Raw genomic sequence first — 41,405 nt, 5'->3', positions numbered from 1 at the left:
CTATCCAGTTGATGTCGCAATGGTTTGCTCAAACCTTGCATTATGATTGGACGCTAACCGCGCCACCGATTGTATCTCGAGAAGCTGGTCTTTCTGCTGATAACGTTGAAGCTGAACAAGCATTTGCAGTCAAATGGCAACATTTGACGTGGCATAATGCGTTGTAAGAATGTTTTGATGGATATTGGCAATGAGAGTGATCAAGTGTCTTAAGGGCATTTGGTGGATGCCTTGGCATGCACAGGCGATGAAGGACGTGATACGCTGCGATAAGCGTCGGGGAGGTGCGAATACCCTTTGATCCGACGATTTCCGAATGGGGCAACCCACCTTAGATAGCTAGAAAATTTGAATTGTTGGCGCTTATGCAAGAACAGTTCAACTTTCTAGTTATCGTAATAAGGTATCTACACCTGAATACATAGGGTGTTAGAAGCGAACCTGGGGAACTGAAACATCTAAGTACCCAGAGGAAAGGACATCAAACGAGACTCCGCTAGTAGTGGCGAGCGAACGCGGACCAGGCCAGTGGCAATAGGGAATAAAGTGGAAGAACCTGGAAAGGTTTGCCGAAGTGGGTGATAGCCCCGTACACGTAGAACACCTGTTGTCCTTGAGTAGGGCGGGACACGTGAAATCCTGTCTGAACATGGGTCGACCACGATCCAAGCCTAAGTACTCGTGCATGACCGATAGCGAACCAGTACCGTGAGGGAAAGGTGAAAAGCACCCCGACGAGGGGAGTGAAACAGTACCTGAAACCGGATGCCTACAAACAGTTGGAGCCCAAGGTTCGTCCTGGGTGACAGCGTACCTTTGTATAATGGGTCAGCGACTTAGTGTATCGAGCAAGCTTAAGCCGGTAGGTGTAGGCGCAGCGAAAGCGAGTCTGAACAGGGCGTTCAGTTCGATGCATTAGACCCGAAACCAAGTGATCTAGCCATGAGCAGGTTGAAGGTACGGTAACACGTACTGGAGGACCGAACCCATATCTGTTGCAATAGATCGGGATGACTTGTGGCTAGGGGTGAAAGGCCAATCAAACTTGGAGATAGCTGGTTCTCCGCGAAATCTATTTAGGTAGAGCGTCCAGCGAATACCCCGGGGTAGAGCACTGAATGGGCTATGGGGACTCACCGTCTTACTGATCCTAATCAAACTCCGAATACCGGGGAGTACTACTGGGCAGACACACGGCGGGTGCTAACGTCCGTCGTGGAGAGGGCAACAACCCTGACCACCATCTAAGGTCCCTAAGTTATGGCTAAGTGGGAAAGGATGTGAGGATCCCAAAACAACCAGGATGTTGGCTTAGAAGCAGCCATCATTTAAAGAAAGCGTAACAGCTCACTGGTCTAAATAAGGGTCTTTGCGCCGAAAATGTACCGGGGCTAAAGCCATACACCGAAGCTGTGGATGCACATTTGTGCGTGGTAGCGGAGCGTTCCGTAAGCCTGTGAAGGGACAGTCGTGAGACATCCTGGAGGTATCGGAAGTGAGAATGCTGACATGAGTAACGATAAAGGGAGTGAGAGACTCCCTCGCCGAAAGTCCAAGGGTTCCTGCTTAAAGTTAATCTGAGCAGGGTTAGCCGGCCCCTAAGGCGAGGCCGAAAGGCGTAGTCGATGGGAACCACGTTAATATTCGTGGGCCTGCAGGTAGTGACGGATCGCGTGTGTTGTAAGGTCTTATTGGATTGATCTTGCAGCGAAGCGGTTCCAGGAAATAGCTCCTGCATATAGACCGTACCCTAAACCGACACTGGTGGACTGGTAGAGAATACCAAGGCGCTTGAGAGAACTGCGTTGAAGGAACTCGGCAAAATGCACGCGTAACTTCGGAAGAAGCGTGACCTCCATTTAGGCAACTAGGTGGGGGTGGCACAGACCAGGGGTAGCGACTGTTTACCAAAAACACAGGGCTCTGCGAAGTCGCAAGACGACGTATAGGGTCTGACGCCTGCCCGGTGCTGGAAGGTTAAGAGGAGATGTGCAAGCATTGAATTGAAGCCCCAGTAAACGGCGGCCGTAACTATAACGGTCCTAAGGTAGCGAAATTCCTTGTCGGGTAAGTTCCGACCTGCACGAATGGCGTAACGACTTCCCGCTGTCTCCAACGCAGACTCAGTGAAATTGAATTCCCGTGAAGATGCGGGGTTCCTGCGGTTAGACGGAAAGACCCCGTGCACCTTTACTATAGCTTTACACTGGCATTCGTGTCGGCATGTGTAGGATAGGTGGTAGACTTTGAAGCAGTGGCGCCAGCCATTGTGGAGTCATCCTTGAAATACCACCCTTGCCTATATGGATGTCTAACTGCGGCCCGTTATCCGGGTCCAGGACCGTGTATGGTGGGTAGTTTGACTGGGGCGGTCGCCTCCTAAAGAGTAACGGAGGCGCGCGATGGTAGGCTCAGAACGGTCGGAAATCGTTCGTCGAGTGCAATGGCATAAGCCTGCCTGACTGCAAGACTGACAAGTCGAGCAGAGACGAAAGTCGGTCATAGTGATCCGGTGGTCCCGCGTGGAAGGGCCATCGCTCAACGGATAAAAGGTACGCCGGGGATAACAGGCTGATGACCCCAAGAGTCCATATCGACGGGGTTGTTTGGCACCTCGATGTCGACTCATCGCATCCTGGGGCTGGAGCAGGTCCCAAGGGTATGGCTGTTCGCCATTTAAAGCGGTACGTGAGTTGGGTTCAGAACGTCGTGAGACAGTTCGGTCCCTATCTGCCGTGGGTGTAGGAATATTGATAGGATCTGTCCCTAGTACGAGAGGACCGGGATGGACGTATCTCTGGTGGACCTGTTGTCGTGCCAACGGCATAGCAGGGTAGCTATATACGGACGGGATAACCGCTGAAGGCATCTAAGCGGGAAACCCACCTAAAACGAGTATTCCCTATCAGAGCCGTGGAAGACTACCACGTTGATAGGCCGGGTGTGGAAGTGCGGCAACGCATGTAGCTTACCGGTACTAATAGCTCGATCGACTTGATCACTCCCATTTACAATATCCATCGAACAAACTTCGATGAATTTATAGCGCTCACGCCAGTTTGGCTCCGCCAAACGGCTGCGCGGGCGCGGCCTCCGGCCGGCACACAGTCGTGTGCTTATTGTTTATCAGCGTTTATCGCTGAATTATCTGCACGAAAGACAACCAGCTTCTCATATTTGTGTTCTTCGCCGACCTGGTGGTTATGGCGGAGCGGCTGCACCCGATCCCATTCCGAACTCGGCCGTGAAACGCTCCAGCGCCAATGGTACTTTGTCTTAAGACACGGGAGAGTAGGTCGCTGCCAGGTCTGCCAAGAACACAAATCAAATCATCTTCTCAAATACATACAAAACACCCATAGCGCGGGGTGGAGCAGCCCGGTAGCTCGTCAGGCTCATAACCTGAAGGCCGCAGGTTCAAATCCTGCCCCCGCAACCAAATTCCCACAAAAATACACGAAATCTCTCAAGCATAACCGATGTTCGTATCTTTGCGAACTGGCTCCGGCTTCTCCCAGAAGACCGTTCGACCTAATATCGATGCACGGAAGCGAGTTCTATACGCACGCACCGCAGCGCGCTCATAACCCCAAGGGTGGGCAGCTAGATGCTGGTGTAATTTCAATCCACCGGAGTAACATGGTGTACCCCCGGTGGATGTGTTGGCGCGGGTTAGGCTGATGAGTGTGACTTCAAGATATTCCGGATGCCGAGCGGTTCAAATCAAGGTTGCCTGACGTCCAGCGGAAAGCGGTATCGGGAAATTCCAGATCGAAATGCGCGCGTTTTAGAAGCGCATTTGTGATGACAGCGCTTCTCCAGGCCATCAGGCTCAATTGTGGTTCCGCGATGCCATGGCAAAGCCTGCCTGCGTTGAGTACAAAAATCCGGCGGTCAGCAGGCCCGTTCCAGTCGAGAGCAAAATCTGCGCCGACACGCAAAGACCTGCCCTCTACAGCCGATAGTCGATCCTGGATTGCAGAGAGGCATTCAGGTAGTGAAAATTTGTAGCCCGTGGCAAAGATCAGATGATCGGCGCTGAGCATCTCGATTGTGCCATCGAAACCGTTGCGCATCACGATCGACAGGCTTGCGCCATCCTGCTTGAGGTCAAGAACTTCCCGGTATGGAAGCAAGGTCGCCCGTAGTGCATCGCCGTCCAGATGACGCTGTTCGTAGAGACGCCGATATATGGCCCTGATTGTCGACGCAGAAATACCGTCACTTGCGAGCTTTTGATGCTCGACGATCGCGTGCCGTCGCGGCTCGGCAAGCTGATGAAACTCGGCCACGTATTGCGGGGTGAAATGCTCGTCGGTGAACGGTGAGTCATCAAGCGGCTGAAAGTTCGGTCGCCTGCTGATCCAGCTGATCTCGTTGTCGGAATCTCTGCGTTCCAGCAGATGCTGGAATATCTCCGCGCCGCTTTGCCCTCCGCCGATAACTACAATCCTCTTGCCTTTCAGCGTGTCCAGTTTCTGTACGGCTTCGCTTGAATGGAATGCACGATCGCCAATCACCGATCTGGCCCATTCAGGTACATAGGGTTTCAACCCCACACCGAGGGACAGATTGCGGGCCGTTCGGACCTCATTATCGAAGGCCAGCTGGAAATGATTGCCGCTAAAAGTGATCTCGCGGATATTCTGACCAAAGTTCAGGCTCGGAATATTCCCTGCAGCCCAAGACAGATACCGCGCAAACTCCTTGCGGGGGATGGCGTCGTAGTCAGCGTTGAGAAACTCATAGAACCGTTTATGGGCGACCAGATAGGCTGCAAATGTCCACGGGCTCGTCGGATTAGTGGCTGTAACCAGATCCTTCATGAAGGAGGTCTGGAGTTCGGCACCGGGCAGCATCATGCCCGGGTGCCAGTCGAATTTGGGTTTGCGATCAAAAAATTGGACATTTACGCCGTTGATTGAATCCAGCTGCGCCGCCAGACTGAGATTGAATGGACCAACGCCAATTCCGCACAGATCAAGAATGGAATGTGTCATACTGAAACTCCTTCATTGATATAAGTTTGCGCCCTCTGGGAGGAGAAAGACGCCATTTCCGCGAGGTAAAGAGGATTGTTCAACTCGGTACCAAGAGCGGGAACAGGCCGCTCATTGGTGTCGCCATAGCCGATCGCAAGACGAACGCGATTAATCGCTATGCGCGGTATTTTCGGAAGAAACAGATCAAAAATTTTATATCGCTCGGCCAGTTCCGGATGGCTTTGCTGATAAAACCTCAACCGGGCTAAGAGGCGTGTGTAGAACGATAATTCGGGATAGCTATCGTGAGCGACCAGTGCTTCGGAAAGAAACCGTAGTACGCTCGCAAAATGTCCTGTCTGGAGATGTTGCTGCAGATGGGGCGCCGGTCGACGTTTCAACGTCGCCTTTACATCTGCGGGGAGTGTTGCCAGCTCCGGAAACTCTTGGTCAATCAGATCGGTGTCACCTTGAAAATCCTTGATCGCCACACCGGCAGGAATGTCGCCGTCCAGAAGAAGCGTGATATTCTGGCCATGCGCAATGAAGCCAACTCCATAGCAGCATAAGAAATGGTAGAGCGGGACCGCGATTGCCTCGAAGAGACGTTCGAGCCATTGATCATGGGACAGGCCGGATCGTTCGATCAGGGCGCTTATAACAGGACGCCCCGCATTATCAGACTGCGCCAGTGCTCCCATCATCATGGGGCGCCAACCGTGCGGCAAGTGCTTTTCCGGACTCTCCCGCCAGATGGTCCCCAGCATCTCGCAGAACTGATAGGGCGCGCCTTTCAGTGTTGCGAAGTGCGGATGAGGGTAAAACGCACCGGCGACTTCCTGCAGAATCCGGACATTTTTCAGCGCCGGATCACTCTTGGCTGTTTCCGCGAGCCAGTGAGACAGCGCCGGTCCGATCCGCATATATTTTCCGGGAACGCCACGCCAGGCAGACGTATTCAGGACGGTGAGCGGCAATTTGACATGAAGTGCGCGCACGCGAACCTGATTGGCAAGTGTCCGCAGGGACTGTTGCGCAATGTAGGCATCGCCGAAACAACCGAGCGGCACAAGTCGTCCGGCAGCAATCTCACTGGCATATTGGCTGACAATCATCGATTGCCATTGCCAGGGGTGGACGGGCAGCAGCATATGCGTGTCAAGGCTAATGCCCGCGTCACTCATCGCAGCAAGCAGATTGTGTCGTTCTCCTGTGCCGAGGCATTCGGCTAGCAACGCAGGCTCTGTAAGATCATGTGCAAGTGCAAGCTGACAATGGTTGCGCGCGGCGGCGAGCCAGAAAAGCTGGATCGGTGCATCGAATTCCGGTGCGTAGGTTTCGCTATCCTGCAATCCCCAACCCAGCCGTCCCTTGTTTGCCGGCGCCTTGGGATGACCGTCGAGGAGTGTTTGCAGTTCCGTGTCGGACAGGCCAGCCAGCTCGCTTGCATCGAAAGCGGCACGGCGTGCCACGATACGGGCGTCCGCCATCAGCGTGTTGTAAAGCTCCTTTGCATACGTGCAGAAAGTGGCTGGTGAAATGTCCAGAACATCACGCGCCTCGGCGAGGAAGCCGACTGCGTCATTTGCCACAGCTTCTTCTGTCGATGTCGCCCGCACGAGGCTTTTCGGATCGATATGCAGCTGTCCCCAGATGCGACGGCGTGCTTCAAAACGATAGGAAACAGCATCGCCAAGCGTCAGCGTCCACATCGTTTCAGCCTTGTTCAAGGCGACAGGCGCAAAGCCTTCCTCATACGACAGTTCCGAGATGGCTTTGGCAATAGCTGTTCGGTTCACTATTCCCCATATCTCGTCGTCAACCGCTTTGCGGCCCGGAAGCGGGCCAAGAAGAGCCCCGGAGACTGGTTGACGGTTCATAACGGCACCTCCTTGAAGAAGCGGTCCCGTTCACAACACACCAGAGCGGCGCGCTTGTGAGGAAAATCGAATTCCTTCACCTTGTCATAGGCCACGTCTGCGCAATAGCTGAGCATCTTCTGGTGGGATGCCCGTGGCTCGCCAACGATGCGTTGCGTTCGAGGCTCGTCAAGGAAAAGATAGTGGGTGACCGAGCGGAAAAGCGCGAGCGTTTTGGGGCGGCCGAGGTGCCGGGGATTGCCAATCAGGCCATGCCAGCCGCGATCAAAGTCTTCGCTTTCATAATGTGGACCGAGACGGTCTTCACGTGCCCAATAGAATTCGAAATAGCCGGTCGGCTCGTTATCAAAATTCGCGATGACGCCAAAGATATGCGGGTCCTGCTCCTGATCTGCGAGGTAGGTCTCAAGTGCCTCTGGACTTTGCGCCAGCTCCCAGAAAAAGGAGACGCGTCCCTGATTCATCCAGTCGTAGAACAAGTCCAGATCCGTACGACGATCGATGGGGCGGAAGGAAACAGTCTTGTTCAGATCAGGTATCCAGCGTTCGTAAAATATGCCGGATGGACGGGGAGGACGAAGCAATGGCAGCCGGTCAGCGGGACCGAGTGCCGATCGGATGCTGGGATAAGGCATATGGGCAGCATGTTTGCGCCACAGCAACGGCAACTGGCGTAACACACAGCGATCCACTACGGTCAAATCTTCGACTTCCCGCAGAGCCAAGGCGCTGACTGGAGCAAGTTCGCTGGCTGGTGGTAGTGTCAAAGCCGCAATGTCGGGAAAACGCAGAAAGACGGCATCCAACACGGCAGCAAGCAGCATGGCCGCATCGCTATGCAAAGGATCGAGCCTCACATCTTGCAGTGCGATTGTCTGCCGGTCGAAGATGAGGCTTGCTTCGGCGCGAAACGCTCCGGCTTCTCCGAACAGGAATATACGTCCACTCTTGTCCAGCCTTGCCGCAAGCCGCTCGGAATTCGTCGCGCAATAATGCCAGGATAATTCACCACCTATTTCCGTGTGTGGCGAAAGGCGCTGATAGTCACTGCTCTTCGTTTGAACATTCATGGCTTCACCGTGTCGAAAGAGGGTTGGGAAACTGGATGTAAGAGGCGAGGGGATCGGTCACGTCGGTGTTTTCATTGACGTTTCCAGCCGAGATCATGAAATTTCCCTTGGCGACCAGAGTGGGGCTGTGAAGGAGATAATCCAGTGCGGTCTTGTCCCGCACGGGCTGCTTGTGTAGCCGTTCCAGAAAGCGTTGCAGGGCCGCAAAAAGTTCATTTTCATCAATGAAACGCGCCGAGCCCAGCGCGGCAATAAGTGCGAAAACGCCGTTGATGAACAGATAGTATCCAATCAGTTGAGCAGCTTCGTCACTGCCGAAGACATGGTCGGTAGCAGCACCTGCCTCAGGCAGATGTTCGCGCAGAAACGGCAAGAACGAGCGGACGTAACCTGTCCCCTGGCAATCACGGAAATAGAGCGCATTCGGCCAACCGTCCTGGAGGCCAAGGACGAGATTCTGCTGATGAGCGCCAAAAAGCAGGCCGTAATCGCCTTGGGCAATCATGAAGGGCGCAATGGCAACATCCAGAAAGCGTTCGAACCAGCGCTTCGCTACATCAGTCTCTGGGGCTCCCTCCGACGCGGCGATCCGGCGTATGAGGTCTGCGACATGGCTGCCATTTCCATCCGGGTGACGTTCGCAAAGCGCTGCAAGGACGGCCGCGTGCGGTTGCTGCTCTCCGCGAAACGGATTCTCCCGGAAAACTGTAATTGTTTCATTGTCGATGGAGCCGTCCGGCAAACGCAGGGATATCCAGCCGGGTTCACCCATGATGTGAAAATCTGGAAAGCGTTTTTTTAGAGCCTCGCCAATCGTTCCCGTTATGAGCCGATGGACGTTGATGCCCCGCAGGCATTCGCTTGGTTCTACGACGCGACGCGAATTGGTGAGCCGGAGACTGAGCGAGAACTTGAGCATCCAGTCGCTCTCGCGGGAATATATGGCGCGCAACGAGCTGGTCGCACGCCAGTCAGGGCCGCCGCTGCCAAGATCGGTTATCTTGCCCTGACGCTCCAATCGCTGAATATCCGGGCGTAGTGACAGGCGAGCCGCCTGCCATGGGTGCAACGGAATGAGCGGTCGCCCAACCGTTTTTTCAATCAGTCGGGAATCCGACGCGATGGATGCGATAGCCTCGACAACGTCGAAGCCATCAGCCCCTCCCTTCGCCAGCAGTTCCGGTTCGACAGCCCACCACCGCAAAGCAAAGGCATTGCCATATTCCGGACCGAAGCGGCAGTTATCTTCATCAGTGAATTCATCCCGGCTACGTGGAAACGGGTGTACTGCATGACCGAACCGCAACGCTTTCTCGGCCTCGATGAAATCAGGATCGGATTCAGCAAAAGGTCGTTCATCGGCGGTTTCCCGGAGAAGGCGCGTGATTGATCGCATACTGTCCAGTACTCTTTGCTGAAAGAGTAGTTTCGCGTCGGGCGAAACGCTGCCGCCGATTTCGTCCTCCTTGAGAAGCAGAAGCGCCAGTTCCGGCAAACTTATGGGTTTCAACTGGTCCCCATTGGATTTCCACATGGGTGTACCGAAGCAATGATATCCGGCAAGCGACCAGAAAATTACAGGCACTCTGACCTCGTTATCTGAAGCTGCAAGCTTCAGAAGCAAGTATTTTTCTGTTGTAATTCCTGCATGCGATGGGGAGTTATCTACTATTTCCCAATTATGCCATTCTCTTTTCAGAGAATTTATGAATATACTTTCCGATACAGCGAAGTAATTTGTATTAGTTACTATATTCATTTCGCTTCTCCGAAATAGTGATGATTTTATATTTACATACTGTGCAGACATTGCTACCGGTATCGAAAATTAAACATGCGGTGATTTCCATGGGTTTCGATGATACGGCGCTTAAAATGTCTTCTCGTCTTTCGATTGCCGTTTCGACTATCGGTTTTAATCAGACAGCATTCATTGCTCTTGTCCCTCTCATCGCGACTGCGACGGGTCTGCAAACAGGTGAGATCGGTCTTACAGCGGGGCTTGGTGCCGTGGCCTTCGTTGCCAGCGCTCCCTTGTGTGGAATGCTCGGCGCTCGAATTGGAGCGCGTCGCGCGCTGTATTGGCTGGGGCTCGTACTTCTGCTGGCACAACTCATCTTTCTGGCGCTGATGGTGGTGGGCCCGCTGCCCTATGTGCCGGCTCTCGGTTTGCTCGTAGTATCGCGCCTCGTCTATGGGGCGGCATCCGCTGGAATTATGCCGATTGCTCAAGCCTGGATTTCCGGACTGTTGCCGCAAAAGGAGCGCACCGTTGCCTTGGCACGGCTCAGCGCCGGGCTCAGCATTGGCCGCATTCTGGGTTCGGCTGCGGCGGTGACCGCCAGTGTCATGCCGCTTCTGCCACTTATGCTGCTCGTTGCAAGTCCGCTCAGTCTCCTGCTGGCGCCTGCTGCAAACGACACTGTCGGCAAAGCTGGTCCGCGTTCCGATAGTCGGGCATATCTTTCTCCACTCGACGGACGCCTGCTGCCATTCCTCGGACTTGGATTTCTGGTCACGATGTCCTTCGGACATGTTCAGATGATCCTCGGACCGCTGCTGCAACTGCATCTTGCCGTCGGTCCGGCCGAGGCGACCGCTGCTGCGGGGATCACGCTGATCGTCGTGGCGCTTGCGATGATCGCAACGCAGATACTGGTCATTCCCCGGTTGCGGCTCGACAATAGAACCTGCGTTATCCTCGGTACAGTTCTGCTGGCTGCTGGTGTCCTGCTTGTGGCGGTACCCCTCGCATATGTGAATCTCTGCGGACTGGTGATGGCAGGAGTAGGAATGGCGATTGCCACGCCCAACTATCTTGGATGGCTCACCGGACGGATGGAACAGGGAGAACAGGGGGCTGCGGCTGGTTGGCTTGCAAGTGCTCACGTACTTGGCCAGGGAGCGGGCGCGATCTCCGGCGGCTATCTTTTCACAGTCTCTGCGCAGGCACCGCTTTTTGTCAGTGCGATCCTTGCTGGCATGGCAGCGCTTCTCGCCTTCTCGATGAAGGTCCGAAATACATGAAGAACAAGAGGGATGCTGGATCATGACGGCCGCCTGCCAATGGCATCAACGTCTGCCCTCGGTAGTGTCTTGAGCATCCTAATCGTGGCGAGAACGGCCAGCCCCGAAAGCGCTGCTGCCAGAGCGAAGAGAGGACCGTAGCCCAGACGATCTGCAAGGATGCCTGAAACCATAGAACCAGCCAGATAGACAACAATCTGTGCGCAGGCGAGGATCGTAAAATCAGTTCCAGGCTGATCGGGCGATGTGACGCTCATGAAAAGGCTGTAGAGCGCAACGATCTCCATGTACCGGATGATCGTCTGAAATGCCGATGCCCCGTAAAGCGGCCAGATTCCACCCAGTACGCCGAACGCATGCAGGGTGAACAGCAGGAAGCAGATTGTTCTCAAGCTCCCCAGAAGCCCAAGCACTGCGGCGACACCATTGCGACGAAGAAGAACGGCGGCGATGGCAGAACCGGCAATGCCTGCGGTTGCGGCGGCGGCACCTGACAGATAGCCGATCACGTCGAGCGGAACGCCCGCATCCACCAGATAGGGTCCCTCCATGGCTTTCATCAGCCCTTCGCTTGCCCGATAGATCAGTGCAATCCACAGAATCTGCCGTGCTTCGGCGCGGCGTAGGAAATGCATGATCGAGGGACGTGAAAGAGCCCGCCCGTCGAGCAAAGGTGCGGCGTCGTTTTCCCGCATCGATAAGGCGGCGATCAAAGGAATGAGCGAAAGAAATGCGATCGTGCCAAGCATGATCGCCCAGCCTGCATGGTGATAAAGAACCAGTCCCAGCGTTCCGCCGATCAGCACGCCGAATGCAACCGCACCACCCTGGATGGCGTTGCCGAGAGGTCTGTCTGCCTCGTCGAGATATTTTGCAGCATAGCCATCGGTTGCGATGTCCTGTGTGGCGAGCAAAAGTGATGCAATGAAGCCGACAATGAAAATTCCGGTGACATTATCCGGACCCAGCGGGATGAGGCACACTATGGCCGCGATGATCCCGCTTTGCGTAAGCACGACCCAGCCAGCCCGGTGAGAACGTGCCCATGGCCTGAAGCGGTCGACCAAAGGCGCCCATGCAAACTTCAGGACCATGGGCAGAAGCAGAATGGAAAACATGCCGATAGCGGTGCGTGATACATCCTGTTCCCGCAAGATGGGAGGCAGGGCGGCAGCAAACAGATAGGTCGGAATGCCCTGAGCCAGATAGAGCCCTGCAAGGACACAGTACAACCGTGTCCGTGATGAGGGGCGGGCGATGGAAGAGGGGGCAATCGTCATCATCGATTGCCCTTGTGAGAGTGTGGGCCTGCCAGGCAGGCCGTGGTGCTGAAAAGCATCTTCATCGCCCGGCTCTGCCTTAGAACGTCACTTTATAGGAAAGGAAAACGCTGCGCCCCAGCCCTGCTACAGGTGCGTTACGCGTGGCTGTTGCCGTGGGGTTGATATAATAGGTGTCGAAGACGTTGCGGACGGCGAGGCTTGCTTCGCTGCCGTTCTCGAAGGTTTTCGAGAACGCCATATTCACCAATGTAGCGTCGTCTATCTGCTGACCCTTGATACGGTCGCGACCCGAGAAATATTCAACTTCCCCCCGGACCTTGTACCCGCCTTCGAACGACACTGTGGTATAGGCAAGCCCCTTCCATGTGGTTGGAATACGGTTATTGGGAAGATATTCGTCCGAACCGATGCTGCCATCCCGGTTGGCGTCATATTTGCCTTCCTGATAGGCAACCAGACCGCCGATGGTGAACATCGAATTGATGTCGTAGTCGGCTCGTGCCTCCACGCCCCAGATACGTTCCTTCTGCTGGCTTACGCGGTTTGCCGCGATATCATAGTTCACACCATCCTTGGAGGTGGAAATATAGCTGCTCACCGTGCTGCGAAGATCGCCCCAATCGCCGCGCAGACCCACTTCATAAGTGTTGACCAGCTGAGGCTTTGGCGCGATGTCGGCATAGCTGATCGTGTAGTCAGGCGTGCCGCGGCAGCCATAGATGGCAGCTATCGAGCCGTAGGCATCACAGATTTCTGCAAGTGAATTGACACCCGCGCGGCGTGTAAATGCGCCAATATCCGTTAGGCTGTAGCCTTGCGAGAAATTACCGAAGGCCTGCACCTCTTCCGTGACGTCGTACACGGCTCCAGCGTTAAAGGTCCATGCGTTGTAGTCAAACGAACCACCAAGAACGCTGATCGCCGGATAGATATTCGCCAGTGACCGCGCAGGCCAGGCAACTGCTGTAGGCCGCGTGAAATCATTCACATCGAGGTAGAACTGATCGAAACGCGCGCCGCCCTGCAAACGGAACCGTTCCGTGACGGGAACTTCGGCCTGCGCAAAAGCCGCGATGGAATTCTGCGTCATCGGGGCGATAGCATCTTCGTCGTTCAGCAGTGTCTGCGCCACCTTGTCGTAAGCGTAATCCACACCCCAGGTCAGCTTGCTGCCATTGGTGATGAAATCCATCGGTGTCGTGATGGTCATGTTCACGCCTGTCCGGTCGAAGTCATATTTCGACTGGTTGAACCATGCGGTCGGCTGTCGGGGATTTCCCGAATAATAGACCTGAGTGTTCACAGCCGAAAGTTCGGTGAACGGGGACTGTTTGAAGATCTTGTTATAGAAAGCCTTCACTTCAAGATTGCCGAGTGCAAAATCCTGATCGGTATATTTTGCAGTCAGATACTTGGAATCCTCGCGAAGCGGTTCGCCGGTGTAGGCTGAACCGAATCTCGGTGAAACCGGGTTCGTCGTGTAGTCGGTGAACCATTCCGGCTTCTGCTTGGCGTAGGTCCAGTCAAAGCTGACTTCAAACCGGCGCGGACCGCTTTCATAGCCTACGACACCGAAGAAATTGCCGTTGACCGTCCTGTCGCCGCCACCTTGTCCAAGCATGGCGTCGGATGGCATTTCATTGCCATGTCCGTCATAGGTGCGGCGGGTCCAATCGCCGGTTCCGGAGAAGTAATAGTCGAGTTTGTCTTTTCGACCCTCAATGGAGATGCTCGTTTCCGGCGCGGTCGATTTGCCAAGGTTTTCCGTGTAGCCGGAAAGGCCGGTGCGTACCGTGACGGTCGGCTTATCGCTGGTGCCCCGCTTGGTGATGAAATTGATCGTTCCGCCTGTCCCGCCGGCACCGTAGAGGCTTGAAGCTCCGTTCACGACCTCAATGCGTTCAACAGAATTGAGATCGATCATCGACAGGATGCGTGACAGGTCGCGCAGTGGCGTGTTGCGGGGCACACCGTCCACCATGATCAGAACGCTGCGACCACGAAATGTTTCCGACGCGCCGGATATGGTCTGGTTGCTTGGTGCGAAACCGGGAACCAGGCGCGAAATCAAGTCGCTGGCATTCGGCGAGATTCGCATCGCTTCTTCGACTTGTTCCCGATCAATCACCTGAACGGATTGAGCAACAGCGGCAATTGAGCTCTCATTGCGTCCGGCGGTGATGATAATCTGGTCCAGCCGCGTAACCCCTGCGTCGTTGCCTGCAGTTTCCTGTGCAAACGCTGCCGTCGTAAATCCGCAGCCTGAGAGCAGCAGAACTATGAATTGCCTGTTCATGTTTTTCCCCAAGTGAGAATAGTCAATGGAATCCGATGGATGGCCAATCCGTGGCGTCGGTTTTCCATCAATCTGTTACAGTCGCCCCTGGACGCAAAGGACATGGTGCCCGGTCATGAGGGTGATCCATGAAGGTCTCCTTTTGTCGTCCCGCCTTCATTCGACGGAGACAGGACTGGCCGTCTCCGCGAAAGTCGTTTAAACTAGATTATTATTGTCAACTTTATAGGGTGGCCTGTGCGTTCGGCTTGGTTCCTGGCGAAAATTGATAGGACCAGGACGAACTGACCGTTGGTCATTTACCCGTGTTGCAAGGATGCATCATGATTCCGTCTAAGCAGATCGAAACGATAGTTCCGCAGCACTTTCATATTGCCGATATCGGGAATGAAACCGACTGCAAACTCTGTTCTTCGGCGCTCACTGAGATTGTGGGAGATGTCTCGCTGGTCGTGGGCGCAACTGCACAGGGTGCTGTCCGGGGTATTTACTGCTCGGTAGATCCGCTCCGGATCATGACCTGCTATTTTCCGAGTTGCGAGATATTGATCCGGGGTAAAGGCGGATGCTCGGCCGATCAATTGCTTATGGTGCGAAGCATGGAAGGAGCGCTTCGCATCCGACAATCCGGTGAGACATTGAACCTGTTGCCGGGCGACGTAGTTTTTCTGTCGCCGGACAAGGCGTATGAATGGTGGCTCCCTGAAGGCGGCCGTGTCGATTGTGGACGTTTGCCTGTGAGCTATTTTCCGATCTCAAAACAGGCCGTGAAAAACTTTCTGATGCGCCCAATACCGAAGGCCTATCCACCATTAAAGCTCCTTATTACGCATGGTGCCTATTTGCTTATGCGAGGCGCGCACGCGCCCGGCGAAGCCGAGATGATCGCGGCGCACTTCCGACAGGTGTTGCCAATGGTTCTGGAGTTTCTCCGGGATGATCACCGTAAACATCGCTCAGGTCTAAACCTTTCGCAGATCAAAGCTTTCATCGAGACTGGCCTGTCGGATGCAACCTTCGATCTTGGTACGGTTACCGCAAGGTTTGGCGTTACTGCCCGTCAGGTCCAAAAGCTTTTTCAGGCTGAGAATATGACGTTCTCTCGTTACGTGCTTGAGCGTCGACTGGATATGGCCCGACTGCGTGTTTCACGACATAACAACCGCTCGATCAGTTCAATTGCTTACGAGGTTGGCTTTGGTGATCTTTCCTATTTCAATCGGGTGTTTCGCCAGCACTTCGGCATGACACCATCGGCGATGCGAGACCAATCGCATGCCGTGGTGAGCCAGATTCAAGCTCTTGGTTCGTCCAGACTAAAGGTCACAGGGGCCACCCGTTTATAGCTGCTGTTTGACGGTCTGAACGCCTGCGCCGTTACACCTGTTCGAGCCTCGCCTATCAATAGAACGCTGGCCGACCGGATGGGTCTTTATCGATACATATCCATATCTTCCGGAGCCTGTGCGCCAAAATTACGGGCGTAATAATGGCCGCTATAGACCGCAGCTGCATGATAGATGGTGCGTAACAGTCGCCAATCGCTGTGACGGATATCACGCCCGCATCTTGCCAGTCATTTTTGCGGGCTTCCAAAGCAGCTTGCAGCGTGTTGTTGGGATGGCGGCTGGTCACTGGTACCAGTGTGCTGCATGGAACCTCGGTTTCCCTGCCAGAATAGACACATGCGACCGACAGACTGTCCGATGTTTGTCTTGCGAGCTTATGCAGCGGGATTATCCTGACACCCAGTTCTATCAATCTTGTTTGAATTTTTGATTGTTCAAGCGTGTGTTCCGTCCAGGGAGCCACGATCGGCGCTGGCGTGACCAATGTCGTATCAATACCGCGGCTCACGGCCAGCTCGGCCAGAACCGATCCGAGGTAGTAACGATCATCATCAAATATCACCAGAGGTCCGTGGCACGCATCGAGCGATGTTTTGTCTTTCAGGATAGCGTCGACGCTCAGCGTGCGTCCTTCCAGTGTTTCCAGAGGTTGCCGATGCGAGCGACCGACTGCATCCGCGCGCCAGTGCGCTCCGGTGGCCAGCACCACATGCGGGATTCCGTAAGTCAGAATCTCGTCGGCATCGAGTTGGCTGTCGAGATACATCTCCACATTGGTCGCGCGCTGCAATTGCATCATGCGCCAATCGCGAACACGCGCCCAGCTTGCCAGTCCGGGGAGGGCAGCTTCCTCCGTGACGCGCCCACCCCAATGGGTATGCGTTTCGGCTATGATGACTTCTGCACCGCGCTCGGCCATGGCGCGAGCGGCTTCCAGACCGGCTGGTCCTCCGCCGACCACCAAAACTTTCTCGGTGGCCTGCAACCTGCTGATTTTCTCCGGATGCCAGTCCTTGCGCGCTTCTTCGCCAATCGTCGGGTTTTGCGTGCATCGCAATGGTGCAACGGTGTTGTCGCTGGCCGTGCATATATTGCAGCCAATGCATTCGCGAATGTCGTCGATGCGACCGCTCCGGATTTTCTCGGGCAGAAATGGATCGGCGATTGACGGACGGGCTGCGCCGATGAGGTCCAGAACACCGGAGCGGATGGCCTGTACCATGGTATCCGGTGAGGTATAGCGACCAACACCCACGACCGGTTTGCTGGTGAGTGATTTTACAAATGAGATGTAAGGCTCCTGAAAGCCCTCCTGCGAAAAGCGCGACGTCTGGCTGTCGTTGGACCAGCCGGACAGGTTTACATCCCAAAGATCGGGTTCATCGGCGAGAGCGGCAATGACGTCCCGACCTTCACCATTGTACTGGATGCCCTGGTCGCCCAGAAACTCCTCAACCGCAAAGCGGACTGCGATCGCGCATTTGTCGCCGACAGCATCGCGCGTATCGGCCAGAACCTCGCGGAACAATCGCAAGCGGTTTTCGAACGACCCGCCATATTCATCCGTGCGGGTATTGTAGCGCTGCAGCAGAAAATGCTGCAGCAAGGTCATGTCGTGACCTGCATAGACATAAATAATATCGAAACCGGCCCGTTTGGCGCGAAGTGCGGCATCGCGATGCCATTTGCGAAACCGGGCGATATCGGCCTTGTCCATGGCTCTTGCCTGAACTGGGTCCTCCACATCGACAATCATGTCCATGGGACCGAGCGGCGCCAGTCTGGTCAAACGGTTGGAGACGTGGATACCATTATGCACAAGCTGGATTGCAGCGAGACTACCATGCTGGTGGACGGCCTCAGTCAGCTTCTGGAGACGCTCGGCGTCTTTCTCGTCCCATATGCGGCCCTGATTGGATGGCGTGATATCTGACGTCGGATGGATTTCGGTTTCCTGTGTGGAAACGACACCCCAGCCACCCTCCGCTTTCATTTCACGCAGCCGCAGATCGTGCTCGGGATAACGATGACCCATGCCGCTACAATGCGGAACCTGATAAAAGCGGTTCTTCGTCGTAACAGGGCCAATCTTGATCGGCTCGAACAGAATTTCGTGACGCTTGTCCATGGTCGCTCTGCTTGTCATTGGTCAGGATGTCATCCCTTGCGGGCGACTGCATGAAAAGTGGATTTCCATCGCGTTTAACGCGCGATGGAACGCTTGAAGCGAGCTTCGAGTTTGGCCTGACCATATTCCAGAACGATGGACAGGGCCCAATAAATCATCGATGCGGTGATGAGCATTTCGATGTGCCGGAACTCGGTCTGACCTTGGGTACGGGCAAGATACATGAGTTCCCAAACGCCGATGACGGAGACCAGGGACGAGTCCTTGAGCATCGCGATGAACTGGTTGCCGGTTGGCGGAATAATGATGCGCATCGCTTGAGGAAGGGTGACCAGCCACATGGTTTGCGAGGGCCCAAGGCCCAACGCATATGCGCCCTCCTGCTGCCCGCGGGGAATGCTCTCGATGCCTGCGCGGAAGATTTCCGTCATATAGGCGCCGTAGCATAAGGACAGCGCCAGAATGCCGGCGGGAATAGGTCCGATGACATAGCCCACCTGCGGCAGTCCAAGGTAGATAATGTAGATCTGCATCAACAATGGCAGGCCACGAAAAAGCGAAGTGTAGAACGTTGCCAGACCGTAGATGAGGCCATTCTTAGAAAGCTTGGCCACCGCACCGATCAGAGCCAGAATGGTTGCGAAGAATATCGAGGCTGCGGAAATATAAAGCGTCGTGACGACACCCTGGCTGATCAGAAATCCGATCTTTCTTGCGATAAAATCAAATGAGAGATCGAATGAATAGAAGAAGATCATCAGCAGCAGGAACAGTTCCAGCCATATTGCCGTGATCTGCGCCCAACGCGGAAAAAGTCTCAGGAAACTCCAATTCGCGAAGATGACGATGCTAAGCAGTATCGAGGAGATTAGCGTCGCCTTGGTGAAGCCGGCTTTTGCGACTTTCGGGTCGATGCCAAGCCAGTTTGTTATGCCGGAGAACCGGATATTCATGAAACAGAAGAGTGCTGTCAGGATAACAAAGAACGCTATCTGGACAGTACGTTTAGCGGCCTCGGGCCGCGTCAGAAAAAACCTCCCGAGCATGTTCTCTCCCCTGTCAGCTTGCCTTTCGCTCCGCAAGCCAATCCTGCATCTGCAGTTTCCAATAGGTTAGCTGGGCGGCTGCGAGACCTGCGGCGCCTCCGGCCCAGACCAGCCCGAATTTTTCGAAGAGTTTGTAGCGGTCACTCTGTCCGCAAATGGCTTCGGCCACGATCTTTCCGCCGATCGCGGTTGTGTTCAGCCCGTGCCCCCCGAAGGCTGTGCAGTACCATGTAGCGCGGTCCAATTGACCGATCTGGGGCATCAAGTGTCTGGCGTAGGACATCAGGCCCGACCATGCCAACTCTGTCTTCAGTGAAGCAAGCTGAGGATAGGTTCCAACCATTTCGTTGCGCAATTCACGGACTACGCCGGGCGTATCGGCTGCTCTCGTCGTGATGCGTCCGCCCCATAAAAGCCTGCGACCACCATCGATTACACGGTAGTAGTCACCGGCACGACGGTTATCACCAATCGCGGCCGTGGTGCGGATCGCCGACGCGATCAGTTCGGGCGCTTCTTCGCTCACCATCACATAGGTGGCAATGGGCAGATAGGCCCGTCTGATCTGGCTGACGAGCCCATCGGTGTAGCCACCTGTGGTGATCAGTATTTTGCCCGCTTTGACCTGCCCACGGGCTGTTTTTATAAGCTTGCCATCATTGTGGTCGAGCAATTGGAGTACGCGGCTGTTCTCGAATATCCGTCCGCCGAGCCGCTCTATCTCGCAACCGAGCGCCCGCAAGTAGTTCAGCGGATGGATATGAAATGCATTAGGGTCGTAGACGGATTGAAAATAGCGTTTGGAATTCAGAATATTGCGCGTTTCAGCTGTCGGGTGAAAATCTATTCTGTAGCCATAATCGCGTTGAAGCGCTTCGGCATAATGTTTCAGGCTTTCACCGTCGTCATACCGGCGCACGCTCATAATGCCGGGAATGAGTTGGGCTTCTTCAATCTTCAGCGTGTCAATGTTCTGTCGAACAAATTCGACGCCTTCAATCGATAATTCATGAAGTGTTTTGGCAATCGTCTTGCCCGTGCGGGCAGCAATGTCATCGCCACCGGACGCGAAGCCGGGGCTGACAAATCCACCATTGCGTCCGGATGCGCCAAAGCCGATGCTTTCAGCTTCCAGGACAACGACTTTCTTGCCAGCTCGCGATATCTGCAACGCGGCCGACAAGCCTGCAAGTCCGCCGCCAATCACTGCGACATCTGCTGTTGTTTCGCGTTCAAGCGTTGGACGCGCGAAATCGTCCGCCTTTGTTTGGCTGTAATAAGTGGCCGGATAAGTCATCGCAACACCAGGAAAAGCATATCGGATGAGCCATCGTCACGATGGCTCATTTCAATATTGATGTAAGGGTAATATCAGTCGGCGCTGTAGTCTTTGCCGTACCACTTTGCAGTGAGTGTCGCCAAAGTACCGTCAGACTTCATCTGCTTGATGATTTCGCCAATCTTGGCTGTCCAGTCTAGATCGTTTTTTTCGGCAATAACCACCAATGGCTCACGGAAAGCGTATTCACCTTCGATAATCTTTACGGGGTAGCCATTCTTGATGGCGTTCTGTGCCGTTTGCTCTGGGGCGATGATGGCATCGATGCGGACGCCATCACCCAGTCTCAGATCGTCGAATGGCAGCATGGAATCTGCGAAAGTGCGAATTTCGCCTGGTTCGAGCTTGTACTCAATCGGGGGAAGGCCGGGGGCATCGATTTCCAACTGCCGACGAGCGTAATCTTCTGAAGTCGTTGCGGTCTCGACACCGATGATTTTGCCTTTCAGGTCGGCGACAGATTTTGCCGCGCTGTCCTTATGAACGACATAGACATAGGGGCTGTAGTAGTAGATGCCAGCAAAATCGATGACGTTAGCGCGGGCTTTGGTTGGCGTGACCGATCCGACGCCAACGTCATAACGACCCTGCCAACGACCACCTGTCAATGTTGCCCAGTCTGGTGTTTCGAAGGAAACGGTGACGCCAAGACGCTTGCCGATCTCGTTGGCCACGTCCACGTCGAAGCCTACCAACTTGTTGGAATCATCTAGAAAGCTCTGGGGCGGCCAGCCAGCATTGGTCGCGACAACCATGGCCTTTTTTTCCATGACGCGATCCAGCGTCTCTCCCGCATAGGCAGAGAATCCGGTAGCCAGAATAGCGCCTGCGATACCCATTATTGTTATGATTTTTTTCATTTTATCGAACCCCTCCTCTGGTTTGATGCATGAGCATTGCATAAACCCGGAAGCAACGGCTAGGCAGCCCAAAGGAGTAGGTTATGAAATTAGTGCATGATGATATGCAATTCTTGCAGAATGTGCGCTGAAGCCTGCTTGAGCTCGGGGTCGCTCGTGCGCGACGCCCGGATATGCTGAACGAACCCGTCTGATCGTCCGCTCCGTAACTTATTGATTGCGCACGGCCATTGCCGTGACTTCGACCCGCATTTCAGGCGTGGCGAGCCCGGCGACGCCGACCGCGCAACGAACCGGAAAAGGCTTTTTGAAAAAGCGCAGATAAACTTCGTTGAAGGCGGGGCGTTCATTGATGTCAGTCAGATAGATCGTCAGGTGAATAACATTCGCCAGACTGCTGCCAGCCTTTTCGAGCGATGCTTTGAGGCTGTTCAGCGTGCATTCGCTTTGGACTGTTATGTCGCCGGTTTCCATGGAGCCGTCTGCCCGGATGGGGATATGAGTGGTTACCAGAAGATTGCCGATGCCTGCGACATCGGAAGAGATTTCGCTTTCGTCCGTATCCTCCAGAAAATAGGGCGTTGTGCTGTTTGTCATGGTCATTCTCCAAGAGGTTAGGCGTTTCTACAAAGTGTGAAGCGGTTTTCCGATAAGTTGTGCGCTAAAACAAGCAGGTAGAACATTTCCGTCGATTGAGCGAACCCGATCCAAGTGAGGTAGCAACAATGTGTACTGGTCGGGACGTGCATCCTATTGCGGTGGTGATCGGGCAGGTCTAAGAAACAGGTCGGAGGCGAGGAGGCTTCCATCAACGACGACCGTTTCTGGTCTGAAGGCAATCCATGACAGAAAAACATTCTCATCGCGGGCTTGTAGTTGCCGCGATTATGGCAAGCATGGCCATGATCGCCGTCGAGGCAACGATTGTGTCGACGGCAATGCCGCAGATCGCGGCGCAGCTGGGCCAGCTCAATCTCTACTCCTGGGTTTTCTCGTCATTTCTTTTGACACAGACAGCAACGACAGTCGTGTTTGGCAAACTGGCCGACATTTACGGGCGCAAGCCGGTGCTTGTTTTTGGTATTGCACTGTTCCTGACGGCTTCGGTGCTGGCCGGTTTCGCGTGGTCGATGCCTTCGATGATTGTCTTCCGGCTGTTGCAGGGCATCGGGGCGGGGGCAATCCAGCCTGCGGCCATGACCGTGGTGGCCGATCTTTTCCCCGGAGCGCAGCGCAGCAAGGTTCAGGGATATCTTGCCAGCGTCTGGGCATTGTCAGCCGTTGTCGGTCCGTTGCTTGGCAGTCTCATCATTCACAATTTGAGCTGGGCCTGGGTATTCTGGATTAATGTGCCGGTCGGTATTCTGGCGGCATCGGGCTTTCTTCTCTTTCTTCATGAGGAAAAGCGGACAAAGCCGGTATCGATCGATGTGCTTGGCGCAGCACTTTTCGCCGTCTCCATCTCCTCCCTGATGATCGCGCTCACCCTAATGGAGAGCGCGGTTTCGCTCGAAGGAATTCTGGCGTTCATTCTCTTTGCTCTTTCGCTGATTGCCTTCATCTGGCAGGAACGTCGCGCGAAGGAGCCTATGGTCGCACCGGACCTGTGGCTGAAACGTCCTATTGCTTTCTCCAATCTGGCGGTTTTTCTGGCCAGTATGTCGATCATGGGGCTGACGACATTCCTGCCGATGTATGTACAGACAGTTCTCGACCGTTCTCCTGTGGTCGCGGGCTTTGCCCTGACCATGTTGTTGCTGGGCTGGCCGTGCGGTGCCACGATCGCATCACGGCAGTTCACGCGGTTCGGATTACGCCCGATCATGATCGCCGGAAGCATCTGCATTCCGATTGGCACCTCCCTGCTTGTCATGCTGACTCCATCAAGTTCAGCCACACTGGCTGGAACCGGTTCTCTGATCATGGGTTTCGGCATGGGGCTGCTCAACATTGGGGCACTCATCCTGACACAGGATAGTGTGAGTTGGTCGGAGCGCGGCAGCGCCACGGCATCGAACGTCTTCTCGCGCAATTTGGGCAGTACGCTTGGAGCGGCCATTCTTGGTGCGGTGCTGACCTATGGTCTTGCCAATGCCAATCATGGCGAAGCGATTACGTCAGACCAACTTCGGGATCTGTTGAACGGCGCGGAGATGTTGATTGATCAACAGGAGCTTCGGCTGGCGCTTCAACATGCCCTGCACGCAACTTTTGTAGCGATGATGCTTATCGCCGTTCTGATCGTGCCAGCCTGCCTTTGTGTGCCGGGGGTGAAAAAGACTTACGAAGAAAACGTGGTGACCTGACACGCTGCACTTTTAGCAAATTAAGGGTTCAGCTGGCGATTGGTTCCAAGTCGGCTGAACTCGTGATCCTGCGGTAATCCGCACTGGCAAACCGTGGAACTTAGCTGACGCAAAATACGCCTTAAAAGCAAAAATCCCGGAAAGCCGGGATTTTGTTGCTTATCTGATCGGAAAACTGGAGCGGGCGAAGGGATTCGAACCCTCGACCCCAACCTTGGCAAGGTTGTGCTCTACCCCTGAGCTACACCCGCTCGCGCCAGTCGTTTCCGTCAGGCAGGCGCTATATGAACTAACGCCCCGGAGATTGCAACAGGGAAATTACAGGAAAATGTCGTTTCAACGAAATTAGCTGCCGGTTAATTGATAAGTATCTGTAAATATTATGCATTCCAGAATGCGTGTCGTGTTCTCTGCTGCGTTTTCTCGTCAAAGCAAGAAAAATGAGTCTCCACGGATAATGGAATCGGCTGTCAGAGGCGTGAGCGGGGCTGGTGCGTTTTGTGCGAACAATCCAATTTGCTTTGCATGGTTTCTAAGCCTCTATCCATGGTCTATAAGCGCTGTTGCAAGTCGTCGAAGCGTGAGGAGCGTGATGACATGCTCAACATATTCAATGCCGAACAGAATGGGGTGGAATCATGCCTTTGTCGCCGAGCGAACTTCACGATTATCTTCAGAAACTCGGTATCGAAGTGAAAACTGTCGAACATCCCCCCTTGTTCACGGTCGCGGATTCCCAAAGCCTGCGTGGTGAAATCCCGGGCGGCCATACGAAAAATCTCTTCCTGAAGGACAAGAAAGACAATTTCTTTCTCGTGACAGTCGAGGAGGACGCGGTGGTCGATCTGAAGTCGATCCATCAGCTGATTGGTGCGGCAAGCCGCGTTTCGTTCGGCAAGCCGGAAAAGCTGCTGGAATACCTGGGTGTGATTCCGGGTGCAGTTACGGTGTTTGGCGCGGTCAACGATACAGCACATAATGTGCAGGTCATTCTTGATGCCGATCTGATGAAATATGACGTCATCAACGGCCATCCGCTGACCAACGAAGCCACGACTTCCATCAAGCGCGAAGACCTCGTCGCTTTCCTCACTTCCACCGGACATGAACCGCGCATTCTCGCCGTTTCCGAAGGTGCGAAAGGGGACACTTCGGTATAAACTGATTTTCAAAACGGGCGGCTTTCTTACACACGGCAATTGGCAATTGAAGTGAGAGGCGGGAGCGCTAAGTTACAGCGCAACTTGCTGAATCGACCGTCTTGAAATTGGCTTTTGAAGATACGAACTGAAAAAACGACACCGGCTTGTATGCGGACCGTCGCATCGGTCGGAAAATACGAAGGAATTTCTTATGACCAGCCAGAACAATCCTTATGCCGGTGCAGGTGGCCAGATGACGGCAAACGTTTCTTTCGGTTCGGCACCAGCCGCTGCCGGAGGAACTGATCTCGTCAAGGACACGACGACGGCAGGTTTCCAGGCGGATGTAATTACCGAATCCCGCAATCAGCCCGTGCTGGTGGATTTCTGGGCGCCATGGTGCGGACCTTGCAAGCAGCTGACACCGATCATTGAAAAGGCCGTGCGGGACGCTGGTGGTGCCGTCAAACTGGTCAAGATGAATATCGACGATCATCCGGCCATCGCCGGTCAGCTTGGTATTCAGTCCATTCCGGCGGTCATTGCTTTCGTCAATGGCCAGCCGGTCGATGGTTTCATGGGGGCCGTCCCTGAATCGAAGGTGAAGGAATTCATCGCCAAGATCGGTGGGCCGAGCGACGCGGAAGCGGCGCTTGCCGAAGCCATCACGGCCGCGAATGAGCTGATCGAAGCCGGTGATTTCGTTCAGGCGTCGGAGATTTTCTCGTCCATCCTTCATGCCGTTCCAGATAATGTCGATGCGATTGTCGGTCTTGCGACCTGCCTTCTGGAATCCGGCGATGCTGAAAAGGCGCGGGAAATTCTGGCCCAGCTTCCGGCTGACAAACAGAATGCGCCTGCCGTTCGAGCGCTGGAAGCGCGCCTTGCGCTGGCTGATCAGGTCAAGCTCATCGGTGATCCGATTGCGCTTGAGAAGCGAATTCAGGCTGATCCGAAGGATTATCAGGCCCGGTTTGATCTTGCGCAGGTGCGTAATGCACAGGGGCGGCGTGAAGATGCGGCCAATGAGCTGCTTTTCATCATGAAGTCCGACCGCGAATGGAATGAAGACGGCGCACGCAAGCAGCTGCTCCAGTTTTTCGAGGCATGGGGCAATGCCGATCCGGCGACGCTCGGTGCACGGCGCAAGCTGTCGTCGCTTCTGTTCTCCTGATCGCGAGCGGTCGGGAGCATGGCGGGCAAATTGTGCTTTGTGCGCCGTGCGGATTCCAACTGTTAGGGCGCATGTTGCGTGAGTCCTAATGCATGTCTCCCAAAAGCGGGAACCGATTTTGGGGTAAAGACATGCATGAAAACAAAAGCTTAAAGCGTGTCGTAAGAGTACGATAAAAAGCGATATGCTTTTGAGGAGGTTGTAATGCAGGTGGGCAATGCCCGTTACAGAACGGGCGCCGATATACCCGAGACCGTGCCGGTTTTCCCGTTGAAAGGGGCGCTGCTTCTGCCCGGTGGCCAGCTTCCGCTCAATATTTTCGAACCGCGCTATCTGGCGATGATCGAAAATGCCTTGGCGGGCAAGCGCATCATCGGCATGATCCAGCCGAAAATCGATGGCGACGATGACGAAATGATCGATGAGCTTGATGAAAGCCTCCGTCCGCAATTGAGTAATGTCGGCTGTCTTGGCCGTATCACGACCTTTGCCGAAACGGGCGACGGTCGCCTACTGATTACCCTGCAGGGTATCTGCCGATTTCGCGTGCGTGAAGAAATGCATTGCCGTCAGCCTTACCGGCAATGCCGGATCATGCCGTTTCTGGCCGATCTGGAGGAGGCGCGGGATTCGTCGGAAATCGACCGGGATGCTTTGCTGGGCGCTTTCCGCGATTATCTTGAAGCGCACAATCTGGAAGCCGACTGGGACAGTATTGCACGGGCAAACAATGAAACCCTCGTCAATGCGCTCTCCATCATGTCGCCTTTTGGCCCTGCAGAAAAACAGGCCCTTCTGGAAGCGCCCGATTTGAAGACGCGTGCAGCAACTTTGATTGCCATTACCGAGATGGTATTGGCCAGAGTAAAGGACGACGATTTCGGATCGCGGCTGCAATAAACTTCGGGAATAAGACAATGGACGACAAGACGCAAACCGGCAATATCGACGTACGTCTGCTGGAACTTCTGGTATGCCCGCTTACCAAAGGGCCGTTGGAATATGATGCGGAACATGGCGAGTTGATCTCGCGCAAGGCAAAGCTTGCCTATCCGGTCCGGGGCGGAATCCCGATCATGCTGCCATCCGAAGCGCGCAGTTTGACGGAGTGACCGCAGGCCGATTTGCAGATTGCGGGAACTCTGAAACGTCGAACTGTGTCTGCTTTATCGGCTGTTATATAATTTCTGCATAAGCCTCTATCTTTTTCATAAGTTTCAGCCATGCGCATTATTGCTTGTCGGACAACAGGGCTCTATAACCCTCGCGGAACTAGATAAAGATGGTTTCGGACGGCGTCATGCCATTCGTTACTGTCGTGAATTTGAACGCAATATTCTCGGCGAAACGGGTCCCCATTCTCCCGAATATGCGAAACAAAACAGAGGCTTGGCATTATGGCATCCAGAAAACTCCTTCTCCTGCCCGGCGACGGCATCGGCCCAGAGGCGATGGCGGAAGTCCGCAAGATCATCGCTTTCCTCAACTCGGGCCTCAATCTCGGCTTTGAAACCGAAGAAGGTCTGGTTGGCGGCTGCGCTTACGACGCGCACGGTCAGGCGATTTCGGATGCGGATATGGAGAAGGCGCTGGCTGCCGATGCCACGCTGTTCGGCGCTGTCGGCGGTCCGAAGTGGGATAGCGTGCCTTATGAAGTCCGCCCGGAAGCCGGTCTTCTGCGTCTGCGCAAGGACATGCAGCTTTATGCAAATCTGCGTCCGGCCATCTGCTACCCGGCGCTGGCTCATTCTTCGTCGCTGAAGCCGGAAGTGATCGAGGGTCTCGACATCCTTATCCTGCGTGAGCTGACCGGCGGCGTTTACTTCGGTGAACCGAAGGAAATCATCGACCTCGGCGATGGCCAGAAGCGCGGTATCGATACGCAGGTCTATGACACCTACGAAATTGAGCGCATCGCTGATGTCGCCTTCGAGCTGGCGCGCACGCGCCGCAACAAGGTTACGTCGATGGAAAAGCGCAATGTGATGAAGTCGGGCGTCCTGTGGAATCAGGTTGTTACCGCGCGTCACAAGGACAAGCACGCCGACGTTGAACTGGAGCATATGCTGGCTGACGCTGGCGGCATGCAGCTTGTGCGTTGGCCGAAGCAGTTTGACGTTATTGTGACAGACAATCTTTTCGGCGACATGCTGTCTGACGTTGCCGCAATGCTGACCGGTTCGCTTGGAATGCTGCCGTCGGCTTCGCTTGGTGCGGTTGATTCCAAAACCGGCAAGCGCAAGGCGCTTTATGAGCCGGTACACGGTTCCGCGCCGGACATCGCTGGCAAGGGCGTTGCCAATCCGATTGCAATGATTGCTTCGCTTGCCATGTGCCTGCGTTATTCGTTCAACCTCGTTGAAGAAGCGGATCGCCTGGAAGCGGCGATCGCACAGGTTCTGGATGATGGTCTGCGCACTGCCGACATCTGGTCGGAAGGCAAGACCAAGATTGGCACCGTCGAAATGGGCGATGCCATCCTCGACAAGTTTTCGAAGCTTTCCGCTCAATAAGCGTGACAAGACCGCTTGCTGAAAGCCCGCCATGCACTTCGCATGGCGGGCTTTTCTTTTTTGAATAAGTGCCCGATTTGAGGCTGTAAATTCATGCTGTGCTGCATAAGAATAGCGGCATGTTGTTCACGCTCCCAGATCAAAACAAACTCTACGATGCACTTGTCGCCCGCGATGCCGCTTATGAGGGCAGGGCCTATGTCGGTGTTGTCTCAACCGGAATTTTCTGCCGCCTGACTTGTCCGGCGCGGAAACCGAAACAGGAAAACTGCCGCTTCTTCGCATCGGTTGCCGAATGCATGGCCGACGGTTTCCGGCCCTGCAAAAGATGCCATCCGCTACAGCCCGCTGCGGAGGCGGAGCCTTCCGTCAAGAAGCTTCTTGACGCGCTTGAGGCCGATCCGGAGCGGCGCTGGAGCGAAGAGGATGTTGCTCGGATGGGGCTTGATGTCTCGACCGTCCGTCGCAGTTTCCGCCGTCATTTCGGAATGACATTTCTGGAAATGGCGCGGCAGGAACGCCTGCGACATGGGTTTCAGGCGCTTGCCGATGGTGGGCGCGTGATTGATGCCCAGATTGATGCGGGTTTTGAATCTCCCGAAGCTTTTCGTAGTGCCTTTGCACGTATTCTGGGGCTTCCACCCGGCAAATTGCGGGTTGTTGGCTTGTTGCGCGCCGACTGGATCAAGACGCCACTTGGCACGATGATTGCGATCTGCGATGCACGAAGCCTGCATCTTCTCGAATTCGCTGATCGCAAGGCGCTATCTGCGGAACTGAAGAAGCTTTATGCTACCTGTCGCGGTGATCTGGGGATCGGTCGTTTCGATACGCATGATCACGTCGAGCAGCAGTTGAATGCCTTCTTTGACGGCAATTCTCCGAGGTTCGATTTACCGCTGGTGCTGCATGGCAGCGCATTCACGCAAGGTGTGTGGCGCGCACTTCAGAACATCGGGGCAGGGGAAACGCGCAGTTACAGTGAACTGGCGCAGGCCATGGAAAAGCCGCTTGCCGTGCGTGCGGTCGCCCGGGCCAATGGGGCGAACCAGATTGCCATCATCATTCCATGCCATCGTGTGATCGGCGCGGACGGGTCACTGACCGGCTATGGCGGCGGTCTGTGGCGCAAGCAGAAGCTGATCGAGATTGAAGCGCAGTATCGCCGATGAAACTCGGAGAAACATGAAAACGCCGCCCGATGGGCGGCGTTTTGCTTTGTGCAGCTGCGATGATTAGTCGAGCTTATGCAGGTCGACGCCCTTGGTTTCCTTGACGAAGATCATGCCGATCACGAAGGTGATAGAAGCGATGATGATCGGGTACCAGAGGCCGTAATAGATGTCGCCCTTGGCAGCGCTCAGTGCGAACACGCCAGCCGGAAGCAGACCGCCGAACCAGCCATTGCCGATGTGATATGGCAGCGACATGCCGGTATAGCGAATGCGGGTCGGGAACATCTCGACAAGGATCGCGGCAATCGGGCCGTACACCATCGTCACATAGATGACGAGGATAGTCAGGATGGCGATTGTCAGGAACCAGTTCACCTGTGCAGGGTCGGCAACCATCTTGAATGCGCCGGCATTCGGGATGGTGTAGACGGCCTGATCGGTGCTGACGCCAAGGCCGTCAGCTTCGGTCTGGGTCAGAAGCTTCTGCTTTACCAGATCGGCAGCCGGAACCATGGCCTTGTCTCCACCACGGATTGCTTCGGCATTCAGCTGAAGTTCCGGATTGGCGGCGACGAATGCATCAAGCTTGCTGTCCGGCACTTTCGCAGCATCGCGAACGAGCGGGAAACCGGCTTTCTGCAGGGCGAGGTTCACGTCGTGAGACAGTGCCGACTGCTTGGCTGCAGCATCTGCTCCAGCCTGAACAGCGTCGTAGGACGTGATCGTGCTGTCACCGATCGTAACGGTTGCAGGGGTGCCAGCTGCTGCCGTCTGGACGATTTCATAAGGCACCGAACTCTTGGCGAGGAAGCTCGTCGCCACATCGCAAGACGTGGTGAACTTCGACGTGCCGGTGGCGTTGAACTGGAAGTTACAATCGCCAGGCGCTGCAGTAACAGTTGCCTTGATGGTCTGTTCAGCCTGAGCCAGAGCCGGATTCGCAGCACCGGTTAGTGCTTTGAACAACGGGAAGTAGGTCAGGGCAGCGAGCAGAAGGCCTGCCATGATGATCGGCTTGCGACCGATCTTGTCCGACAGCCAGCCGAAGAAGACGAAGCCGCCGGTGCCGATCAGGAGCGCGATAGCAACCATGATGTTTGCCGACTGGTTTTCGACCTTCAGAACGTTCTGGAGGAAGAACAGCGCATAGAACTGACCGCAATACCACACCACGGCCTGACCGGCGGTAAGGCCGAAGAGGGCGATGAGTGCGATCTTTGCGTTCTTCCACTGACCGAATGCTTCGGAAAGCGGAGCCTTGGAGGTCTTGCCTTCTTCCTTCATGCGCTTGAATGCGGGCGACTCGCTCATCTGCATGCGGATCCAGACGGAAATGCCGAGCAGGACGATGGAGACGAGGAATGGAATACGCCAGCCCCAGGCCGCGAATGCTTCCTTGCTCATCACGGCCTGAATGCCGAGAATGACCAGCAGCGACAGGAACAGGCCGAGTGTCGCCGTGGTCTGGATCCATGACGTGAAGAAGCCGCGACGGTTGTTCGGAGCATGTTCCGCAACATAGGTTGCAGCGCCGCCATATTCACCACCGAGTGCGAGACCTTGCAGCATGCGCAGGGCGATCAGGATGATCGGTGCGAAAATGCCGAGCGTGGCCGAGCCGGGCAAGATACCCACGAGGAACGTGGACGCGCCCATGATGACGATGGTGACAAGGAATGTGTATTTACGACCGACGAGATCGCCGATGCGTCCGAAGACGAGAGCGCCGAACGGACGGACGAGGAAGCCTGCCGCGAAAGCAAGCAGGACGAAGATGTTTCGGGTTGCTTCCGGGTATTCATTGAAGAAGGCCGCGCCGATGAAGGCTGCGAGTGTTCCGTAAAGATAGAAGTCGTACCATTCGAAGACGGTACCAAGCGACGACGCAAAGATCACCTTGCGTTCTTCGCTCGTCATTTTCTGCGTGCCGACGTCGCACTTGACGAGACTGCCATTAATCTGTCCTCCCAAACAGAGCCCCTGACGGGCAAATGTAAGACGATCCTTCTTCACCGGGTAAATGAAGTTCGCCTGATGCGCCGGGAACAGTTCCTCTCAACTGTCCGGGCACTCTCCTCACACTTGCATGATGAACCGAAAAAGGGGATTCGTGCAGTAGTCTTTAGTATGAGACAGAATTGCCAGCTTGAAATACTGTCGTAGAGAGCGAGAGCCTTAAAAAATGCGCTTCTTGAAGAGGTAGAGAATTGACTCCATCTATAAACCGCGTAAAAGCAGTGGCGAACGAAGGAGAACCCGCGTGGATCGCGTCAACGTAGCGTCAGTTTCGCTTGGAACTGCCGGCATTTTTGCCGGGGCAGCGCGCATGCCTTCGATTTCCAAAACACTCACGGCCATTACTAAAACGACCACGAAAACGGTCTGATTCCCTTGGCCTGCTCGCCCTCTCCCCGGGTCTGGCCCGGGGGCGGAAGTCCCGCGTGGCCTGCGGGGTTCCGAATCTGGAAGCGGAGAGGGACAGGAGACAAAAAATGGGTTTCAAGGTTGCAGTTGTCGGCGCCACCGGAAATGTCGGGCGCGAAATGCTCAATATCCTCGAAGAGCGCGGCTTTCCGGCTGACGAAGTTGTAGCGCTTGCATCGCGCCGCAGCCAGGGCACGGAAGTGTCCTATGGCGACCGGACGCTGAAGGTCAAGGCGCTCGACACGTATGATTTCTCCGATACGGACATCTGCCTGATGTCTGCTGGCGGCGAGATTTCCAAGGAATGGTCGCCGAAGATCGGCAAGCAGGGCTGCGTCGTCATCGATAATTCCTCGGCCTGGCGTTATGACTCGGAAGTGCCGCTGATCGTGCCGGAAGTGAACCCGGATGCAGTCGAAGGCTTCCGCAAGAAGAACATCATTGCCAATCCGAACTGCTCGACGGCTCAGCTCGTCGTGGCTCTGAAGCCTTTGCACGATGTTGCCAAGATCAAGCGCGTCGTCGTCTCGACCTATCAGTCGGTTTCGGGTGCAGGCAAGGAAGGTATGGATGAGCTGTTCGAACAGTCGCGCGCTGTTTTCGTCGCCGACCCTGTCTCTGCGAAGAAGTTCACCAAGCGCATCGCGTTCAACGTGATCCCGCATATCGATGTCTTCATGGAAGACGGCTACACCAAGGAAGAATGGAAGATGGTGGCCGAAACCAAGAAGATGCTCGATCCGAAGATCAAGCTGACGGCGACGGCCGTTCGCGTTCCGGTCTTTATCGGTCACTCCGAAGCGGTCAATATCGAGTTCGAAAACCCGATCACGCCGGAAGAAGCACGCGAGATTCTGCGTGAAGCTCCAGGCTGCCAGGTTGTCGACAAGCATGAGAACGGTGGCTACATCACGCCTTACGAATCCGCTGGCGAAGATGCGACTTATATCAGCCGTATCCGTGAAGACATCACCGTCGAGAACGGTCTGGCTCTGTGGGTTGTTTCCGACAATCTGCGCAAGGGCGCTGCTCTCAACACGATCCAGATCGCTGAATTGCTGGTCGCGCGCGGCCTTATCAAGCCAAAGGCGCTTGCTGCCTGATCTACTGTGCTCAGTACTGATATTAAAAAGCGCCGGGAAACCTGCGCTTTTTTGTTAGCGGGAAATGCACTCCGCGAGATTGCCGCGTATATCGAGCAACCTTGTGCGCAAATCCTGCAACTCATCGATGGGTTGACCAAGCGCGCAGAACACCTGTTCAGGAATGCTCTCGGCTTCCCTGCGCAGTGCCTGTCCTTCTTCAGTCAATGTGATGCGGACCTGTCGCTCGTCCTGCGGGTCGCGCCGCCGCGTAATGCGTCCGGCGGCTTCAAGACGTTTCAGCAGCGGGGTCAGGGTTCCAGAATCCAGATTGAGCTTTGCGCCGATCTCCGAGACCGTCCGGTCGTCTTGTTCCCAGAGCACTATCATCACCAGAAACTGCGGATAGGTCAGATCAAGCTTGCTCAGAATTGGCTGGTAGGCGCGCGTCAGCGCATTCGCGGTCGAGTAGATCGCAAAGCAGACCATGTTGGAAAGACCGAGATTGGAATCCTGATCGTCGCGCTTCATCGTGATAACTCCTTGGCAAATATATACATCATGCGCAATTGGATTGCGCATCACATAATTGTGAAATTAAATTTTGCAAAATTAGATTGTGCACAATTTAATTATCTGCAAGTTTGGCTGCGGAGACAAACCAAAGGAGAAGCCCAAATGCCAATTCTGTACACAACCCAATCCACAGCAACCGGCGGCCGCACCGGCAGCGCCAAGACCACAGACGGACGGCTCAGTGTCGTTCTCGATACGCCGAAGGAACTCGGCGGTTCGGGTGGCGAAGGCACCAATCCTGAGCAGCTTTTCGCTTCTGGCTATGCGGCCTGCTTCCTGGGCGCGTTGAAATTCGTTGCCGCCAAGGAGAAAGTTGCCATTTCCGCAGACAGCACCGTGACTGCGACGGTCGGCATTGGTCCGCGTGAAGATGGCACTGGCTTCGGGCTTGATGTGGAGCTGCAAGTGGCACTTCCGGGCGTGGACAAGGCGAAGGCCGAAGAACTGGTTCAGGCTGCGCATATCGTCTGCCCGTACTCGCATGCAACACGCGGCAATATCGATGTTCGTCTGAGCGTCGCTTAACAAAGAAATGCAAAAGGCGCCCGATGAGGGCGCCTTTGTTTTATGATATCTTCCGAATTTTAGTAGGAAGTCATACGATGACTATAATGCCTGATATTCGTGAGCTTCGCTCCACTTGCGAGCAAATGGAGGAGCGCTACCTTATAAATCCGACTATAGACGCCTCGTATCGTCGACTTGCTGATCGTTTTGCTGCGGACCTTACAGTTGAACGAGACATCTTGCTCAGTCGTTGTGCCGCGCTTATGGCGTTCAAATTCTTGAGCGAGGATGCGGCGCTTTAAGTCAGTTCTCTATTTCCCTCAGGTGCTCAAGTGCAGCCTCAACCTGCCCGTATGGTTCGGTTCCCAACGGCAGGATCGGACGTGGTGGCTCGATTTTTGCGAGACCGAGAAGGTCGGCAATGACATACATGACGCGGAAACTGCTGTGGGTTTTGAACAGGTCCCAAAGCGGTGTGAAAGCTGCATTTATGCGCTCCGCCTCAGTATTGTTTCCGCTTTGCGCAGCGCGCGTCAACGCCAGAGCAGGGTCGGGAAGAAGTCCTGCAACCACGCTGTACCAGGCATCGGCACCAGCCAGCAGTGCATCCGCAGCACCCCAGTCACCGCTATAGCCGATCGCGAAGCTTGGCGGAGTTTCGGCACGCAGCTTTGACATTGCGCCTTCGTAATCGCCATCTGCGGGCAGAGGCATCTTGATCGCGCTGATATTCTTCACACTGGCAAGCCGTGCAATCAGTTCGTCGTTGAAGATGAACTTTGTCGTGCCGGGATTATTGTAGATGCAAAGGGGAAGATCGGTCGTCTCGGCAACGGTCTTGAAGTGCTGGAAAACCTCGTCTTGCGTCAGCGGCGTATAGGAAACAGGCGCCAGCAACAGCCCGTCTGCACCGGCATCTGCTGCGTCCCGGGCCAGCGCCTGCGCCTCATCCGTCCGCAACGCGCCGACGCCGACGATGATCGGTGTTCTGCCGCCGATAAATCTGACGGCGGTGTTGATCGTATGCAACCGCTGTTCCCGCGTGAGAAAGACATAGCCGCCAGTACTTCCCAGAAGACCGATAGAATCCGCTCCCGCCTCGTGAATGCGCTCAAGAAAAATGCAGAGCGTATCCTCAATGAGTTTGCCATCGGGGTCGTTTGGTGTCAGCGGAAAGGCTGAAAGACCTTTGAAGAGTTCCATTGTGCTCTTTCTCAATCAGGTTAGCGCGACAGAAGCAGGCGGATACCGGCAAGGCCGAAGACAGCCGCGAGGACGCCTTCGATCCAGCGACGCGCACGACGGTAGAGGCGCACCATTGGCATAGTGGAAAATATGATGGCATAGCCGCAGAAAATGGTGATGCTGAGCACGATGCAGCCACCCAGAAACGCTGCCAGATGTGGCCATGAAGAGTTGGCGCCGAGTCCCAGCGTAACCAATGCGATCCAGGACAGGATGGACTTCGGGTTTGACAGATGCATCAGAAGTCCACGGCGATAAAGCTCACCATGAGACAGAATTGCTTTGCTGCTGGAAGCTCGCGTAGCCAATGCTTCGTCTGATGTCATGGCCGCGCGTCCGGCCTTGAAGGCAAGATAAAGCAGATAAAGCCCGCCGAAGATTTTCAGGATGAACAGAGCTTCGGCAAATCGTGTGAGGATGGCCGAAACGCCAGTCGCAGCCATCACGCCCCAAAAAATGGAGCCTGTAACGACACCGGCAGCAAAGACAAGCCCTGATTTGCGGCCCTGGTCCATGGCTACGCCCATGATCCGCATCGTACTCGGACCGGGGCTGCCAGCTGCAATGATGTAAGTCACATATACGAGGAGGAGCTGGTAGATGGCGGGGGAAATGCTCATATCGCTACTCTAGTGGATTGAATTTGACGTTTGATACCCGTCCGATATAGATCTCGTTTCAAACATCAAACTCGAAAAATCCACTAGATTCATAAGGTTACTAGTGGTCTTTTTGATTTCGACATTTGCTCGGCGCTCATATCCCAAGGATGCAAATGTCGGAATCAGACCATTAGTTGCATCAAGAGAATCTATAGCATTCTCTCCATGCATTATCTGTATGCGATTGTGCCAAAATCCGAGGAAGAACTGCCAGAACTGCCGATGGTTTCGTCGAAAACGACAAATTCAGACAGTCATCTCGGCTGTGCGGCTTTACTCTGCCTGCGCCTCGATATTTTCCATATCGTCATCGGACAAGCCGAAATGATGGCCGATCTCGTGGATCAGAACATGGGTGATGATATCGCCCAGCGTTTCTTCATGTTCGGACCAATAGTCAAGGATCGCACGGCGGTAGAGCGTGATGCGGTTGGGGCCTTCACCCGTCTGCAGGCTGAAACGTTCACCGATGCCACGACCTTCGAAAAGGCCGAGCAGATCAAAAGGCGTTTCCAGCCCCATATCCTCGATGATCTGATCGTCAGGAAAGTCGGCGATCTGGATGATGATGTCGCCGCACAACGCACGAAACTCCTGCGGCAGATGCGCAAGAGCTTCAATCGCGATGGATTCGATTTCGTCCAGCGAGGGCGAGAGACGTCCCGCCCAGTCGCCGCTTTGATCTTCTCGGGCCATTCCAGCCAATCGTGTCCTATTCACTTGTGCAGGCCACCAAACCTACAACCGAGCATTCTGGCCGAGTATATATAGTGCATACCGACATTATGCCCAGGGACGCAATTCGGCGCGCTTGGCCTCGAATGTGTCGATGCTGCCAGCCTTTTCCATGGTCAGGCCGATATCGTCGAGACCGTTGAGCAGGCAGTGGCGCTTGAAATCATCGACATCAAAGGAAATCGAGCCGCCATCCGGACCGTGAATTTCCTTGGCTTCGAGATCGACGGTGAGCGTCGCATTGGCGCCGCGCGAGGCGTCGTCCATCAGCTTGTCCAGATCTTCCTGGCTGACCTTGATCGGCAGAATGCCGTTCTTGAAGCAGTTATTGTAGAAGATATCGGCAAACGAGGTCGAGATTACGCAACGGATGCCAAAATCAAGCAGGGCCCATGGCGCATGCTCGCGCGAGGAGCCGCAGCCGAAATTGTCACCTGCAACGAGGATCTGCGCGTTGCGATAGCCCGGCTTGTTCAGGACGAAATCCGGGTTTTCGGTGCCGTCTTCGTTGAAGCGCATTTCGGCGAAAAGACCCTTGCTCAGACCCGTGCGCTTGATCGTCTTCAGGTAATCCTTCGGGATGATCATGTCCGTATCGATATTGACGATCGGCAGGGGGGCGGCAACGCCCGTGAGCTTGGTGAACTTATCCATGTCCTGAACCTGTCGGTTGGGAATTTGCAATTTGCAAACTGGTTTACATCAGCTTGACCGAGAGTCAACGTTTGAGGCCGAAACTGCCCAATAGGTCGCAACTCCCGACCCGTTTCGCGAAATATCCGGCGCGCTTGTCCGCGCGCCGGATAGTTCGACTGTCAGGTTATGCGCATAATCCTGTCTGGAAACCGCGTCAAGTTTTCCGGATCATGCGTCGTTGATACAGTTTGCGCAATTATCAGACATTGAGGGCGACGCCACCGGTCTCGCTGCCGGTCAGGCGGCGGGATTTGCCATCTGTGCCAACGACGATCGTATAACGCCTGCGCCGCATTGAGAGGTTCGGCGAAACCGCCACATCGATGGCCGGATCGAACTGAAGCGTGATGCGCCAAAGTTCAGGCTTGATCGTTTCCTCGACGGCGATGATACGGGCATCGAACGGCGTGGTGTGAAACATGCCGGTGATGCGCTGCCCGACGCGGTAAGGCGCGGTGCCGCCCTCGACGGGTGCGGTCTCCACCTTGCTGTCATTGGCGGCCAGCGTATTCCAGTCGCGTGTGCCGGACTGGCGCGCCACAAGGTCGAGTGCCTTGCCGTGGCTGATGTTGATGCCTTCCTCGCTCAAAGCCTGCCGCAGACGGCGGGCCTGATGCTTGAAGTCAGCGTTATTGGTCCCAGCGATAATAGCTGTGGTCATTGTTTTCGCTCCTGATTGTGAGCGGCGTTTTCATGAACGGGTGCCCGCATTGCCGTTTCTGCCGTCACCGGAACAAAAACGTGAAACAGGGATGCTTTACCATGGCCAAAGGCTGCGGACGGCAGGTGCATTCCAACCGAAGGCTGGAAAATAGGCGCGTCGATACAGGATTTCAAGGGCCTGCCTGCTCGCGCTCTCGGCGCTTGCGCTGCAGGATGGTTCGGTGCACAAATCGGGGTATGAAAACTATTGTTCGTCCCCGTCGTTCTGTCCTTTTCGTTCCTGCCGCCAACGCTCGCGCTCTGGAAAAGTCTCTGACCCTGTCAGCGGATTGCGTGATCTATGATCTGGAGGATTCCGTCGCGCCGGAGGCGAAGGTCGCGGCGCGCGATGCGCTGGCCGCGCATTTCGCAAGCCATCCGAAGGTCGGTTTCGAGCGGATTGTACGGGTCAATATGGCGGAAACGCCGTGGGGCAAGGATGATGTCGCGGCAGCTGCGAAAATGGGTGCAGATGCAATCCTTTTGCCCAAGGTCGAACGCCCACAAGACATAATCGACGCGGCCAACCGGCTTGATCGTCAGGATGCCGATCCGGCAGTTGGTGTCTGGCCGATGATCGAAACCGCGCGTGGCATTCTCAATGCCGACGAGATTGCGGTTCTCGGACATCGTTCGGCGGTGCGGCTCGCCTGTTTCGTCGTCGGGCCGAACGATATTGCGCGGGAAACCGGCGTGCGTCCGCAACCGGGGCGGCCCTATCTCGTCCCATGGCTGATGCAGATCATTCTTGCAGCGCGCGCTGGCGGGATCACCGTTCTCGACGGTGTTTACAATGATTTTCGGGATAGCGTTGGTTTCGAGGCGGAATGCGCGCAAGGTGCCGCCATGGGGTTCGATGGCAAGACGCTGATTCATCCCGGCCAGATTGAAGCGGCTAACCGCGCATTCTCACCGACCGAGGACGAAGTTGCGCATGCCCGCGCTGTCGTTGAAATCTTTGCCCGGCCTGAAAATGCCGACAAGGGCGTCATCTCGCTGGACGGGCAGATGGTCGAACGTCTGCATCTCGAAATGGCCGAGCGTGTACTCGCTAAAACGGGCGTAAAGTTATAACAGAGGAAGCAACAGCATGAAGTTATATCGTTTCATTACAGGTCCGGACGATTCCGCATTCTGTCATCGCGTTACGGCGGCGCTCAACAAGGGCTGGCAGCTCTATGGCTCGCCGACCTATGCTTTCAACGCGGCAACCGGTGTCATGCACTGCGGCCAGCCGGTGGTGAAGGAAGTCGACGGCGTCGATTACACGCCTGACATCAAGCTCGGCGAATATTGATGGCTGTCCGCCGCATCGTTGCCAATATTGCTGCCGCCGATCTTGCAGCGGCAAAGCGCTTCTACGGCGACTTGTTAGGCCTCGATGTGGCGATGGATCATGGTTGGATTGTAACCTACGCCGCCGATGCTCAGGCACGGGTACAGGTGAGCATCATGAGTGAGGGCGGGGCGGGCACACCGGTGCCTGATCTTTCCATCGAGGTCGATGACGTTGATGCCATGCTGGAGCGTGCGATCGCGCTGGGATTTCCCGTCGAATACGGTCCGGCCGATGAGGAATGGGGTGTGCGTCGTTTCTACACGCGTGACCCTTACGGTCGGCTCGTGAATATTCTAACCCACAAGAACTGAAAAAGGCCGGTTTCCCGGCCTTTTGTTTTGGCTTTAGTTCAAACCGCGCTTTTCAATCATCGCGTCCGGCGTCGGCATCTTGCCACGGAATGCCTTGTAAAGCTCTTCCGGATCACGGCTGCCGCCAGCGGCATAGATATGCTGCTTCAGCTTCGCCGCCAGTTCCGGATTGAACGCGTCTCCGGTTTCCTCGAATGCCGAGAAGGCGTCCGCGTCCAGCACTTCCGACCACATATAGGAGTAGTAGCCTGCAGAATAACCGTCGCCGGAGAAGACATGGGTGAAATGCGGTGTGCGATGGCGCATGATGATCGCATCCGGCATGGAAAGCTTTTCCAGCGTCTTTACCTCGAAAGCGAGCGGATCAGCGATCTTTTCCTTACCGGTATGGAACGCCATATCCACCAGCGCGGATGAGGTGAACTCGACTGTGTTGAAGCCTGCATTGTAGGTGCGGGCCGCAAGCACCTTGTCGAGGAGCGCCTTCGGCATGGCCTCGCCGGTGCGATAATGCACAGCGTATTTCTCGAGAACGGCCGGGACGGTCAACCAGTGTTCGTAAAGCTGCGACGGCAGTTCCACGAAATCGCGTGAAACGGCAGTGCCGGAAACGGCGGGCCAGGTCACATCCGACAGAAGCCCATGCAGCGCATGGCCGAACTCGTGGAACAGCGTGCGCGCATCGTCAAGTGAGAGCAGGGCAGGTTCACCTGCCTTTGGCTTCGCAAAATTCATGACGTTGTAGATGATCGGCTTTTGTCCGCCATCGAGCTTGTGGCTTGATTGCAGGGAGCTCATCCATGCACCTGAGCGCTTCGAGGTGCGGGCGAAATAGTCGCCGAGGAAAAGGCCGCGTTCGCTGCCATCCGCATTGAACACCTGAAACACCCGCACATCCGGATGCCACGCAGCGATGCCCTTCTTTTCCTCGAAGCGGATGCCGAACAGGCGGCCTGCCACGTCAAAAGCGGCTTCGATGATCTTTTCGAGCTGAAGATAAGGCTTCAGTTCCGCTTCATCGAAGGCGAAGCGTTCGGCACGCAGCTTTTCAGCATAGAAGCGCCAATCCCATGGCGCAACCTTGTGATTGCCGCCATCGGCTGCGATCAGGCGCTCCAGTTCGACTTCTTCTTCATGGGCCTTGGCGCGCGCCTTGTCCCAGACGGGTTCCAGCAGGTCCATGACCGCCGTTGGCGTCTTGGCCATGGTGTCGTCGAGCTTGTAGGCGGCAAAATTGGCGTAACCGAGCAGATGTGCCTTGCGCTCGCGCAATTCCACCATTTCGCGCACGATTTCACGATTGTCGCTTTCGCCGCCATTCTCGCCGCGCTTCGCCCAGGCATTGAACGCCTGTTCGCGCAGTTCACGGTTTTCGGAAAAGGAAAGGAATGGCTCGACAATCGAGCGTGATAGCGTAACCGCCCAGGCATCCGGTTTGCCGCGTTCAGCGGCGGCACTTTGCATGGCGTTCTTCAGGAAATCCGGCAGACCGGTGAGGTAGGCTTCATCGGTGATGAACAGGGCCCAGCTTGATTCATCCTTCAGCACATTCTGAC

Annotated in this window: 31 protein-coding genes, 2 tRNA genes, 2 rRNA genes and 2 pseudogenes (1 of these 37 cut by a window edge); 17 read left to right on the top strand and 20 right to left on the bottom strand. The window is 55.2% G+C overall.

Annotation, left to right across the window (positions count from 1 at the left end; translation table 11 throughout):
- The first annotated feature begins 198 nt into the window (after positions 1–198).
- The 3 genes from LJ361_RS07865 to LJ361_RS07855 all read left to right on the top strand — a co-directional run bounded on the left by LJ361_RS07865 (position 199) and on the right by LJ361_RS07855 (position 3,439).
- Positions 199–3,002 (top strand): 23S ribosomal RNA (locus tag LJ361_RS07865).
- 191 nt (positions 3,003–3,193) lie between these two features.
- Positions 3,194–3,308 (top strand): 5S ribosomal RNA (rrf, locus tag LJ361_RS07860).
- Between the two features lie 54 nt (positions 3,309–3,362).
- Positions 3,363–3,439, top strand: a tRNA-Met gene (locus LJ361_RS07855).
- A gap of 253 nt (positions 3,440–3,692) precedes the next feature.
- Here the strand turns inward: LJ361_RS07855 and LJ361_RS07850 are convergent.
- Genes LJ361_RS07850 through LJ361_RS07835 form a run of 4 tightly spaced genes read right to left on the bottom strand, consistent with a single transcriptional unit; the run spans position 3,693 to position 9,517 of the window.
- The gene (locus LJ361_RS07850; RefSeq protein ID WP_010658466.1) at positions 3,693–5,000 is read right to left on the bottom strand and encodes a lysine N(6)-hydroxylase/L-ornithine N(5)-oxygenase family protein; all 1,308 of its coding nucleotides are present in this window, start codon (positions 4,998–5,000) and stop codon (positions 3,693–3,695) included.
- The gene (locus tag LJ361_RS07845; protein ID WP_264813247.1) at positions 4,997–6,862 is read right to left on the bottom strand and encodes an IucA/IucC family protein; all 1,866 of its coding nucleotides are present in this window, start codon (positions 6,860–6,862) and stop codon (positions 4,997–4,999) included. The genes LJ361_RS07850 and LJ361_RS07845 overlap by 4 nt, the downstream gene beginning before the upstream one ends.
- Entirely contained in the window at positions 6,859–7,932 is a 1,074-nt protein-coding gene (locus LJ361_RS07840; RefSeq protein WP_264813245.1) for a GNAT family N-acetyltransferase, read from the bottom strand. Before LJ361_RS07840 ends, LJ361_RS07845 begins: the two co-directional genes overlap by 4 nt.
- A 4-nt stretch (positions 7,933–7,936) precedes the next feature.
- Positions 7,937–9,517 carry an IucA/IucC family protein gene (locus tag LJ361_RS07835; protein ID WP_235784356.1) on the bottom strand — a complete coding sequence of 527 codons (1,581 nt, stop codon included), beginning with the start codon at positions 9,515–9,517 and terminating at the stop codon, positions 7,937–7,939.
- Between the two features lie 290 nt (positions 9,518–9,807).
- On the opposite strand from LJ361_RS07835, the gene LJ361_RS07830 reads away from it, so the two are divergent.
- Positions 9,808–10,959, top strand: a complete 1,152-nt coding sequence (locus LJ361_RS07830; protein WP_247644254.1) for an MFS transporter — start codon at positions 9,808–9,810, stop codon at positions 10,957–10,959.
- A gap of 20 nt (positions 10,960–10,979) precedes the next feature.
- Here the strand turns inward: LJ361_RS07830 and LJ361_RS07825 are convergent, their stop codons facing one another.
- Positions 10,980–12,242: an MFS transporter gene (locus LJ361_RS07825; protein WP_151665302.1), complete on the bottom strand. Its 1,263-nt coding sequence runs from the start codon at positions 12,240–12,242 to the stop codon at positions 10,980–10,982.
- Positions 12,243–12,318: 76 nt separating this feature from the next.
- Positions 12,319–14,538, bottom strand: coding sequence for a TonB-dependent receptor (locus LJ361_RS07820; protein WP_151665303.1), 2,220 nt, complete (start codon positions 14,536–14,538; stop codon positions 12,319–12,321).
- Between the two features lie 323 nt (positions 14,539–14,861).
- Here LJ361_RS07820 and LJ361_RS07815 point away from each other — a divergent pair, with 323 nt between their 5' ends.
- Entirely contained in the window at positions 14,862–15,884 is a 1,023-nt protein-coding gene (locus LJ361_RS07815; RefSeq protein ID WP_151665304.1) for a helix-turn-helix transcriptional regulator, read from the top strand.
- 86 nt (positions 15,885–15,970) lie between these two features.
- On the opposite strand, the pseudogene LJ361_RS07810 reads toward LJ361_RS07815, so the two are convergent.
- From LJ361_RS07810 to LJ361_RS07790, 5 genes and pseudogenes are all read right to left on the bottom strand, one after another.
- Positions 15,971–18,015 (bottom strand): annotated as a pseudogene (locus LJ361_RS07810) (FAD-dependent oxidoreductase).
- A 74-nt stretch (positions 18,016–18,089) separates the two neighbouring features.
- Complete coding sequence (locus LJ361_RS07805; protein WP_010658475.1) at positions 18,090–19,061, bottom strand: amino acid ABC transporter permease; 972 nt, start codon at positions 19,059–19,061, stop codon at positions 18,090–18,092.
- 13 nt (positions 19,062–19,074) lie between these two features.
- Positions 19,075–20,358: an NAD(P)/FAD-dependent oxidoreductase gene (locus tag LJ361_RS07800; RefSeq protein WP_151665306.1), complete on the bottom strand. Its 1,284-nt coding sequence runs from the start codon at positions 20,356–20,358 to the stop codon at positions 19,075–19,077.
- Between the two features lie 74 nt (positions 20,359–20,432).
- Positions 20,433–21,260, bottom strand: a complete 828-nt coding sequence (locus LJ361_RS07795) for a transporter substrate-binding domain-containing protein (protein ID WP_376787372.1) — start codon at positions 21,258–21,260, stop codon at positions 20,433–20,435.
- 210 nt (positions 21,261–21,470) lie between these two features.
- The gene (locus LJ361_RS07790) at positions 21,471–21,857 is read right to left on the bottom strand and encodes a RidA family protein (protein ID WP_151665307.1); all 387 of its coding nucleotides are present in this window, start codon (positions 21,855–21,857) and stop codon (positions 21,471–21,473) included.
- Positions 21,858–22,102: 245 nt separating this feature from the next.
- Between LJ361_RS07790 and LJ361_RS07785 the strand changes: the two genes are divergently transcribed.
- On the top strand, positions 22,103–23,566 hold the full coding sequence (locus LJ361_RS07785) for an MDR family MFS transporter (protein WP_029927830.1): 1,464 nt from the start codon (positions 22,103–22,105) through the stop codon (positions 23,564–23,566).
- A 176-nt stretch (positions 23,567–23,742) separates the two neighbouring features.
- Here LJ361_RS07785 and LJ361_RS07780 read toward each other — a convergent pair.
- Positions 23,743–23,817 (bottom strand) — tRNA-Gly (locus LJ361_RS07780).
- Positions 23,818–24,204: 387 nt separating this feature from the next.
- Between LJ361_RS07780 and LJ361_RS07775 the strand changes: the two genes are divergently transcribed.
- From LJ361_RS07775 to LJ361_RS07750, 6 genes are all read left to right on the top strand, one after another.
- A complete protein-coding gene (locus tag LJ361_RS07775; RefSeq protein ID WP_151606321.1) occupies positions 24,205–24,726 on the top strand; it encodes a prolyl-tRNA synthetase associated domain-containing protein in 522 nt (173 codons plus the stop codon).
- 193 nt (positions 24,727–24,919) lie between these two features.
- Positions 24,920–25,882 (top strand): thioredoxin, encoded by a 963-nt coding sequence (trxA, locus tag LJ361_RS07770; protein ID WP_071634565.1) that lies wholly within the window; start codon positions 24,920–24,922, stop codon positions 25,880–25,882.
- Between the two features lie 204 nt (positions 25,883–26,086).
- On the top strand, positions 26,087–26,782 hold the full coding sequence (locus tag LJ361_RS07765) for an LON peptidase substrate-binding domain-containing protein (RefSeq protein ID WP_010658482.1): 696 nt from the start codon (positions 26,087–26,089) through the stop codon (positions 26,780–26,782).
- 17 nt (positions 26,783–26,799) lie between these two features.
- The gene (locus LJ361_RS07760; RefSeq protein ID WP_010658483.1) at positions 26,800–26,994 is read left to right on the top strand and encodes a Trm112 family protein; all 195 of its coding nucleotides are present in this window, start codon (positions 26,800–26,802) and stop codon (positions 26,992–26,994) included.
- Positions 26,995–27,279: 285 nt separating this feature from the next.
- Positions 27,280–28,395, top strand: a complete 1,116-nt coding sequence (gene leuB / locus LJ361_RS07755; RefSeq protein WP_151665308.1) for a 3-isopropylmalate dehydrogenase — start codon at positions 27,280–27,282, stop codon at positions 28,393–28,395.
- Between the two features lie 119 nt (positions 28,396–28,514).
- Positions 28,515–29,567 carry a bifunctional transcriptional activator/DNA repair enzyme AdaA gene (locus tag LJ361_RS07750; RefSeq protein WP_151665309.1) on the top strand — a complete coding sequence of 351 codons (1,053 nt, stop codon included), beginning with the start codon at positions 28,515–28,517 and terminating at the stop codon, positions 29,565–29,567.
- A 63-nt stretch (positions 29,568–29,630) separates the two neighbouring features.
- Here LJ361_RS07750 and LJ361_RS07745 read toward each other — a convergent pair.
- Positions 29,631–31,525, bottom strand: a pseudogene (locus LJ361_RS07745) (MFS transporter).
- Positions 31,526–32,062: 537 nt separating this feature from the next.
- On the opposite strand from LJ361_RS07745, the gene LJ361_RS07740 reads away from it, so the two are divergent.
- Entirely contained in the window at positions 32,063–33,097 is a 1,035-nt protein-coding gene (locus tag LJ361_RS07740; RefSeq protein ID WP_010658488.1) for an aspartate-semialdehyde dehydrogenase, read from the top strand.
- 54 nt (positions 33,098–33,151) lie between these two features.
- On the opposite strand, the gene LJ361_RS07735 is transcribed toward LJ361_RS07740, so the two are convergent.
- A complete protein-coding gene (locus tag LJ361_RS07735; RefSeq protein WP_264813236.1) occupies positions 33,152–33,607 on the bottom strand; it encodes a MarR family winged helix-turn-helix transcriptional regulator in 456 nt (151 codons plus the stop codon).
- Positions 33,608–33,754: 147 nt separating this feature from the next.
- Between LJ361_RS07735 and LJ361_RS07730 the strand changes: the two genes are divergently transcribed.
- Positions 33,755–34,177 (top strand): organic hydroperoxide resistance protein, encoded by a 423-nt coding sequence (locus LJ361_RS07730; RefSeq protein WP_036586567.1) that lies wholly within the window; start codon positions 33,755–33,757, stop codon positions 34,175–34,177.
- Between the two features lie 285 nt (positions 34,178–34,462).
- On the opposite strand, the gene LJ361_RS07725 is transcribed toward LJ361_RS07730, so the two are convergent.
- The 5 genes from LJ361_RS07725 to LJ361_RS07705 all read right to left on the bottom strand — a co-directional run bounded on the left by LJ361_RS07725 (position 34,463) and on the right by LJ361_RS07705 (position 38,158).
- Entirely contained in the window at positions 34,463–35,362 is a 900-nt protein-coding gene (locus tag LJ361_RS07725) for a dihydrodipicolinate synthase family protein (RefSeq protein ID WP_264813233.1), read from the bottom strand.
- A gap of 20 nt (positions 35,363–35,382) precedes the next feature.
- On the bottom strand, positions 35,383–36,024 hold the full coding sequence (locus tag LJ361_RS07720; RefSeq protein ID WP_125334164.1) for a LysE family translocator: 642 nt from the start codon (positions 36,022–36,024) through the stop codon (positions 35,383–35,385).
- Positions 36,025–36,339: 315 nt separating this feature from the next.
- Complete coding sequence (locus LJ361_RS07715; RefSeq protein ID WP_012092734.1) at positions 36,340–36,762, bottom strand: metallopeptidase family protein; 423 nt, start codon at positions 36,760–36,762, stop codon at positions 36,340–36,342.
- 87 nt (positions 36,763–36,849) lie between these two features.
- The gene (gene leuD, locus LJ361_RS07710; protein ID WP_010658495.1) at positions 36,850–37,455 is read right to left on the bottom strand and encodes a 3-isopropylmalate dehydratase small subunit; all 606 of its coding nucleotides are present in this window, start codon (positions 37,453–37,455) and stop codon (positions 36,850–36,852) included.
- Positions 37,456–37,696: 241 nt separating this feature from the next.
- Positions 37,697–38,158: a glyoxalase superfamily protein gene (locus LJ361_RS07705; RefSeq protein WP_029927807.1), complete on the bottom strand. Its 462-nt coding sequence runs from the start codon at positions 38,156–38,158 to the stop codon at positions 37,697–37,699.
- A gap of 239 nt (positions 38,159–38,397) precedes the next feature.
- Here LJ361_RS07705 and LJ361_RS07700 point away from each other — a divergent pair, with 239 nt between their 5' ends.
- The 3 genes from LJ361_RS07700 to LJ361_RS07690 are packed head-to-tail and all read left to right on the top strand — an operon-like array spanning position 38,398 to position 39,849.
- The gene (locus tag LJ361_RS07700; RefSeq protein ID WP_264813230.1) at positions 38,398–39,273 is read left to right on the top strand and encodes an HpcH/HpaI aldolase/citrate lyase family protein; all 876 of its coding nucleotides are present in this window, start codon (positions 38,398–38,400) and stop codon (positions 39,271–39,273) included.
- Positions 39,274–39,289: 16 nt separating this feature from the next.
- The gene (locus tag LJ361_RS07695) at positions 39,290–39,496 is read left to right on the top strand and encodes a DUF1737 domain-containing protein (RefSeq protein ID WP_002965766.1); all 207 of its coding nucleotides are present in this window, start codon (positions 39,290–39,292) and stop codon (positions 39,494–39,496) included.
- Positions 39,496–39,849, top strand: a complete 354-nt coding sequence (locus tag LJ361_RS07690) for a VOC family protein (protein WP_036586563.1) — start codon at positions 39,496–39,498, stop codon at positions 39,847–39,849. Before LJ361_RS07695 ends, LJ361_RS07690 begins: the two co-directional genes overlap by 1 nt.
- 33 nt (positions 39,850–39,882) lie before the next feature.
- Here the strand turns inward: LJ361_RS07690 and LJ361_RS07685 are convergent, their stop codons facing one another.
- Positions 39,883–41,405 carry the 3' portion of a M3 family metallopeptidase gene (locus LJ361_RS07685; protein WP_264813148.1) on the bottom strand. It continues 526 nt past the right edge of the window, so the window shows 1,523 of its 2,049 coding nt (coding positions 527–2,049); the start codon falls outside the window, past its right edge; its stop codon occupies positions 39,883–39,885.

It is taken from the genome of Brucella sp. JSBI001, assembly GCF_026014005.1.
Taxonomy (GTDB): Bacteria; Pseudomonadota; Alphaproteobacteria; order Rhizobiales; family Rhizobiaceae; genus Brucella; species Brucella anthropi.
The sequence above is the reverse complement of the archived record's forward strand: the minus strand, read 5'-3'. Positions and strand labels throughout refer to the sequence as shown.

Coding starts and splice junctions, on each gene's coding strand:
- LJ361_RS07730 (WP_036586567.1), top strand. CDS start 33,755: ATGCCAATTCTGTACACAACCCAATCCACAGCAACCGGCGGCCGCACC.
- LJ361_RS07825 (WP_151665302.1), bottom strand. CDS start 12,242: ATGATGACGATTGCCCCCTCTTCCATCGCCCGCCCCTCATCACGGACA.
- LJ361_RS07760 (WP_010658483.1), top strand. CDS start 26,800: ATGGACGACAAGACGCAAACCGGCAATATCGACGTACGTCTGCTGGAA.
- LJ361_RS07700 (WP_264813230.1), top strand. CDS start 38,398: ATGAAAACTATTGTTCGTCCCCGTCGTTCTGTCCTTTTCGTTCCTGCC.
- LJ361_RS07820 (WP_151665303.1), bottom strand. CDS start 14,538: ATGAACAGGCAATTCATAGTTCTGCTGCTCTCAGGCTGCGGATTTACG.
- leuB (WP_151665308.1), top strand. CDS start 27,280: ATGGCATCCAGAAAACTCCTTCTCCTGCCCGGCGACGGCATCGGCCCA.
- LJ361_RS07695 (WP_002965766.1), top strand. CDS start 39,290: ATGAAGTTATATCGTTTCATTACAGGTCCGGACGATTCCGCATTCTGT.
- leuD (WP_010658495.1), bottom strand. CDS start 37,455: ATGGATAAGTTCACCAAGCTCACGGGCGTTGCCGCCCCCCTGCCGATC.
- LJ361_RS07800 (WP_151665306.1), bottom strand. CDS start 20,358: ATGACTTATCCGGCCACTTATTACAGCCAAACAAAGGCGGACGATTTC.
- trxA (WP_071634565.1), top strand. CDS start 24,920: ATGACCAGCCAGAACAATCCTTATGCCGGTGCAGGTGGCCAGATGACG.
- LJ361_RS07785 (WP_029927830.1), top strand. CDS start 22,103: ATGACAGAAAAACATTCTCATCGCGGGCTTGTAGTTGCCGCGATTATG.
- LJ361_RS07725 (WP_264813233.1), bottom strand. CDS start 35,362: ATGGAACTCTTCAAAGGTCTTTCAGCCTTTCCGCTGACACCAAACGAC.
- LJ361_RS07690 (WP_036586563.1), top strand. CDS start 39,496: ATGGCTGTCCGCCGCATCGTTGCCAATATTGCTGCCGCCGATCTTGCA.
- LJ361_RS07750 (WP_151665309.1), top strand. CDS start 28,515: ATGTTGTTCACGCTCCCAGATCAAAACAAACTCTACGATGCACTTGTC.
- LJ361_RS07715 (WP_012092734.1), bottom strand. CDS start 36,762: ATGGCCCGAGAAGATCAAAGCGGCGACTGGGCGGGACGTCTCTCGCCC.
- LJ361_RS07795 (WP_376787372.1), bottom strand. CDS start 21,260: ATGAAAAAAATCATAACAATAATGGGTATCGCAGGCGCTATTCTGGCT.
- LJ361_RS07720 (WP_125334164.1), bottom strand. CDS start 36,024: ATGAGCATTTCCCCCGCCATCTACCAGCTCCTCCTCGTATATGTGACT.
- LJ361_RS07815 (WP_151665304.1), top strand. CDS start 14,862: ATGATTCCGTCTAAGCAGATCGAAACGATAGTTCCGCAGCACTTTCAT.
- LJ361_RS07830 (WP_247644254.1), top strand. CDS start 9,808: ATGTCTTCTCGTCTTTCGATTGCCGTTTCGACTATCGGTTTTAATCAG.
- LJ361_RS07790 (WP_151665307.1), bottom strand. CDS start 21,857: ATGACAAACAGCACAACGCCCTATTTTCTGGAGGATACGGACGAAAGC.
- LJ361_RS07735 (WP_264813236.1), bottom strand. CDS start 33,607: ATGAAGCGCGACGATCAGGATTCCAATCTCGGTCTTTCCAACATGGTC.
- LJ361_RS07765 (WP_010658482.1), top strand. CDS start 26,087: ATGCAGGTGGGCAATGCCCGTTACAGAACGGGCGCCGATATACCCGAG.
- LJ361_RS07740 (WP_010658488.1), top strand. CDS start 32,063: ATGGGTTTCAAGGTTGCAGTTGTCGGCGCCACCGGAAATGTCGGGCGC.
- LJ361_RS07845 (WP_264813247.1), bottom strand. CDS start 6,862: ATGAACCGTCAACCAGTCTCCGGGGCTCTTCTTGGCCCGCTTCCGGGC.
- LJ361_RS07705 (WP_029927807.1), bottom strand. CDS start 38,158: ATGACCACAGCTATTATCGCTGGGACCAATAACGCTGACTTCAAGCAT.
- LJ361_RS07840 (WP_264813245.1), bottom strand. CDS start 7,932: ATGAATGTTCAAACGAAGAGCAGTGACTATCAGCGCCTTTCGCCACAC.
- LJ361_RS07805 (WP_010658475.1), bottom strand. CDS start 19,061: ATGCTCGGGAGGTTTTTTCTGACGCGGCCCGAGGCCGCTAAACGTACT.
- LJ361_RS07850 (WP_010658466.1), bottom strand. CDS start 5,000: ATGACACATTCCATTCTTGATCTGTGCGGAATTGGCGTTGGTCCATTC.
- LJ361_RS07775 (WP_151606321.1), top strand. CDS start 24,205: ATGCCTTTGTCGCCGAGCGAACTTCACGATTATCTTCAGAAACTCGGT.